The sequence below is a fragment of the Sphingomonas aerolata genome (genome assembly GCF_023935825.1).
Lineage (GTDB): Bacteria > Pseudomonadota > Alphaproteobacteria > Sphingomonadales > Sphingomonadaceae > Sphingomonas > Sphingomonas aerolata.
Genome location: NZ_CP098762.1, coordinates 1,650,172 through 1,707,842 on the forward strand (window position 1 = coordinate 1,650,172; position 57,671 = coordinate 1,707,842).

At 68.5% G+C, this 57,671-nt stretch carries 47 protein-coding genes, 1 tRNA gene and 2 pseudogenes (2 of these 50 only partly in view); 21 read left to right on the top strand and 29 right to left on the bottom strand.

Translation table 11 applies throughout. From position 1 onward, the window contains the following. A pseudogene (locus NEF64_RS07780) lies at nt 1-41 on the top strand (nitrogenase component 1) (its annotated part extends 418 nt beyond the left edge of the window); the annotation flags it as partial. A 586-nt stretch (nt 42-627) separates the two neighbouring features. Here the strand turns inward: NEF64_RS07780 and NEF64_RS07785 are convergent. Then, a pseudogene (locus NEF64_RS07785) lies at nt 628-864 on the bottom strand (hypothetical protein); the annotation flags it as partial. Then, nucleotides 861-1,400 (bottom strand): 2-vinyl bacteriochlorophyllide hydratase, encoded by a 540-nt coding sequence (bchF, locus tag NEF64_RS07790; protein WP_056409390.1) that lies wholly within the window; start codon nt 1,398-1,400, stop codon nt 861-863. The gene bchF and the pseudogene NEF64_RS07785, both read right to left, overlap by 4 nt. Nucleotides 1,401-1,755: 355 nt before the next feature. Between bchF and NEF64_RS07795 the strand changes: the two genes are divergently transcribed. From NEF64_RS07795 to NEF64_RS07825, 6 genes are all read left to right on the top strand, one after another. Further along, the gene (locus NEF64_RS07795) at nt 1,756-2,529 is read left to right on the top strand and encodes a cobalamin B12-binding domain-containing protein (protein ID WP_252574764.1); all 774 of its coding nucleotides are present in this window, start codon (nt 1,756-1,758) and stop codon (nt 2,527-2,529) included. A 30-nt stretch (nt 2,530-2,559) separates the two neighbouring features. After that, the gene (ppsR, locus tag NEF64_RS07800; RefSeq protein WP_056409395.1) at nt 2,560-3,990 is read left to right on the top strand and encodes a transcriptional regulator PpsR; all 1,431 of its coding nucleotides are present in this window, start codon (nt 2,560-2,562) and stop codon (nt 3,988-3,990) included. A gap of 71 nt (nt 3,991-4,061) precedes the next feature. Next, a complete protein-coding gene (gene chlG / locus NEF64_RS07805; protein WP_252574766.1) occupies nt 4,062-4,970 on the top strand; it encodes a chlorophyll synthase ChlG in 909 nt (302 codons plus the stop codon). Beyond that, entirely contained in the window at nt 4,967-7,513 is a 2,547-nt protein-coding gene (locus NEF64_RS19305; RefSeq protein ID WP_320466538.1) for a geranylgeranyl diphosphate reductase, read from the top strand. Before chlG ends, NEF64_RS19305 begins: the two co-directional genes overlap by 4 nt. Before the next feature lie 6 nt (nt 7,514-7,519). Beyond that, entirely contained in the window at nt 7,520-8,002 is a 483-nt protein-coding gene (locus tag NEF64_RS07820; protein ID WP_056409398.1) for a TspO/MBR family protein, read from the top strand. A gap of 89 nt (nt 8,003-8,091) precedes the next feature. Further along, nucleotides 8,092-8,247: a hypothetical protein gene (locus NEF64_RS07825; RefSeq protein ID WP_200912220.1), complete on the top strand. Its 156-nt coding sequence runs from the start codon at nt 8,092-8,094 to the stop codon at nt 8,245-8,247. A gap of 158 nt (nt 8,248-8,405) precedes the next feature. Here the strand turns inward: NEF64_RS07825 and NEF64_RS07830 are convergent, their stop codons facing one another. The 5 genes from NEF64_RS07830 to NEF64_RS07850 form a co-directional block, all read right to left on the bottom strand. Beyond that, nucleotides 8,406-8,966: a c-type cytochrome gene (locus NEF64_RS07830; protein ID WP_056409401.1), complete on the bottom strand. Its 561-nt coding sequence runs from the start codon at nt 8,964-8,966 to the stop codon at nt 8,406-8,408. Nucleotides 8,967-9,192: 226 nt separating this feature from the next. Next, a complete protein-coding gene (locus tag NEF64_RS07835) occupies nt 9,193-10,563 on the bottom strand; it encodes an MFS transporter (protein WP_252574767.1) in 1,371 nt (456 codons plus the stop codon). Continuing rightward, nucleotides 10,541-12,616: a glycoside hydrolase domain-containing protein gene (locus NEF64_RS07840; RefSeq protein ID WP_082447065.1), complete on the bottom strand. Its 2,076-nt coding sequence runs from the start codon at nt 12,614-12,616 to the stop codon at nt 10,541-10,543. Before NEF64_RS07840 ends, NEF64_RS07835 begins: the two co-directional genes overlap by 23 nt. A gap of 188 nt (nt 12,617-12,804) precedes the next feature. Further along, a complete protein-coding gene (locus NEF64_RS07845) occupies nt 12,805-14,034 on the bottom strand; it encodes a YdcF family protein (RefSeq protein WP_156360489.1) in 1,230 nt (409 codons plus the stop codon). Continuing rightward, the gene (locus NEF64_RS07850) at nt 14,031-16,574 is read right to left on the bottom strand and encodes a TonB-dependent receptor (protein ID WP_056409404.1); all 2,544 of its coding nucleotides are present in this window, start codon (nt 16,572-16,574) and stop codon (nt 14,031-14,033) included. Before NEF64_RS07850 ends, NEF64_RS07845 begins: the two co-directional genes overlap by 4 nt. A gap of 116 nt (nt 16,575-16,690) precedes the next feature. Here NEF64_RS07850 and NEF64_RS07855 point away from each other — a divergent pair, with 116 nt between their 5' ends. Then, nucleotides 16,691-17,809, top strand: coding sequence for an ROK family transcriptional regulator (locus tag NEF64_RS07855; protein WP_056409406.1), 1,119 nt, complete (start codon nt 16,691-16,693; stop codon nt 17,807-17,809). A 13-nt stretch (nt 17,810-17,822) separates the two neighbouring features. Here the strand turns inward: NEF64_RS07855 and NEF64_RS07860 are convergent, their stop codons facing one another. From NEF64_RS07860 to NEF64_RS07880, 5 genes are all read right to left on the bottom strand, one after another. Next, the gene (locus NEF64_RS07860) at nt 17,823-19,139 is read right to left on the bottom strand and encodes an MFS transporter (RefSeq protein WP_056409408.1); all 1,317 of its coding nucleotides are present in this window, start codon (nt 19,137-19,139) and stop codon (nt 17,823-17,825) included. Further along, on the bottom strand, nt 19,136-20,029 hold the full coding sequence (locus tag NEF64_RS07865) for an ROK family protein (RefSeq protein ID WP_056409409.1): 894 nt from the start codon (nt 20,027-20,029) through the stop codon (nt 19,136-19,138). Before NEF64_RS07865 ends, NEF64_RS07860 begins: the two co-directional genes overlap by 4 nt. Further along, nucleotides 20,026-21,828 (bottom strand): alpha-amylase family glycosyl hydrolase, encoded by a 1,803-nt coding sequence (locus NEF64_RS07870; protein WP_056409411.1) that lies wholly within the window; start codon nt 21,826-21,828, stop codon nt 20,026-20,028. The genes NEF64_RS07865 and NEF64_RS07870 overlap by 4 nt, the downstream gene beginning before the upstream one ends. Nucleotides 21,829-21,841: 13 nt before the next feature. Continuing rightward, nucleotides 21,842-24,376 carry a TonB-dependent receptor domain-containing protein gene (locus NEF64_RS07875; protein WP_056409413.1) on the bottom strand — a complete coding sequence of 845 codons (2,535 nt, stop codon included), beginning with the start codon at nt 24,374-24,376 and terminating at the stop codon, nt 21,842-21,844. 125 nt (nt 24,377-24,501) lie between these two features. After that, nucleotides 24,502-25,485, bottom strand: coding sequence for a LacI family DNA-binding transcriptional regulator (locus tag NEF64_RS07880; RefSeq protein WP_056409416.1), 984 nt, complete (start codon nt 25,483-25,485; stop codon nt 24,502-24,504). 284 nt (nt 25,486-25,769) lie between these two features. Here NEF64_RS07880 and NEF64_RS07885 point away from each other — a divergent pair, with 284 nt between their 5' ends. Together NEF64_RS07885 and NEF64_RS07890 are read left to right on the top strand one after the other, a co-directional pair. Next, complete coding sequence (locus tag NEF64_RS07885) at nt 25,770-26,705, top strand: DMT family transporter (RefSeq protein ID WP_252574777.1); 936 nt, start codon at nt 25,770-25,772, stop codon at nt 26,703-26,705. Nucleotides 26,706-26,739: 34 nt separating this feature from the next. Beyond that, the gene (locus NEF64_RS07890; RefSeq protein ID WP_200912223.1) at nt 26,740-28,209 is read left to right on the top strand and encodes a sugar porter family MFS transporter; all 1,470 of its coding nucleotides are present in this window, start codon (nt 26,740-26,742) and stop codon (nt 28,207-28,209) included. Nucleotides 28,210-28,212: 3 nt separating this feature from the next. On the opposite strand, the gene NEF64_RS07895 is transcribed toward NEF64_RS07890, so the two are convergent. Further along, nucleotides 28,213-29,166 (bottom strand): LacI family DNA-binding transcriptional regulator, encoded by a 954-nt coding sequence (locus tag NEF64_RS07895; protein ID WP_252574779.1) that lies wholly within the window; start codon nt 29,164-29,166, stop codon nt 28,213-28,215. Between the two features lie 110 nt (nt 29,167-29,276). Here NEF64_RS07895 and NEF64_RS07900 point away from each other — a divergent pair, with 110 nt between their 5' ends. Then, complete coding sequence (locus NEF64_RS07900) at nt 29,277-31,106, top strand: DUF885 domain-containing protein (protein WP_235516530.1); 1,830 nt, start codon at nt 29,277-29,279, stop codon at nt 31,104-31,106. Between the two features lie 13 nt (nt 31,107-31,119). On the opposite strand, the gene NEF64_RS07905 is transcribed toward NEF64_RS07900, so the two are convergent. The 6 genes from NEF64_RS07905 to moaA form a co-directional block, all read right to left on the bottom strand. Then, on the bottom strand, nt 31,120-32,769 hold the full coding sequence (locus NEF64_RS07905) for a L,D-transpeptidase family protein (protein ID WP_235516531.1): 1,650 nt from the start codon (nt 32,767-32,769) through the stop codon (nt 31,120-31,122). Nucleotides 32,770-32,806: 37 nt separating this feature from the next. Further along, nucleotides 32,807-33,151 (bottom strand): hypothetical protein, encoded by a 345-nt coding sequence (locus NEF64_RS07910; protein ID WP_056409420.1) that lies wholly within the window; start codon nt 33,149-33,151, stop codon nt 32,807-32,809. A gap of 7 nt (nt 33,152-33,158) precedes the next feature. Continuing rightward, nucleotides 33,159-33,989, bottom strand: a complete 831-nt coding sequence (locus NEF64_RS07915; RefSeq protein ID WP_056409421.1) for an aldo/keto reductase — start codon at nt 33,987-33,989, stop codon at nt 33,159-33,161. A 155-nt stretch (nt 33,990-34,144) separates the two neighbouring features. Next, nucleotides 34,145-34,219 (bottom strand) — tRNA-Asn (locus NEF64_RS07920). 90 nt (nt 34,220-34,309) lie between these two features. Further along, a complete protein-coding gene (locus NEF64_RS07925) occupies nt 34,310-35,089 on the bottom strand; it encodes an NAD kinase (RefSeq protein WP_056405940.1) in 780 nt (259 codons plus the stop codon). Next, nucleotides 35,086-36,114, bottom strand: a complete 1,029-nt coding sequence (gene moaA / locus NEF64_RS07930; RefSeq protein WP_056405939.1) for a GTP 3',8-cyclase MoaA — start codon at nt 36,112-36,114, stop codon at nt 35,086-35,088. The genes NEF64_RS07925 and moaA overlap by 4 nt, the downstream gene beginning before the upstream one ends. Nucleotides 36,115-36,229: 115 nt before the next feature. On the opposite strand from moaA, the gene NEF64_RS07935 reads away from it, so the two are divergent. Both NEF64_RS07935 and NEF64_RS07940 read left to right on the top strand, forming a co-directional pair. Continuing rightward, a complete protein-coding gene (locus tag NEF64_RS07935; RefSeq protein WP_056405938.1) occupies nt 36,230-37,915 on the top strand; it encodes a bifunctional diguanylate cyclase/phosphodiesterase in 1,686 nt (561 codons plus the stop codon). 17 nt (nt 37,916-37,932) lie between these two features. Continuing rightward, complete coding sequence (locus tag NEF64_RS07940; protein WP_042466595.1) at nt 37,933-38,358, top strand: YybH family protein; 426 nt, start codon at nt 37,933-37,935, stop codon at nt 38,356-38,358. Between the two features lie 12 nt (nt 38,359-38,370). Here the strand turns inward: NEF64_RS07940 and mfd are convergent, their stop codons facing one another. Both mfd and NEF64_RS07950 read right to left on the bottom strand, forming a co-directional pair. Beyond that, nucleotides 38,371-41,841, bottom strand: coding sequence for a transcription-repair coupling factor (gene mfd, locus NEF64_RS07945; protein WP_056405937.1), 3,471 nt, complete (start codon nt 41,839-41,841; stop codon nt 38,371-38,373). 128 nt (nt 41,842-41,969) lie between these two features. Further along, nucleotides 41,970-42,236 carry an FAD assembly factor SdhE gene (locus NEF64_RS07950; protein ID WP_252574780.1) on the bottom strand — a complete coding sequence of 89 codons (267 nt, stop codon included), beginning with the start codon at nt 42,234-42,236 and terminating at the stop codon, nt 41,970-41,972. Nucleotides 42,237-42,309: 73 nt separating this feature from the next. Between NEF64_RS07950 and recG the strand changes: the two genes are divergently transcribed. After that, the gene (recG, locus tag NEF64_RS07955) at nt 42,310-44,361 is read left to right on the top strand and encodes an ATP-dependent DNA helicase RecG (protein WP_056405936.1); all 2,052 of its coding nucleotides are present in this window, start codon (nt 42,310-42,312) and stop codon (nt 44,359-44,361) included. A gap of 12 nt (nt 44,362-44,373) precedes the next feature. Here the strand turns inward: recG and NEF64_RS07960 are convergent, their stop codons facing one another. The 5 genes from NEF64_RS07960 to serS all read right to left on the bottom strand — a co-directional run bounded on the left by NEF64_RS07960 (nt 44,374) and on the right by serS (nt 49,505). Then, nucleotides 44,374-44,691: a PilZ domain-containing protein gene (locus NEF64_RS07960; RefSeq protein WP_031395517.1), complete on the bottom strand. Its 318-nt coding sequence runs from the start codon at nt 44,689-44,691 to the stop codon at nt 44,374-44,376. A gap of 105 nt (nt 44,692-44,796) precedes the next feature. Beyond that, on the bottom strand, nt 44,797-46,020 hold the full coding sequence (gene tyrS, locus NEF64_RS07965; RefSeq protein WP_031395516.1) for a tyrosine--tRNA ligase: 1,224 nt from the start codon (nt 46,018-46,020) through the stop codon (nt 44,797-44,799). A gap of 223 nt (nt 46,021-46,243) precedes the next feature. Then, nucleotides 46,244-47,464, bottom strand: a complete 1,221-nt coding sequence (locus tag NEF64_RS07970) for a peptidoglycan DD-metalloendopeptidase family protein (protein ID WP_252574781.1) — start codon at nt 47,462-47,464, stop codon at nt 46,244-46,246. Then, the gene (gene surE, locus NEF64_RS07975; protein WP_031396217.1) at nt 47,461-48,225 is read right to left on the bottom strand and encodes a 5'/3'-nucleotidase SurE; all 765 of its coding nucleotides are present in this window, start codon (nt 48,223-48,225) and stop codon (nt 47,461-47,463) included. The genes NEF64_RS07970 and surE overlap by 4 nt, the downstream gene beginning before the upstream one ends. Continuing rightward, on the bottom strand, nt 48,225-49,505 hold the full coding sequence (gene serS, locus NEF64_RS07980; RefSeq protein ID WP_056405934.1) for a serine--tRNA ligase: 1,281 nt from the start codon (nt 49,503-49,505) through the stop codon (nt 48,225-48,227). The genes surE and serS overlap by 1 nt, the downstream gene beginning before the upstream one ends. Nucleotides 49,506-49,602: 97 nt before the next feature. Between serS and NEF64_RS07985 the strand changes: the two genes are divergently transcribed. Beyond that, nucleotides 49,603-50,043, top strand: a complete 441-nt coding sequence (locus tag NEF64_RS07985) for a host attachment family protein (protein ID WP_031441820.1) — start codon at nt 49,603-49,605, stop codon at nt 50,041-50,043. Nucleotides 50,044-50,120: 77 nt separating this feature from the next. On the opposite strand, the gene NEF64_RS07990 is transcribed toward NEF64_RS07985, so the two are convergent. After that, entirely contained in the window at nt 50,121-50,375 is a 255-nt protein-coding gene (locus NEF64_RS07990; RefSeq protein WP_082446684.1) for a PEP-CTERM sorting domain-containing protein, read from the bottom strand. 1 nt (nt 50,376) lies between these two features. Here NEF64_RS07990 and NEF64_RS07995 point away from each other — a divergent pair, with 1 nt between their 5' ends. The 3 genes from NEF64_RS07995 to NEF64_RS08005 all read left to right on the top strand — a co-directional run bounded on the left by NEF64_RS07995 (nt 50,377) and on the right by NEF64_RS08005 (nt 52,561). Next, complete coding sequence (locus NEF64_RS07995) at nt 50,377-51,066, top strand: hypothetical protein (protein WP_235516327.1); 690 nt, start codon at nt 50,377-50,379, stop codon at nt 51,064-51,066. Between the two features lie 523 nt (nt 51,067-51,589). Beyond that, nucleotides 51,590-52,051: an RNA polymerase-binding protein DksA gene (dksA, locus tag NEF64_RS08000; RefSeq protein WP_031393916.1), complete on the top strand. Its 462-nt coding sequence runs from the start codon at nt 51,590-51,592 to the stop codon at nt 52,049-52,051. Nucleotides 52,052-52,138: 87 nt separating this feature from the next. Further along, the gene (locus NEF64_RS08005; RefSeq protein ID WP_235188463.1) at nt 52,139-52,561 is read left to right on the top strand and encodes a PilZ domain-containing protein; all 423 of its coding nucleotides are present in this window, start codon (nt 52,139-52,141) and stop codon (nt 52,559-52,561) included. A gap of 183 nt (nt 52,562-52,744) precedes the next feature. Here NEF64_RS08005 and NEF64_RS08010 read toward each other — a convergent pair whose 3' ends face one another. After that, nucleotides 52,745-52,900: a YdcH family protein gene (locus NEF64_RS08010; protein WP_081874429.1), complete on the bottom strand. Its 156-nt coding sequence runs from the start codon at nt 52,898-52,900 to the stop codon at nt 52,745-52,747. A 219-nt stretch (nt 52,901-53,119) separates the two neighbouring features. Between NEF64_RS08010 and NEF64_RS08015 the strand changes: the two genes are divergently transcribed. Together NEF64_RS08015 and NEF64_RS08020 are read left to right on the top strand one after the other, a co-directional pair. Next, on the top strand, nt 53,120-53,317 hold the full coding sequence (locus NEF64_RS08015; RefSeq protein ID WP_031393918.1) for a YdcH family protein: 198 nt from the start codon (nt 53,120-53,122) through the stop codon (nt 53,315-53,317). Nucleotides 53,318-53,485: 168 nt separating this feature from the next. Continuing rightward, nucleotides 53,486-53,947 carry a DUF1465 family protein gene (locus NEF64_RS08020; protein WP_031441823.1) on the top strand — a complete coding sequence of 154 codons (462 nt, stop codon included), beginning with the start codon at nt 53,486-53,488 and terminating at the stop codon, nt 53,945-53,947. Between the two features lie 36 nt (nt 53,948-53,983). Here the strand turns inward: NEF64_RS08020 and NEF64_RS08025 are convergent, their stop codons facing one another. Further along, the gene (locus NEF64_RS08025) at nt 53,984-54,958 is read right to left on the bottom strand and encodes an NAD(P)H-dependent flavin oxidoreductase (RefSeq protein WP_056405932.1); all 975 of its coding nucleotides are present in this window, start codon (nt 54,956-54,958) and stop codon (nt 53,984-53,986) included. Nucleotides 54,959-55,086: 128 nt separating this feature from the next. Here NEF64_RS08025 and NEF64_RS08030 point away from each other — a divergent pair, with 128 nt between their 5' ends. Beyond that, nucleotides 55,087-57,671, top strand: the 5' portion of a protein-coding gene (locus tag NEF64_RS08030; RefSeq protein WP_056405931.1) for a M1 family metallopeptidase. It continues 1 nt past the right edge of the window; only the first 2,585 of its 2,586 coding nucleotides appear in the window; the start codon lies at nt 55,087-55,089; its stop codon straddles the right edge of the window (only 2 of its three bases are visible, at nt 57,670-57,671).

Below are 57,671 nucleotides of genomic sequence, written 5' to 3' on the forward strand. Positions count from 1 at the left end.
GGCCGAATTCGCCGCGCTGTCGGCGGGTCGCGCCGCCGCCCGGCCGAGCGTCTATGTCTGCGCGCAGGATCGCAGCGACAGCGGCGACGACGACCGCCGCGATGCGTCCGCCCCTGCCCGCCCCGAACGCGTGCAGATCATCGTCAACGCGCCGCCCACCGGCGACGGCCCGGACACCAGCCAGGAGGAGATCGCGACATGGACGAGGCGTATGCTGGAGGGCGTTTCGCAGGCGGGACTTTCGCTCGATCTGGCGCCCTCGACCGTCATGACGACGCCGCACGCGTTCGAGGCACTGTGTCCCTCGACGGGTGGAGCCCTTTATGGACGGGCCTCGCACGGGTGGGCGGCGTCCTTCCGCCGGCAGGGCAGCCGGACACGGATCCCTGGGCTCTATTGCGCGGGCGGGAGCACCCACCCCGGCGCGGGCGTCCCGATGGCGGCGCTTTCCGGCCGGCTAGCCGTCGACTGCCTGCTCAGGGACCACGCTTCGACGTTCGTGTCGATGCCCAGGGCTATGCCTGGTGGTATGTCGACGCGACCAGCGCGGACGGCGCCCATGGGCTGACGATCATCGCCTTCATCGGCAGCGTCTTCTCGCCCTATTACAAGCTCAGCGGCCGCGCGAAAGACCATCACGCCTGCCGCCGATTGCAGCAGATGCGCGCAGGTCCGCGAGCCGACGACGAGGAAGAACGCGTCCTGGATCTTGCGATGCAGCCAGATGATCCCGGTGAGCCCGCAGAACACCTCGCGCTGGCCGCGCTCGCGCAGCACGGGCGTGGCATCGCATCCGGTCCGGCCGAAATGCTGCGCGGTTGCCAGGGGGGCGGTTGGCAGGGGGGTAAAAAGCGGGGCGGTCATGACGCGACCAGGCTCGCCGGTGCGCGCTGCAACCGCGCGGCCCGCAGCTTGATCAGGAACTGCGCGGCATTGATCACGTAGCTCGCATAGGCCGCGAGCGCGAGCCACATGCGTCCCGCCTCGCTGCCGAAGTCGCGGGCGAGCGCGACGAGATAGGCGGTGTGCAGCGCGAGCACGAGCATGCTCACCACGTCCTCCCAGAAGAAGGCGGGGGCGAACAGCCATTGGCCGAACACCTGCTTCTCCCAGATCGCGCCGGTGATCATGATCGCGTAGAGCGCGCCCGTCTTGACCACGATCGATATCGTGGCGGCGACCACGCCGTCGCCCGTCGCGAGATAGCGCAGCACCAGCGTCAGGCTGACGAGGAAGACCAGGAACTGGATCGGGGCAAGCACCCCCTGGACCAGTGTCCAGGCCGACGAGTCGCGGCGCTCGCGCTGGTCCGGCGTGTAGAGCGGGGCGGCTGCTCGGCCGGAGCCCGGGACGGCCGTGCCGCCCTGCCGATCTGCCGGAGAAAGGTCGTTCGCTCGCATCGCGCCCCGCCTGCCCAAGTTCCGATCGGACTTTACGCCCGCCCCTCAAAAAGTGTCAAGTTATTTGGACGTCCACGATCTGGAACAGATTGTGCGATGCAGCAAAACCGTCCGGTTGTCAGTCAATTGCAAGTGGGATATGCTGCAAGTCGCCGCTAATCTGCCAAATGCAGGTCCCGGTCTGTAGTTGTTGGCGTGTCGACCAGGCTGGGGAGAGCCGGTAATGGCAGCGGTTACTCACTATTCGCGCGGTTTCCGGTGGAGCACCGGGTCGTTCGCACGTCGGGACTGGAGCGATGGCCGCCGAGATCTTGGTCCGGGGCCGCGTCGCGATGACGGGGACTATGATCGCCCTTTGTCTGCGCTGATCGAATGCGAGATCATTCCGCGGCTGATGGCGGCGCATGCCAGTGCGGCGATGCCCTCCGCCGAGATCGGGACGGATGGCCCGATCGACAGCGTCGAGGTGGGCATCTTCGCGCCGCTGGTGATGCAGGTCGATGCCGACCGCCTGCTTGCGCATATCGAGATGATCCTCGACCGCGGTGTCTCGGTCGAGACGGTCATGGTCGATCTGCTCGCACCCGCCGCGCGCCTGCTCGGTGAATATTGGGATGATGATCGCTGCGATTTCGTCGATGTGACGATGGGGTTGTGGCGGCTGCAGGAAGTCGTGCACGAGATTGCCGGTCGCATGCCGAACATCCGGACAGATCCGGGCGACCGGCATCGAGCATTATTCGCGTCGCTGCAGGGCGATCATCACAGCTTCGGGACGATCGTCCTCGACGAGGTCTTTCGGCATGGCGGCTGGCTGACGGACCGGATCAACGACGCGGAAACGCCCGTGTTGCTGGATGCCGCGACGGCGGATTGGTTCGATATCATCGGATTGACGATCAGTTGCGACTGCCATATCGCCGGACTTGCTTCGATCATTGCTGCGTTGCGAAGGGTTTCGCGAAATCCTCGTGTCTGCATCATGGTCGGCGGTGCGATTTTCAATGCAGACCCGGATCTCGCCACCAAAGTCGGCGCCGATGGTACCGCGTCCGATGCGAAACTCGCGCTGAAAATGGCCGGCGATCTTCTCCGCGAAAGCGCATGGGGGACCACGGCGTGTAATTGATTGCTGCAGATTGGAGCGCGACGCTCGTCGATGGACAAGACTATCGCCTCTTCCCCGCATCTGGCCTTCGCCCGCCCCGACGCCGCGCCCGGGGCCCTGAGCGCGCGCGTGGCCGCGTCGCTGCTCGCGGCCGTCGGCGACGTCGCCTTCATCCTTGCCGCCGATGGGCGGATCCTCGACGTTGCGGTGTCGCAGGGTGATCTTGCCAATCACGGCTTTGCCGGCTGGGTCGGCGAGCGCTGGATGGACACGATGACGGTCGAAAGCCGTCCCAAGGCGGCCGAGATGCTCGCGGCAGCGGGCCGCCCCGAACCCCCGCGCTGGCGACAGGTGACGCATCCCGCGGCGGGTGGCGACGTGCCGGTCCGCTATCTGGTGATGTCGCTCGGCACACCCGATCGACTCGTCGCGATCGGTCGCGACCTGCGCGGCGCGGCGGCGACGCAGCAGCGGCTGCTGCAGACTCAACAGGCGCTGGAGCGCGACTATATCCGCCTGCGCCAGGCCGAGACGCGGTACCGGATGCTGTTCGACATGGCGTCCGATGCGATCCTGGTCGTCGATGCCGGCTCGCGCCGTATCCGCGAGGCGAATCCGGCGGCGCTGCGGCTACTCGATGCCGCCGCCGATACGCTGGTCGGAGCGCCGGTCAGCACGATCGTCGACCCGCATGATCGCGACGACCTGGTCGCGCATCTCGGGGCGGCGGAGGCGGCGGACGATGTCGCACCGGTCGCGCTGCGCCTGAACGATCGCGCGGTCGACGTGCGGATCGATGCGAAGCTGTTCCGTCAGGCGCGCAGCCCGTCGCTGATCGTCCGGATCGAGGCGGTCGAGCCGGTCGTCGGTGCGCGTCGGCACGAGGCGACGCTCGGCGACGTGGTCGAGCGCATGCCCGATTCGTTCGTGCTGGTCGATCGCGACTTGGTGGTCCTGACCGCGAATGCCGCCTTTGTCGAACTGACCGAAATGCCGTCGATCGAGCGGCTGATCGGCGCGCGGCTGGGCGCGTGGCTGGGCCGGCCGGGCATCGATCTCGAGCTGATCGTCGCGCAGCTGCGTGAACATGGCTCGGTCCGCAACGTCGCGACGATCCTGCGCGGCGCGGCGGGTGCGCAGGCCGAGATCGAGGTGTCCGGCGTGGTCGCGCCGATGGGCGGCAGCGAGTGTTTCGGCTTCACGATCCGCCATGTCGGACGTCGCCTGCGCCAGGTGCCGCTGGTCGCGCACGACACGCCGCGATCGGTCGAGCAGCTGACCGAGCTGGTGGGGCGCATGTCGCTGAAAGAGATCGTGCGCGAGAGCACCGATCTGATCGAGCGGCTCTGCATCGAGGCGGCGCTGGCCTATACGTCGGATAATCGCGCGTCCGCGGCGGAGGTGCTCGGCGTGAGTCGGCAAAGCCTCTATTCCAAGCTGCACCGCCACGGCCTTGGCAATCTCGTGTCGGGCGACGGCTGAACGCGCGAGGTCATCGGCATTGGTGTCAACATATATTGACAGATAAGGGTGTCTGATCCTAGCTTTGCGACATGGATCGCCTGTCCGCTTCCCGTGTCGCGATGCCGCCGCCCGCGGCTCGCGACGTGCTGGAGCTGCTCAAGCCGGTCACCTGGTTTCCACCGATCTGGGCGTTCCTGTGCGGGGTCGTGTCGTCGGGCGTTCCGCTGGGCGATCGCTGGCCGTTTCTTGTCGGGGGTGTCCTGCTGACGGGGCCGCTGGTCTGTGGGACGAGCCAGGCGGCCAATGACTGGTTCGACCGCCATGTCGATGCGATCAACGAGCCGCTGCGGCCGATCCCGTCGGGGCGGATCGCCGGCAGTTGGGGCTTGTGGATCGCGATCGCGGGCAGCCTGATCTCGGCAGCGGTTGGGGCGGCGATGGGGCCGCTGGTGTTCGCGGCGACCGGCGTCGCGCTGGCCTGCGCCTGGGCCTACAGCGCGCCGCCGTTCCGGTTCAAGGCGAGCGGGATCTGGGGGCCCGCGGTGGTGGCGCTGACCTATGAGGGGCTGACCTGGTTCACGGGCGCGGCGTCGATGACGGGCGGCTGGCCCGACGTTGCGGTGCTGGTCATACTCGGCCTCTACACCGCCGGCGCGCACGGCATCATGACGCTCAACGATTTCAAGGCGGTCGAGGGCGACCGGATGATGGGGTTGCGCTCGCTGCCGGTCGTGCTGGGGGTGGATCGCGCCGCCCGGCTGGCCTGTATCGTCATGGCGGTCCCGCAGGTCGCGGTGATCGGCTTGCTGGCGTTGTGGGGGCACGGGCTGATCGCGCTGTTGGTCGCAGCGTTGCTGGTGGGGCAATTGGCGCTGATGGTGCGTCTGCTGCGCGATCCGCTCAAGAACACGCCGTGGTATAATGCGACCGGCACGACGCTCTATGTCCTCGGGATGCTGGCGTCGGCGTTCGGGCTCGGCGGGGTAGCGGGGTTGTGAGCGCGGTCCCGCTCGGCTGGCTCGGTATCGTGCGGATCGGGCTGGTGCAGAGCGCGATCGGCGCGATCGTGATGCTGGCGACGTCGCTGCTCAACCGCGTGATGGTGGTCGAATATGCGCTGCCCGCGGCGCTCCCCGCCGGTCTGGTCGCCTGGCATTATGCGGTCCAGCTGTCGCGACCGGTCTGGGGGCATGGTTCGGATCGCGGCGCGCGGCGGACACCTTGGATCATAGGGGGCATGGCGGTGCTCGCGCTTGGCGCCTTGCTCGCGGTCGGTGCGCTGCCGCTTCTTGCCGCACGCGCGCCCGGGGGGCTGGCGCTGGCGATTGCCGCGTTTGCGATGATCGGCATGGGCGTGGGCGCGGCGGGCACGTCGCTGCTGGCGTTGCTCGCGACCCGAGTCGCGCCCGAGCGGCGCGCGGCGGCGGCGGCGATCACCTGGATCATGATGGTCGCGGGGATCGCGGTGACGGCGGGGATAGCCGGTGCGCTGCTCGAACCCATTTCCGCTGCGCGGCTTAGCCGGGTCGCGGCCGGCGTCGCGGGGTGCGCGTTCGCGCTCGCGGTGGTGGCGCTTCTCGGCGTCGAGGGGGCTGCACCGTCCAGGGCGCTCGCCACGCCGGTTGAAGCGTCGCGGCGAGGGGAGCGATCGGCTAACCTGACGACGGCGTTGCGGACGATCTGGGCCGATAGCGAGGCGCGCCGCTTCACGCTCTTCGTCTTCGTCTCGATGCTGGCCTATGCGATGCAGGACCTGATCCTCGAGCCGTTCGCCGGGCTGGTGTTCGGGCTCGCGCCCGGTGCCTCGACGCAGCTGTCCGGGGTGCAGCACGGGGGTGTGCTTGTCGGGATGATCGTCGCGGGGGGCGGCGGCGGGGCGTTTGGCGGCGGGCGGGGTGAAGGCGGGGAGACGCGCGGGCTGCGCTGGTGGATCGGTGGCGGGTGTCTCGGGTCGGCGGCGGCGCTGGCCGGGCTCGCGCTGGCGGCGCGGGTCGGGCCGGGCTGGCCGCTGACCGCCAATGTCGCGCTGCTCGGCCTGGCCAATGGCGTCTTTGCGGTCGCGGCGATCGGCGCGATGATCGCGCTCGCGGGACGCGGGCAGGCAGAGGGGCGAGATCAGGCGGGACTCCGCATGGGCGTGTGGGGCGCGGCACAGGCGATCGCCTTCGGGCTTGGCGGGCTGCTCGGCGCGACGGGCGTCGATCTCGGGCGGAGCCGGATCGACTCGCCCGCCACCGTCTTCACCCTGGTCTTCCTGGCCGAGGCGCTGGTCTTCGTCGTTGCCGCAGCGCTGGCGATGCGCAGGCCTGGTCGCCGGCAGGACATGACGCCAGTCGCGCGCGCGCGCGGCGGCGGCATGACGACCTATGACTGCGTCGTCGTCGGCGGCGGTCCGGCCGGGGCGACCGCCGCTGCCGAACTGGCGCAGGCGGGGCGATCGGTGCTGCTGCTCGATCGCGCGGGCCGGATCAAGCCGTGCGGCGGCGCGATCCCGCCGCGGCTGATCCGTGATTTCGCGATTCCCGATCATCTGATCGTCGGGCGGGCGCGAACCGCGCGGATGATCGCGCCGTCGCGGCGTGCGGTCGACATGCCGGTCGATCCGAGCGGCGCGGGCGGCTATGTCGGCATGGTCGACCGCGACACGTTCGACGAGTGGCTGCGCGACCGCGCTGCCAAACAGGGCGCTGAGCGGCGCACCGGGCGGTTCGAGGCGATCGTCCGCGACGGCGATGGTGGCGCACAGGTCCGCTATACCGATGGCGAGGGCGATCATCGCGTCCGCGCGCGGTGCGTGATCGGTGCGGACGGCGCCCGGTCGCGCGTCGCCGAGGCGGTGTTCGACGATGCGGTGCGCAACCCGTGCGTCTTCGCCTATCACGAGGTGATCCGTACGCCGCAACCCGGCACCGCGGCGTTCGACCGCACCCGGTGCGACGTCTTCTATCAGGCCGAATTTTCGCCCGACTTCTACGGCTGGCTGTTCCCGCATGGCGATACCGCGAGCATCGGCGTCGGCAGCGCGCACAAAGGGCATGGTTTGCGTGACGCGACCAGCCGGTTGCGCGTGCGGCTCGGGCTCGAATCGTGCGTGACGCTGCGTCGCGAGGGTGCGCCGATCCCGCTCCGCCCGTTGCGGCGATGGGATAATGGCCGCGACGTGCTGGTGATCGGCGATGCCGCGGGGGCGGTCGCGCCGGCCTCGGGCGAGGGGCTCTATTACGCGATGCTGTCCGCGCGGTTCGCCGCCGAGGCGGTCGATACCTTCCTCGCCAGCGGCGACCCCAGGGCGCTCGGCGCGGCGCGGCGGCGGTTCATGCGCGCGCACGGGCTGGTGTTCCGCATCCTCGCGATCATGCAGCATTTCTGGTACCGCGACGATCGCCGCCGCGAACGCTTCGTGGCGATGTGCGCCGACCGCGACGTCCAGCATCTGACCTGGCATGCCTATATGAATAAGCGGCTGATCTATGCACGGCCGCTCGCCTATGCGCGGATCTTCGTCAAGGACATGCAGCATCTGCTGCAGACTGCGAGCTGATACACGATGGATAGGGTCTGGATCTTTCCGGTGTGCATCGCGGCGTTGCTCGCGACATTGGTGGCACTGGTGGGCGCGACAATCATCGACACCGGATCCTGGTATGGAGGTCTGCTCAAGCCGCATTGGGCACCGCCCGACGCCGCCTATGGGCTGGCCTGGACCGCGATCTACAGCTGCACCGCCCTGGCGGGCGTGACGGGGTGGCGGGCGATTGCGGGGTGGCGCGAGCGCGAATGGCTGCTCGGCCTGTTTGCGGGCAACGGGTTTCTCAACATCCTGTGGAGCCTCGTCTTCTTCCGCCTGCAGCGGCCCGACTGGGCGTTCGCGGAGATGGTCGTGCTCTGGCTGTCGATCCTGTTGCTCATCGTCATACTGGCCCGGCATTCGCGGTCCGCGGCAGCGCTGTTGCTGCCCTATCTGCTGTGGGTGGGGTTCGCGGGTTACCTCAATCTGGCGATCGTCCAGCTCAACGGCCCCTTTTCCTGACCTGGCTGTTCGCCAGCGGGCACGCGGTCGACATCGTGCTGGGGGTTCTCGCCCTCGAACTTCTCTGGCTGCGACGGCAGGGGTGGAGCATGGCGACCGCGGCGCTCCGGCTGGCGCCAGGCATGCTGATGCTGTTCGCGCTGCGCGCCGCGCTGATCGGGCTGGACTGGCGCTGGATCGCGGTGCCGCTCATCGTGTCGCTTCCGGTCCATCTCGCCGATCTGGCGCGGACGGCACGGGGCTGAGTGTCGGTTAGCCAGGGTGCAGGACCGGGCCTGGCGTTTCACACCCTGCTCTGCGGCGACCGGACCATGGTCACGGGGTCAAGCGAAGCTGCGACCGATCCCGCCCGTTCCCGCAACAGGCAGGAGCGGGACCGGTGGGGCAGGGGCGGCGGTTCTGCTCAGCCGCCGGCTTGCAGATAGGCGATCACGTCGGCGCGTTTCTGCGGATCGGGGATGCCCGGGAACGCCATCTTGGTACCCGGGACGACGCGTTGCGGTTTTTCGAGATACTGGAACAGCTTTTCGGGGGTCCAGGTGATCCCGCTATTCTTGTTGGCGGCGGAATAGGTGTAGCCGGCGACCGTTCCCGCGGCCCGGCCGACCACCTCATGCAGCGAGGGGCCAATCTTGTTCACGCCGGCGTCGATCGCGTGGCAGGTCTGGCAGGTGATGAACGCGGTCTTCCCCTTGGCGGCATCGCCCGTATAGCCGGCAAATTTGACGCCGCTGAGCGTATCGACATTATCGGGAGCCGGAGCGGCGGCGGTTGCGGTCGCCGCCGGCGCGGCAGCCTCAGTCGGAGCCGCGGCGTTTGCGGTAGCGGCTTCCGGCGCGGCGGCAGCGGTTTCGCCCGCGGCGGGCTCCTCGGCCGCCTTTTTCGAGCAGGCTGAGAGCGCCGTCGCCGAGAGCGCGACGCAAAGTGCGACATTTCCAAACCGAATCGTGGATGCTGATTTCATAATCCTGCTCCTCTCGACCAAGCGCCGGGTCCGCATACCAGGCTGTACACTGTCTATTATTCTTCACAGTATCTGCCGTCCAACACTTTGTTTCAGCAACTGTAAGGAGCGGCCCCCGGAAAGGCGTCGGAGAGCGCGGGGATGCGCCGGAGATAGCGACCGCGAAATGCGCGGCATGGTTCGATATCGCGACGTGCCGGGCGATGTATGACAATGCGGCCGCCCGCTATCCGACGCTCGATCTGCTCACGCTGTTGGGCAGGCTGCGTGTTGCGGGGACGGCGGAACGTCCCGCACCGGTGTGGGACTGCAAGACAACCACCGCGATGCCGATGACCGCCCCCGCCACCGGCATCGCCCACGCCATGGCCAGCAGTTGTCCGCCGCCGGTCTCGCCGAGCGGGGCGGTGCCGGTCCAGCCGGCTAGCGCCAGGCCCTGACCGAACAGCGCACCGCCGATCCCGCCACCCAGCTTCAGCGTCAGGAGCAGCAATGCGACCGGCACCGCCTCGAGCCGGACCCCGGTTCGGCGCTCGCCGTGATCGATCGCGTCGGCGAGCAGCGCCCAGATCATCATCTGCACGCCGGCATTGCCCGCACCGAACAGCGCGATCCCCGCCATCATGCCGCGCGGTCCCGTCGCGAACACCGCCGATCCGACCGCGACGAGGATCAGCGCGACCGCAAGTATGCCGTGCTGGCTGGCACGCCGGCTCGCTCCGACCCAGACCGGCAGCATGACGAGTTGCGACAGCGCAAGGGTCGTGAGCGCGCGCGCGGTCCAGTCGGGGTCGTGGATCACCCCCTTGCCGATATAGGCGAAGGATCGCGCAAAGACCGGCAGCGTCAGCGCCTGCGCGAAACCGAACACCAGCAGCGCACAGAACGGACGATTGCCGAGAATCCAGACCCGGAGCGGCGTTTGCGGGATGGGCGGGGTTCGCGGCGGCGCTGGGGCGGCGGCGGGCCCCGATGCGGCGGCCAGCCACAAAGTCGCGACATAGGCGAGGGCGGCACAGGCCGTGGTGACGATAAGGCGATGACCGCCTGCAAGCCCGGGGTCGACAAAGGCGGGGGCGGACCCGGCGACCGCCAGCGCGCCGAGGCAGCTGAACATGTACCGCAAGGCCGACAGCGTCGTCGCGGCACCACGCGGTCCGGTCATCCGCATCATCAGCGCATTATGCGCGACATCGCAGGTCGCATAGGCGGTGCGGAAAACCAGTACGAGGCTGATCGCCCAGGGAATTATGAAGGCGGGTTGGGGAGTCGGGAGGAGGAAGAGGATGGTGAAGGGGATGGTGACGACAGGGGCGGCGATGACGAGCAGGCGGCGGTAGAGCCCCGCGCGGTCGGTGGCGCGGTCGAGCAGGCGGCCGAGCAGCGGGTTGCACAGCCCATCCCAGACCAGCCCGAGCATCACGATCAGCCCGGCGGCGAGCGGCGATATCCCCCAATATTCGGTCAGCGTGAACATCAGGAAGACGTCCATCGTCGACGCGAGCAGGTTCTTGCCGAAATTGCCGCTCGCATAGCCGAGCATCCGCGCCGTGGCAGGCGGCGCGGCGGCGGCGTTATCGGGGGTGGAGCATGCCATCGACCGCGACCCTAGCGCGGCTGTCTTGCAGTTGCGGGACATTTTGCGAGCGCGGTGCCTGCGTCGTGACGATCAGCGTGCCGCCGCGCATCAGATCCGCATGATCGATCCGCGTTTGCGACAGCGCGCGTCCGTCCAGGGTCACCCGTTGCACGACGCCGTCGGCGGGCCCGTCGCGGCGGATGCTGAGCACGCGCCCCTTGCCGAGATCGAGACGGACCCGTTCGAACGCGGGCGTCGTCGGGACGTACCATGGCTCTCCCGGCACGAGCGGATAGAGCCCGAGCGTCGCGAAGACGTACCAGGCGGTCATGCCGCCCGCGTCATCGTCCATCCCGTCGGCAAATCCCTGCGGTGCCAGCGCGAAGCTGGGCCCGACGAACGGCACCGCGAGCTTGCCGCTGTTGGTATAGGGATGCGCGATCGGCCGGGTCAGGATCGTCCGGACGAGATCCGCGGTCGGCCGGGGCTCGCCCAGCGCGGCGAACATCCAGGGGACGTGGATGTCGGGCTCGTTCGTCATGTTGAACAGGCCCTGCCCGAAGAAGGTCTGGAGTTCGCCCAGCAGCTGCGCGCGCCCGACGGTCTGGGTGATCCAGTCGAGATCGAAGACCGGCGCCCAGCGATATTGCCACAGCGTGCCCTGGTAGAGCCCGCGCGCCTTTACGACGTCGCCGTCCGCGCCGGGCGACTGGAACACCGATCGCCACATCGGGCGGTAGGACAGCGCCTTGGCGGTGAAGCGCGCGGCGAGATCGGTGCGGCCGAGATCGCGTGCGAGTTCGGCGGTCGCCCAGTCGTCATAGGCGGCCTCGATCTGTTCGTCGGGGGTGCCGCGCTTGAGCGTGGCGCTGTCCACGACCATGCCGGCGAGCGCCGCGCCCGCGTCGAACGCGATCCCCTTGCGGTGCATATCGAGCAGCGCGATCCCGGCATGTTCGGTGCGCACCGTCAGGAAGGGTTCGTTGCGGGTCGACCATTGCGGCTTGCCGCCGGCATAGAGCGCGACCAGCGAGGCGGCGATGTCGGCGCTGCGTTCGGGCTGGAGCAACGCCAGCAGCGGCATCTGCGTGCGGTAATTGTCCCAGAGCGACCAGCTGGCATAGCGCGTCGTGCCCTTGGGGGAGACGGCGATGCGGCCGGTCTTGTCGCGGTGCCGGCCGTCCGGATCGTCGATCGCGACCGGGGTCTGCATGACGCGGTAGAGCGAGGTGTAGAACAGCGCGCGGCGGTCGCGCGGACCGTTCGGCACGACCCGCCCGAGCACGCGGTTCCAGTCGGACCGGGTCGCCGCGGCGATGGTCGCGAACGGCCGGTCGCCGAGTTCGGTGTCGCGGGTCAGCGCCGCGCCGCCGCCGTCGACGCTCGACAGGCCGGTGCGGATCTCGATCCGGTCCCCCGCCTGGGCGACGAGGCGGAGCGTCGCCAGATCGCCAGCGCCGACACTTAGCCGGCGATGCACGAGGTGGCCGTTGACCCGGATCCGGCTGGCGGTGTGGAGCCGATAGGCACCCTGGTCGCAGACGGTGCCCGCGACGAGATCGGCACGCAGGTCGTCGCTGTCGAGGCGTGCCCAGTTGGCCGAGAGCCGTTTGGCATAGCTGCGCCGCGGGTCGATCCGCAGGTCGAGCGTGCCCGCGCGCGGCACGGTGAAGCGCAGCACGCCGCCGCCGCGCGTCGCGGTCGTCTCGGCAAGGATGCCGCCGTCGTAGCGGACGCTGTAGGTGCCGGCGCGCGCGCGTTCGCTGGTCTTGTCGACTTTTGCGGGAGCAGCATCGCCGCCGGCATAGCGTAGCGCGATCATCAGGTCGCCGCCCGCACCGCCACAGCCGACGCCGACGCCGCGCGTGTGCGAGAAGCCGAGCAACGTGGTGGCCGCGTGATCATAGCCGGCGTGGTTGGCGGGGCTGGTGTCGGGGCCGAGCTGGACCATGCCGAACGGCGCGACCGCGGCGGGGGTGAGCTGGCCGAAATCGGCGAGTGTTCCGACGAAGGGGTCGACGAGATCGGCTGGGGTGTCCTGGGCGGAGACGGCTGCGGGAACTAGCAGCATGGTCAGGACGAGCGGATGGGTGAGGATGCGTCTCGACCGTGACGGCCGGAACGGGGTCGGGATGGCGGGGAGGCACGCGCGTTGTCCCCGATCATTGGTGTTCCCCAACTGGGCCCCGGCCTTCGCCGGGGTGGGGGTTGGGGTTGGGGAGTTTGTGTTTGCGGGGTCTGACCGCTGAAAGACACTGGTCATGGGTCGAGCGGATCGCGGGGATCCTGGCGGAGCGACTGGCGCGACGGGCGGAATTCGAGGTCGTAGACGGACAGCCGCCGGCCGATCGTGCCGGGCATGTAGCCGAGCTCGGCGGTGTTGCGCGTGGTGAAGGTCGGGCTTTCGATATAGGCGCTCTGCTGCGCGTCGGTGACGATCAGCGTCGGCCGGTCGAGCGGGATGCCGAGCGCGACCATCCGCCGCGTGGCGTTGCGCAGATTGGTCGTCGTGTGCCGCGCATAGGGTTCGAGGATGATGCGATCGGCGGGGATCGCGTAGCGCTCGATCAGCGCGCGGCGGATCTCGACGGCTTCGACGAAGCGGGTGCCGCGCGGGTGGACCGCGCTGCCCGAGACGAGGATGAACGGGGCGAGCCCCTGGCGATAGCGTTGCGCGGCGAGCAGCGCGTGGAGCTTGCTGCGCGGGCTGAGCCGTGTGGCGCTGTCCTCCGGCCCGACGCCGGGGACGATCAGCGCGGTATAGCGGAACGCGGCCCAGTCGGTGCGGGCGGCCGCGGCGCGCGCGCCGGCATTCTCGCGGTCGTCGAGCGGTTCGAACAGCGTCGCCGCGGTCGCGTCGTTGCCATCGAGCAGCGCGAGCGCCAGCGCGACGCTGCCGTCGAGCGTGTCGGGTGCGGCGCCCGAGGCGGCGCGGGCGAACTCGATGCCGACCGCGATGCCGTCGGCGAAATACGGGACCGCGGGGGTAAAGACGGGGCCGTCAATCGCCGGATAGCGTGACGGATGGCCGAGCCCATAGATCCGCAGCACCGCGTTCAGCCCGTCGAGCTCGGCATCGATCGCCGCGACCGGTGCGAGGTCCGCGTTCGCCGCGAGCGGCGGCAGCCCGCGCTTGCCCGCGAGCCGGTCGAGGATCGCGACGAGCGCGGCGCGGTCCTCGGCCGTCCAGATCGCCGCCTCGATCGTGCAGGCGGCGGTGGTGCCGCACGCCGCGCGCCGCGCCGTGCGCGCACCCTGCAGCGTGCGCATCGCCGGGTCGCGGTCGAGTGCCTGTGCCCAGCCCGGCGTCGTGCGCAACGCGACGAGCCGGGGAAACAGGCGCTGCGAGAGTCCGTCGATCGGGGCGTCGGGGGATTGCCCGACCGCCCCGACCTGCCCGGTCGTTGCCGGCGCCGGTCCCTGCGCGCCGAGCGGTACCGATGCGCTGCCCGCCAGCGCCACCGCGAGGATCATCCGCAGGCCGGTCACCAGGACTTGCTGACCACGAGGCGGACGTTGCGGCCGAAGATCGGGCGGCCGTAGATCGCGTCGGCGGTGCCCTGGCCGCTGAGCTGGTCGGTGCGCGTATTGCCCTCGGTCAGGCCCTTGGCGTTGAAGATGTTGTCGCCGACGACCTGCATCTGCCACGTGTCGCGCGTCAGCGTGATGCCCGCGCCGACCGTCCCATAGGCGGGCAGCGCGGTGTTGTTGAAGAAATCGACATAGCGTTTCCCGACATATTCGTAGCGACCATAGAGCTGGACCGCATTGCCCGCGATGTCGAAATCGACCGAGGGGCGGATATTGCCATAGACCTTGGGTTCGCGGACGAGCTGGTTGCCCTCGACATCGCCCGCGCTGGCGCCGTTCGCGTTGACGAGGCTCTTGTACTTGGGATCGCTGACCGTGACCGCACCGGTGATCGCAAAGCCGTAGGGCAGCGCGAGATTGCCGTCGATCTCGATCCCCTTGATGTCCGCCTTGCCGACGAACGGGACCGACTGGTCGTTGCGGCCGGTGACGGGGTCGAGCGCGACGAACGAGGCGTTGAGCGGGTCGTAGCGCGTGTAGAAGCCGATGACATAGAGATAGGACCGGCCGAACGCCGCCTTCAGCCCGACCTCATACTGGTTGGCCTTGGGCGTCAGGATCGTCGGGTTGATCTGATAGGTGACCTGCGTCGAAGGCGGGGTTTCGAGATGCGAGGCGCGCGCATAGGCGCCGAGATGCCGGGTGACGTCGTAGTTGATGCCCGCGGTCCAGTTGGTGATGTCGGGCGCGAGCGAGGAGCGGATGATCTGGCCGGTAAAGGCGCGCACGGCATTGTCGGCGAGCGTCGTCGGGTCGCCGAGATTGGCCGAGGTCGTCGCAAAGGCATAGCCGTCGAAGCTGTAGCGTTCGTGACGGATGCCGCCGTCGATCTTCAGCCCCGGGGTCAGTTCCCAGGTGTCGTTGGCGTAGAAGGCGTACATCGACGCGTCGGTGTTGCCGCGGTTGAGCGTGGTCGTGTAGCGCAGCACGCCATTGTCGGTCACCGAACCGAGCGCCTGGCCGGCGGCGTTATAGGCGATCAGGTCGAGCGTGCGCGGCTTGCCGCGGACCTCGAGCAGATAATCCTGATAGGCGACCTCGTTGGTTTCGCCATACAGGCTGCCATAGACGCCGACGCGCAGGTCGTGCGTGCCGAAGCCGGTCGCGATCGATCGGGTGACGCTGAGATCGCCCTGGGTCGAGTAGAATTTCGACGTGACGTCGCGGAACTGCGCGGGGACGACCAGGCCGGAGGCCGTATTGGGGTCATAGACCTCGGCGCCGTCGGTGCCGGCGATCGCATAGCCGAGGCGGGTGACGCCCGCGCCGAAGGCGGTGCGTGCGGCGGTCAGATAGCTGCCCGCAAAGGCGGTCGAGTCGGACGGATTGCTGGTCGAATAGAGCGCGTTGAAGTGGAGCTTGCCGATGCTGACCCCGCCCTTGGCGGCAACCTTCCAGCCGTCGTAATCGGCGTCGTACTGAACGCCGACATTGCCGAACTGCGTATGGCGGCCATTGCCGAGATCGGCGCCGACGTTGCGCGTCGTGCCATCGGCCTCGCGGTAGCGGATCGTCGCGTTGCGCAATGCGGGCGAGTTCATCGTGCCGCTGAAGAAGTCGATATACTGGTTGAGCGACTTGGACGGATCGCGCGGGTCGGCGGTCGGGATCGGCAGGTAGAAGACGTTGTGGTCGTTCAGGTAATTGCCCGACACGCGCAGCGACCCGTTCGAGAAGTCATGCTTGATGTTGGCGCGGACCTGGCCACCGCGGTCGTTGGGGAAGCCGTTGTCGCGATAGCCGTCGTGGCGGCGGAGGAAGCCGCCGATCGCGTAATAGGTCGAATCGTCGATCGGCCCGGCCTGATAGCCGTCGATCCGGTAGAGGCCGGTGTCGCCGAGCGTGAGCTGCGCCTTGCCGCGCACCGTGTCGGTGCCCGAGACGGTGATGTTGTTGACGATCGCGGCGGCATAGCTCGCATAGACCGGGGCGGGGCCGCCGCGCACGACCTCGACGCGCTGCGTCATCAGGTCGAAGCGGTTGAGGCTGTCGCCGCGGAAGAAGTTGCCGTCATTCTCGTGGAACAGCGGCAGCCCGTCCTGCTGGAAGGTGACGAGGCCGCCGTCGCTGGGCAGACCGCGCAGCCGGATGATGTTCTGGACCTCGCCACCGGTATTCTCGACCGCGAACCCCGGCAGCTTGCCGAGCAGATCGGCGAAGTTGAGCGGCGCGAGCTTCTGGATATCGGCATTGCTGAGCGAGTTGACCGCATAGGAGACATCGAAGCGACGCTGCTCGCGTGCCGAGCCGGTAACGATGATGTCGGTGCCGGCGACGGGTTCAGCCTGAGCGGGGTCTGCCTGCGCGGGGTCGCTGGCCTGGTCGGCAGCGGTCGCGGTCGTAGGAGCTGAAGATGCCGTCTGCGCCCAGGCCGGCGTCTGTGCCGCAATCCCCAGCGCGATCAGCGCACATCCCGAACGCAAGCCGTGTTTTGTCATGATTGTTTCTCCCACCCGATTGATATGTCAGCCGTTGGTCGGGGAATATGACAAAATTAATTAATTTCACGAAATAAACTAATCGGCTATCCGGTGCCGCGAAGGGACGTGGGCGGATGGCGATGGCGCGGTTGAGGCTGGATGACGACGAGCGGCGCGTGATGCAGATCCTGCGGTCCTTCGGGGCACGATCGCGCAAGGACCTCGCCGCCGACCTGGGAATGAGCGCGACCAAGATCACGCGGCTGTCGGCGACGCTGCTCGCGCACGGGCTGATCGAGGAATGCCCGGGGGCGGCCCCGGTCGCGCCCGGCCGCCCGGCGGTCCCGCTGCAAATCTCGCCCGAGGCGGGATATGGGGTCGGGGCGATGCTCCACCGCGGGCTGCTCGAGGTGGCGCTGGTCGATTATGCGGGCGGCGTGATCGCGCACCGGTCCGCGCCGTTCGACGATCCCGATCCGCGCGTGTTCGCGCAGCGGGTGACTACCGCGATGCACGAGATGGCGATCGCGAACCGGCTGCTCGGCCGGCGGCTGCTCGGCGTCGGGATCGGCGTACCGGGTGCGGCGCTGTCGATCGAGGGGACGCGGCGCTGGACGGTCGACAGCCTGGCGGCGTGGCGCGGGATCGACCTGAAGGCGTTGTTCGAGGAGCATATCGGCCACCCGGTGTGGATCGAGAACGACGCGAACGCGGCGGCGCTCGCCGAATATTATGTCGGGGGACTGATGCGGCGCTGTTCGACCGCGGTCGTCATCCTGCTCGGGCACGGGATCGGCGCGGGGATCATTGTCGAGGGGCGCATCCTGCGCGGGGCGATGGCCAGCGCGGGCGAGATCGGCTGCCTCTACCCGACCAGCGCGCCGCGCCCCTCGACGCTCGACCTGTTGTCGACGTTGCGCGAGGCGGGCTGCGCGATCGACTCGCTGGTGGATTTCGACCGGGTGATCCAGGGCTATGAGCCGGTCGTCGATGCGTGGGTGCGCCGGGCCGCGGGGCAGATCGGGCCGATCATCAACTGGGGGATCGCCTGGATCGATCCGGGGGAGTTCGTGATCTCGAGCCCGTTGCCGACGCCGATCCTCGACGCGCTGGTCCGCCACATCGATTTCGGCGCGATGCACATCGGCGACCATTGCAGTGTCCCGCCGCGCATCTCGGTATCGACGCTGCAGGGTGCGGCCGCGACGATCGGCGCGGCGCTGATGCCGATCCACGCGACCGCGGTCGGCTGACGCCCGGCCCCGGCTACGACACCGATCGCTTCGCCGTCGCGGGCATCCGGACCCGCAGCGTCGCGGCCGCGCCAAGCACCATCAGCGCACCCGACACATACAGGATGTTGCGCGGGTCGCCGCCAAGCAGCGACTGGTAGAAAAGCGGGACGGTCAGGCTCTCGATGATCATCGGGATAACGATGAACATGTTGAAGATGCCCATATAGACGCCGTTGCGTTCGGGCGGGATCATGTCGATCAGCATGACGTACGGATTGCCCATCATGCTCGCCCAGCCGATACCGATCCCGAGCATCGCGACGAACAGCCCCGCCTCGTCGCTTATGCCGGGGATCGCCAGCATCGCGACGCCCGATGCGAGCAGGCAACCGGCATGCGCCGTCTTCGCACCGAAGCGGCGGGCGACCGGCACCAGCGCGATCGCCGCGACGAACGCGACCGCATTGTAGAAGGCGCCGAGCTGGCCGACGGTCAGCACGGTGTCGCGGAACGCCACGCTCTTCGCATCCGACGTGCCGTGCAGCGAGCGCGCGACCGCGAAGGTGATGAACTGCCAATAGGCGAACATCGCATACCATTGGCACAGCATGGCGAGCGCGAGCTGGCGCATCGGCCGGGGCATCTCGATAAGCGCAGTCTTCAGATCGCGCAGCGTGCCGCCGAGCGTCAGCGGTTCCTTCGCCAGCCGCGCGCGTTCGTCCGCGGGCAGCGGGAGCTCGGGCACGCGCAGCACCGACCAGAGGATCGTCGCGAGCGACAGCACCGCGCCGATCAGGAAGGCGATCCGCGTGATGTCGGGAATGCCGTTGCCGTCGACCGCATCCTTGTCGAAGCCGATCCAGACGAGCAGCGACGGCGCGAGATAGGACAAGGTCTGGGCGAGGCCGGTGAATGCCGACTGGGTCAGGAACCCGGCGGCACGCTGATCATCGGGGAGCCGATCGCCGACATAGGCGCGGTAGGGCTCCATCGTCACGTTGTTGGCGGCGTCGAGCACCCACAACAGGCTGGCCGCGACCCACAAAGTCGGGCTGTACGGCATGGCGAGCAGGCACAGGCTGCACAGCACTGCGCCAACGAGGAAATAGGGGGTCCGCCGCCCGATCCGGGTCGAGGTCCGGTCGCTCATCGCGCCGATCAGCGGCTGGATCAGCAGCCCGGTCACCGGCCCCGCGAGCCAGAGCAACGGCAGGCTCGCCTCGTCCGCGCCGAGATAACCGTAGATCGGCGCCATGTTGGCCTGTTGCAGGCCGAACGAGAATTGCAGCCCGAGAAAGCCGAGATTCATCTCGATGAGGCGGATCAGCGACAGACGGGGTTTGGTCATCGACGCGCCCTTTGTGCGAGTGCCAGCGCGCCGAGCAAGCCGGCGCGGTCGCCCAGTCCCGGCGCGACGATCAGGGTGGCATAATCGGGGGTGCCGAAATAGCCGTTCGCCATCCCGGCGGCGTGATCGCGAACCCGGTCGAGCAGCCCGGGGGTTCCCAGCACGCCGCCGCCGAGCACGATCCGCCGCGGCGACAGCAGTGCCTGCTGCGCGACGACCAGCTGGGCGAGATAATAGGCGACGATGTCATGCGCGGGATGATCGGGGCCGAGCTCCGACAGCGACGCGCCCCAGCGCGCGGCGATCGCGGGTCCGCTCGCCAGTCCTTCGAGGCAGTCGCCGTGGAACGGGCAGGTGCCGGCGAAGTCGCGGTCCTCGGGATGCCGGCGGGGGAGGATATGACCCATTTCCGGGTGGCGGCTGCCATGCACCGGGCGTTCCTCGACCAGCGCACCGCCGCCGATGCCGGTGCCGACGGTGACGTACACCGCGATGTCGGCGCCGGTGGCGGCGCCCCAAAGGCTTTCGGCGAGGATCGCGCCGTTGACGTCGGTGTCGAACCCGACCGGGCAGTCGAGCGCGCGCGCGAACGGGCCGACCAGGTCGGTGCCGCTCCAGCCGGGCTTGGGCGTGTCGACGATCCGGCCCCAGCCGGGCGACGAGCGGTCGAGATCGACGGGGCCGAACGAGGCGATGCCGAGCGCCTCGACCGCGCCCCATTCAGCTTGCGCCGCGGTGAAGAATTCGAGCGCGGCGGCGAGCGTCTCGTCCGGCGTCGTGGTGGGGATGCGTGCGGTCCGGAGGACGGTGTCGGGATCGCGTGCGACGCCGAGCACGAACTTGGTGCCCCCCGCCTCGATGCAGCCGAACAGCGGCGGGGCGGCGGTCATGCCGAGGGCCCTGCCCAAAGCACGTTCCAGGGACCGATCATGGCGTCGTCTCCGATGGGGGTATCCGCCACCCGATCGTGCCAGCCGGCGAGATCGCCGGCCTGGACCGCGTGGGGCGAGAAGTTGAGGAAGACGCGGTCGCTGCCACAGGCGATGCCGAGCAGCGCGGGCGTCGACGTGGCGATCGTCGCGGGCGCGCCCGCCCCGCCGCTGGCGATGCGTGCGGCGCGCAGCGCCCTGATGTCGCCGGAGATGCGCCGGGCGGCGTCGCGGTCGAGCGCGTCCCAGTCCATCACCGGGCGGTGCAGCCAGCGCCCCTCATGCGCGCGATCGGGATCGTCGCGATAGCTGGTGTCGTTGAGCAGCCCGGCCTCGTCGCCCATGTACAGCGTGGCGAGTCCGCCGCTGGCGATCGACAGCGCGTTGAGCAGCGCGATGCGGCGGAACGCATGCTCGCGCTCCTCATCGGTTCGCGCGGCCTCGAGCCCGGCGAGCGACGCCATCGTCCCGTTCGAGCCGTGCAGCACCGAGCCGTCCGACTGGAACGGTTCGCCCCGCGCCCAGCTGCCCTGTGCGCCGTCGAGAAACTTCGCCGCTATGGTCAGCCGCGCGACGGGGTCCGGGTCGATCCCGGCGAGGTCGCCGATCACCGCGCCCCAGCCGATATCGTCATGGCAGCGCGCATAGCTGAGCCAGTTCGCGCCGCGCGGCAGACCACCGCTCGCCGCGACGATCGCGTGGGGCAGTGCGGCCGACTGCTCGGCGAGCCCGACCCAGCCGGCGACCATCAGCGAATTGTTGTAGACGAGATGGCATTCGGGCTCGAACCCGCCATCCCAGTCCGACCCCTCGTCCGCGCCGAAATAAGGCGGGACCAGCGCGGTCGGGACGATCGCCTCAGCCTTGAGCAGGGTCGCGGGGGCGGCGATGTCGAGCGCGGCGCGCAGTGCGCGGACGATGTAATGCGCCTGCGGTCGGTTGCGGCAATCGGTACCGAGCTGCTTCCAGAGGAACGCGATCGAATCGAGCCGGAACGCCTCGAACCCGTGATTGGCGAGCCGCAGCATCGTGTCGACGATCGCGAGCATGACCTCCGGATTCGCCCAGTTCAGGTCCCACTGGAACGGGTAGAAGGTCGTCCAGACCTGTCCGCCCATCGCCGGGACGGGCGTGAAATTGCCCGGTGCGGTGGTCGGGAAGACCTGCAGCAGGTTGGCTTCATAGGCCTGCGCCTCGTCGTCGCCGAGGACGTGGTAGAAGGCGCGGTAATGCGGATCGCCGTCGCGTGCCGCCTGCGCCCAGGCATGATCGTCGGCGGTATGGTTGAGCGCGAGATCGACGCACAGGCTGATCCGCCCCTCGCGCAGCCGTGCGGCGAGCCGCTCGACATCGGCCATCGTCCCCAGTCGTGGCTCGACCGACAGATAGTCGGCGACCGCGAAGCCGCCATCGCTGTCGCCCTCGCGCGCCTTCAACAGCGCGAGCAGGTGGAGATAGCGGACACCGAGCGATTCGAGATGGTCGACATGCCCGATCAGGCCCTCGACGGTCCCGGCGAAGCGGTCGACATAGGTCGAATAGCCGAGCATGTCGGGCGCGACGAACCAGTCGGGGTCGGCGAGCCGCGCCTCGTCGAGTGCGGCCATTGCGGCGGGGCGTTCGGCGGCCCGCTCGCGCAGGATCGCCTCGAGCCGCGGCCAGATCGCCAGCCCGGTACTGCCATAGAGGCGTTCGAGCTGGCGGCGCAGGCGGGGCCCGAGCGCCGCGAGGCGACGCTCGGTGGGGGAGGATACGCGCACCTGGGTCAGCCGATCAGAAGCCGAAGCGGACGGCGGCGGAGATCGTGCGACCGGTGATCGACCGCGCGCGGACGATGCCGTTGGTCGGGATCGCACCCTCCTCGGCCTCGGTGATGCCCTTCACGTCGAACAGGTTGTTGCCGTTCACCGACACGGTCACATTGTCCGCCGGGCGGATCGAGACGAACGCGTTGACCTGCGTATAGCCCGGCATCTTGAGGACGTTGTTGTCCTGCGCATAGCTGTCGGTGGTGCCGATCACGTTTGCGCCGATCGTCACGCGGTCGAAATCGACCTGTGGCGTCGCCTGATAGATGAACTTGGCCTGGCGACGCGGACGGTTGCCCTCGACCCCGGGGTTGAGCACGTCGCGGGTGATCTCGGCATCGGTATAGGTGCCGCCGGCCGAGAGCGAGAACGGTCCGCGTGCGATCCGACCCTCGATCTCGACGCCCTTGGCGTCATATTCGCGGTTGAAGAAGCGCTGCGTCGTCGCCTCGAAATTCTGTTCCTCGGTGCGCGCCCAGAAGCCGGTGGCGTAGAGCGAGACGCCGCCCTGGCGGAACTTGAACCCGCCTTCGAGCTGGCGGACGAAATCGACCGCTGCGCCCTGGTCGGTCAGCCCGCCAGTCGCGGTGTTGATCGAGGGGCCGAACAACAGGCGATCGGCATTGGCACGACCGCCGCGGCTGTAGCGACCGAACACCGCGGTGCTGTCGGTCAGGCGGAAGTTCACGCCACCCGAATAGGACAGGTAGTCATAGTTGTAGTCGAGCGGCGAGCGAGCGTTGGGGATCACCGCGACCTGACGCTCGGCGGCCGAGATCACGCCGTCGCCGTTGATGTCGAACGTCGTGATGCCGCTGCCGAACGCGGCGCCGAGATCGGAGCCGGCGACGCTGCCGCGCGCGCGGCCGAAATCATAGCGCAGCGAACCGTCGATGTTGAACCGGCCGAGCTCGAGCCCGAGCTGTGCGAACGGTGCGTAGGTCGTGTAGTCGAGATCATAGGAGCGGCGGCAGCAATTGCCGAAGAAGCTCGCCGAATAGCCGGGGACGCCGTTCTGCGTGACGGGCACGCCCGCCGCGGTGCGGACGTCGACGAGTTCCGAGCGGCCATTGTCCGCGACGGTCTGGACGGACGAGGTCCACAGCCAGTCGCTCTTGATATCCTGACGCGAGGCATAGAAGCCGCCGGTGACCGCGAGCGACCCGCCGGCGAACGGCAGCGAGCCGTTCAGGCGGATGTCGTTGGTGATGTTGTTGAGGCTCTTCAGATCGACGTCGAACAGGACGATGTTCGCCAGCAGGCCGTTGCCGTTGAGCGAGGCGGGGTTGGCGATGCGCTGACCCGCCTGCGCACCGCTGGCGTAGAAGAGCTGTGCGCCCGCGCCGCCGATGCCGTTGGCGATCGACTGCGCCGAATCGACGCTGGCGGGGAAGGGCGAGGTGAAGCCGCCCGAAATGTCGGCGTAGCGGAACCGCTCGACGATGTTCCAGTCGTCCGCGAGCGGAATCTGCGTCTCGAGGCCCGCCGAATAGACGACCGGGTGCTGGCCGTCACGGATCGAGCGCGTGGTCAGCCGGTTGTTGCCGTCGAGCGTCTGCGCGGTACGGATGTTGGCGCTATGCAGCGTGCCGTTGTTGATCGAGAAATTGGCGATGCTGCTGTAATCGGGGTCGCTGTTGCTGCCCGTGACGCGCACCGGGTTGGGGAGGTAGCCGATCGCACGGTCGTCGAGATACTTGCCGTACAGCCGGACATAGCCGCCATTGTCGAACGACTTGGTGATGTTCGCCTTGAGCTGACCACCCTTGACGCCGTCGAAGCCGACCTCGCGCTGGCCGTCGCCGATCCGGTAGAAGCCGCCGACATGATAGGTGACGCTGTCCGAGAGCTTGCCGCCCTGGTCGAAATCGACGCGGAATTCGCGGTAGTCGAGCCCGCTCGACAGCTGGAACGCGCCGCCTTCCTGTTCGCCGGTCTTCGAGATGAAGTTGATCACGCCGCCCGGCGAGTTGGACGCGAAGGTCGAGGCGGAGCCGCCGCGGACCGACTCGACCGTGCGGACGTTGAAATCGGCGCGCAGGAAAATGTCGGCATTGCCGAAGGTGATGTCGCCGAATTCGAGGATCGGCAGGCCGTCTTCCTGGAGCTGGAGGAACTTCGAGCCACCCGAAGCGACCGGTAGGCCGCGGACCGAGATGTTGGCGTTGCCGTCACCGCCCGAGGCTTCGACGCGGATGCCGGGCAGGTTGCGCAGCAGCTCGCCCGAGGTGCGCGGCGCGAGCTGGATCAGCGCGTCGGAGCCGATCGAACTGGTCGTGATCGAGGTGTTGAGGCGGTTGGTGCCGCGCGCGACCGCGGTGACAACGATGTCGTCCTGGCCGTCGATCGGCGCTGGCGTCGCGGCGGTGTCGGCGGGCTGCTCGCCTGACGCTGGTGCGGCCTGAACGGGGGCGTCCTGGATGGGCGTGGTCTGCGCTGCGGCCACCGTCGCGAAGGACGTGGCGGCGATTCCGGCGAGCAAAATGTAACGTGCTTTCATGATATCCTCCCTGCGCGGTGGCTTTCTATGAAGCCCAGAATCGCCTCATACGCTTTTCACAATCGATTGCAAGACGTGCTATGCAATCGATTGCGAAACGTTGAATGTAGCTCAGGTGGAGCGGTTCAGGCGGACTCGCGCTCGATCAGGACGGGCGTGACGATCGCGGATCCGGTCGCATGGCCCGCGATCCGCTGCATCAGGCGATCGACCATCAGCGCGGCGCCCTCGGCAAGATCCTGGCGGATGGTCGTGAGCGCGGGTGACGTGTGCGCGGCCAAGGTGACGTCGTCATAGCCGATCACTGCGGTGGTGGTGGGGACGTCGATCCCGGCTTCGGCGAGCGCACGCAGCACGCTCATCGCGGCGACATCGGACGCGGCGAAGATGCCGTCGGGGGGCGGCGCGGCGGCGAGCCGCTGCGCCATCGCCGCGTGCACGGCCTCCGGGGTCATCGGCGTTTCGAGCAGCTCGCAGGCGAGACCGGCCTCCGCAGCGGCGGCGGCGAATCCGGCGTGGCGATCGGCGAATTCGGGCGGGGCGGGGTCACCGACGAACATCAGCCGCGACCGGCCCTGGTCGATCATGCGGCGGCCCGCGAGTCGGCCCCCCGCGATATTGTCGGAGCCGATCGTCAGATGGTTCTGGTCCGCCCGGTACGCGCCCCACACGACCAGCGGCGCATAGCGGTGCGACACGCGTTCGATCACCGCCCCCTGGTCGGACTGGCCGACCAGGAGCAGGCCGTCGATGCGGCCGCTGTCGACCAGCCGGTCGAGCCAGTCGTCGCCATCGGGGATGACCCGCGACAACAGGATGTCATAGCCGCGTTCGACCAGCAGATCGGCGAGCAGCCCGAGCAGGGTCAGGAAGAACGGATCGGTGAGATGCTGCGTGCGGGCATGGCCGAGCGGCAGGACGAGTCCGATCGCGCCGGTGCTCTTCAGCCGCAGGTTGCGCGCGAGCTGGTTGGGACGGACGTCATGTTCCTGCGCCAGCGCCTGGATGCGTGCACGGGTCTGCGCATTGACGGACGAATGCCCGGCCAGGGCGCGTGACACGGTTGCAGTCGAAACGCCGGCGAGCACGGCCAGATCGGCGAGCTTCATTGCGATAGGATATCCTCATCGTCACGGGTGATCGCCCGGTCGTACCGTCAGCCGCGCCAACCCGCAATTGCGCGCGGCCGAAGCGCAGTAGTACCGACGTGCCAGGTCAAAACAGAAAACGTTTTCTGTTGCGTCCTGCACCTGCTGTCGGTAGGAGCGAGATACGCAAAGAGACAGAGCTGTTTGCCGCCCCGCCATAAGGTGACGTCGGGGCGGTGGCGGCGTTCGCTCGTGCCCGCGGCTCCGGGGAGTCGTCACCGTCCACGCCAGCCCGAGAGACGCAATTGAGCATCGAACTTACCATTCAGAGCCATGGTGCGCGTCTGGCGGCCATCGGCGGCGTGCCGCTGGCCTTCCTGGCTTATGCGGCCTTCGCGTTCAGCGACGCGTCGGTACGGCTGCTCGAAGGCGCGTTCAGTCCGTTCCAGGTGACGTTCACCGGTGCGCTGCTCGGGCTGGTCGCCTTGCCCTTCGTGCGGACGCCCGGCGACCGCCTGCTCGACGTGTTCAGCGCGACGCGACGCTCGCTATGGCTGGCGCGCGCGATCGGATCGTCGATCAGCGGCCTGTCGAGCGTCGTCGCCTTCACGCGGCTGCCGATGCCCGAGGCGTTCGCGCTGATCTTCCTGATGCCGATGCTGGTGACGTTGCTGTCGATGCTGTTCCTGAAGGAACAGGTCGGCGCCTGGCGCTGGGCGGCGGTGGCGATCGGGTTCGTCGGCGTGCTGATGGTGCTGCGTCCCGGACTGCGCGCGTTCGATCTGGGCCATGGCGCGGCGATGCTGTGCGCATTGTCGAGCGCGATCGTCATCGTGCTGTTTCGGGCCGGCGGCGCGGGCGAGAAGCGCGTGTCGATGCTCGGGGCGGGGCTGATCGGGCCGCTGGTGATCAACGGCGCGGCACTGCTGTGGCTGCAGGCGTTCCGCTGGCCGGACGGGGCCGAGATGGTCCTGCTCGCCGGCTATGGCCTGCTCGCGATCCTCGGCCAGGCGCTGCTGATGCTGGCGGCGCAACGCGTCGCGGTCAGCCGGATCGCGCCGCCGCAATATAGCCAGATGATCTGGGCCGTCGCGCTCAGCTACACCGTATTTCACCAGAGCGTCGACCTGCCGACCTTTGCCGGCATCGCCGTCATCATTGGCGCCGGTCTGCTGACCTGGGCGCGCGAGCAGATCCGCATGCCGTCCTGGCGTCGCCGCTTCGCGCTGCGCCCGCGCTGAACAGCCTTTCAACGACCACGGAGTCCTCCACGTTTTGACAGATCACAGCATCGCCCCATCCCTGACGCGGCGCAGCCTGACGGCGCGCAACGAGCCGAGAATTCCCGAACCCTATGCCAATGGCGACCGGGTGCTGCGGACCGCAGCGTTTGTCGCCGCGGTATGCGGGGCGCTCTATGGCTATGACACGGGGATCATATCGGGGGCGTTGCTGTCGATCACCGACGAGTTCGGGCTGGATCACCGCATGCAGGAGATCGTCACAGCGGCGATCCTGGCGGGCGCGGTGATCGGTGCGCTGGCGACGAGCTGGCTGTCCGAACGGATCGGCCGCAAGCTGTCGGTGATGGGGGTGAGCGCGCTGTTCACGCTGGGCGCGATCGCCTGCGCCATGGCACCGAGCGTCGGCGCGCTGATCACCGCGCGGGTGTTCCTGGGCATGGCGGTCGGCGGATCGACCCAGGTCGTGCCGATGTATATTTCCGAACTCGCGCCGCAGCATCGTCGCGGCAATCTCGTGACGATGTTCAACGTCGCGATCGGCGTCGGCATCCTGCTCGCCAGCATCGTCGGGTTCGGCCTGCACGACGTCTGGAGCTGGCGGACGATGGTCGCGGTCGCCGCGATCCCCGCCGCGATCGTCTTCGTCGCGATGGCGTTCATGCCGCGCAGCCCGCGCTGGGCCGCGGAGAATATCGGCATCCACGCCGCGATCGACGTGCTGCGCCGCGTTCGGACCACACGCCGCGAGATCCGCCACGAAGTCACCCAGATCCGCGATGCGACGACCGACGCGGATCCGGCCGATAGCGGCTGGCGCGGCATTCGCCAGAGTTGGGCGCGACCGGCGCTGATCGCGGCGCTGGGCGTCGCGTTCTTCACCCAGTGCGGCGGGCTGGAGATGATGATCTACTACGCGCCGACCTTCCTGTCGGGGGTCGGCTTCGGCAAGGAGTCGGCGCTGCTCGCCAGCCTCGGCGTCGCGATCGTCTATGCGGTGATGACGCTGCTCGGCTGTCTGTTCGTCGACCGGATCGGGCGGCGGCGGCTGATGCTGGTGATGATTCCGGGATCGGTCGTCAGCCTGATCGGGCTCGGCATCATGTTCGCCAGCGGTGCGCATGGCGGGTGGCAGGGCTGGCTGACGATCGGCTTCCTGCTGGCGTTCATGCTCTTCAATTCGGGTGGCATCCAGGTGTGCGGCTGGCTGCTGGGCGCGGAGATGTTCCCGCTGGCGATGCGCGGCCCCGCGACCGCGCTGCACGCGGCGATGCTGTGGGGCAGCAACCTGATCGTCACGGGGACCGCGCTGTCGCTGGTCCATGCGATCGGGCTGGGCTCGACGATGTGGGTCTATGCCGGGGTCAATCTGGCGTCGTTCGTGTTCGTGCTGCTGTTCGTGCCGGAAACCGCGGGCGCGAGCCTGGAGGATATCGAGACCGCGCTGCGCAGCGGCCGGTTCCGCCCGACGCGTGGCCACACTGCGATCGCCGCCGCCGCCTGAAGCTCAGGCGGGGCTGACGATCGTCCCGTTGAAGACTAGCCGGACAGCGTCGCGCTGCGCACCGCTCATCCGTTCGACGAGCAGCGCCAGCGCGGCATGCGCCATCTCGTCGACCGGCTGCTCGACGACGATCGGCGCGGCGTCGAGCAGGCGCAACCAGGCGGCGTCGTCGAACCCTGCGAGCCGGACGGGAGATGCCTGCGGTTCGGTTCGGCCGCGTAACACGACCGCCGCCTCGAGCATCAGGAACGTGTCGCCGACGAGCACCGCGTCGCAGGCGGTGTCGGCGAGCGCGGTCCGCACGCAGGCCGCGCGCGCTGCGGGGTCGTGCGGGACGTCGATGATCCGGGCTGGAAGCGCGTGGCGGTCGAGCGCGGCCGAAAAGCCACGACGGCGGTCGACCGCGGTGCTGCCGCGTTCGCCGAACAGACCGGTGATCCGCCGACAGCCCGATACGTGTAGCGCGTCAACCAGCGCGCCCGCCGCGCCGGCATTGTCGAGCCGGACGCTGTCGACCTGCGGCGTCCCCTCCACCCGATCGACCAGCACGAGCGGCGTCGCGGTCTCGGGCACGCCGCCGGCGCGCGTGGGGGCGAGGATGATGCCCGATACGCGCTCGTCCTCGAGCAATTGCAGGTAATGGCGTTCGCGCGCGGGATCTTCGCCGCTGTTGCACAGGATGACGCGCAGCCCCTCGCGCCAGGCATAGCCCTCGACCGCCTGGACGAAGGCGACGAAGAAGGGGTTGCCGATATCGGGCACGATCAGACCGATCACGCTCGCGCGCGTCGAACGCAGCCGCCGCGCCGCCAGATTGGGGCGATAGTCGAGCGCGGCGAGCGCGTCGTCGACGCGGCTGCGATAGGCGGGGCGGACGGGCTTGCCCGACAGGACGCGCGACACCGTCGCGATCGAGACGCCGGCGCGTGCAGCGATGTCCTTCAGTCCGATCGTCACGTGCCTCAGCCCTTTTCCCCGCCGACCTCTAGGCGGCGGCGGGTGTTTGTCCACCGTGATGGGACAGCGGTGCGTTTGACCGCGGCGGATGGCGAGTACATGTTTCGCGGATGAACCAACCCCTGTTCCGCCGCCGCGACGCGCTTGCCGGTATCGCGGCCGCGCTCGCCGCTGCGCCCGTCTCCGCACAGACTGCCAGCCGCTCGCCGGCATCCGCCGACGCGGCGACTCTTCTCGACCGGCTCGCGTGGCAGTTGCTGACGCTCGATCCCGGCAAGGCGACCGGGCTCGGCCTCGATACCGGCGCGCATGCGGCGTTGCGGGGGCTGCTCGATGACCGGTCGCCGGCGGGCATCGCCGCGCGGCGACGCGTCCTGACCGACGGGCTGGCGGCGCTCGGCCGGCTGCCGCGCGACGGGATCGACCAGGCGACGCTGACCAGCATCTCGGTGACGCAGAGTGCATTCCAGACCGCGCTGGACGGGATGGCGCTGCCTTACGGCGTCGCGACGATCGGCGACTGGCGCAACACGCCCTATGCCGTCATCCAGAATGTCGGCGCGTGGCTCGACGTGCCGCAGCTGCTCGACGGCGATCAGCCGCTGCGCACTGCGGCGGATGCGGAGGGCTATCTCGCGCGGGTCACGGCGATGGCGAAACAGCTCGATGACGAGACGGGCAGGGTGCGCACCGCGCGCGAGCAGGGGCTGGTCCCGCCCAGTTTCCTGCTCGACAAGACGCTGGCCGGGATGCGACGTACGCTGGCCGAGGCGGCGGCGGTCGACGGTCCGCTGATCGGGCCCCTTGCACGCAAAACGCAGGCAATCCCCGGCGACTGGACCCGGCGTGCGACGCAGATCGTCCGCGATGCGGTCATCCCCGCGCTCGAGCGGCAGATCGCGGAACTCATCGCGCAGCGCGCGGTCGCAACCGACGTCGCCGGACTGGGATCGCGCCCGCATGGCGCGGCCTGGTATGGCTGGGGGCTGCGCGCGGGGACGACGACGCGACGGAGCCCGGCGGAGATCCACGCGCTGGGGCGTGCGCAGCTCGTCGAGCTTCAGGCGCAGATGGACAGGATCCTCAAGGGCTTCGGGCTGACCAAGGGGACGGTGGCGGAGCGCGCGGCTGAATTGCAGCGTCGGCCCGACATCGCCTTCCCCAACAACGATGCCGGTCGCCAGCAGATCGTCGCCTATATGCAGGGGCGGATCGACGCGATCCGCCCGCGCCTGCCAAAGGCGTTCCGCACGCTGGTGACGGCCAGGCTCGAGATCCGGCGGATGCCGCTCGCACAGGAGGCGGGGGCACCCGCCGCCTATGGCGGGCCGGGCGCGCTCGACGGATCGATCCCGGGCAAGATCTGGGTCAATCTGGGCGATCCCACGATCCACAACCGCGTGACGATCCCCGATCTGGTATTCCACGAGGGGATTCCCGGGCATGTCTGGCAGGGGGAATATGCGCAGCAGCTGCCGCTGATCCGCTCGGTGCTGGCGTTCAATGCCTATACCGAGGGCTGGGCGCTCTATGCCGAACAGCTTGCCGACGAGCTCGGCCTGTATGACGGCGATGCGGCGGGGCGGCTCGGCTATTTCATGGGGCTGTCGTGGCGTGCGGTACGGCTGGTGGTCGATACCGGGATCCATGCGATGGGCTGGACGCGCGAACAGGCGTTGCGCGAGTTCGTCGCCGCGACCGGACTGCCGATGAGCAACGCGGTGAGCGAGGTCGAGCGCTATTGCGCCTGGCCGGGTCAGGCCTGTGGCTACAAGATCGGCCAGACCGAGATCGTCGCGCAGCGGACCCGCGCCAAGGCCGAATTGGGTACCCGGTTCGACGTGCGGGACTTCAACCAGGCGGTGCTGGCTGGCGGCAACGTCCCGCTCGACGTGCTGACCGGCAATGTCACGCGGTACATCGCCGCGCGCAGGGGCTAGTCGCGCCTCACGCTCACGGGCCGATATCGATGTCGCGGGCCTCGGCACGCCGCGCCGCTGATCGCTCGAACCCGAGCTGTTCGGCGACGGGATCGTTCCAGCCATAGGGATCGGTACGGAAGGCGGCGTTGCCGGCGTCGCCGACATAGACATTCTCGTACAGCAGCCGCACCGGGATGCGGCGCGGCAGCGGGACGAACTGCATCTCGCCCGACGCCTGCGCGGTCTGCCATGCCTCGGTAACGCCCTGGTCGTCGGCGAGCATCTGCGCGAAGCCGATCGCATCCTCGACGCGGACGCAGCCATGGCTCAGATGCCGCTGGCTGCGGTCGAACAGCCCGGGGGCGGACGTGTCGTGCAGATAGATCGCCTGGTCGTTCGCCATGTCGAACTTGACGAGGCCGAGCGCATTGCTCGGGCCGGGCTGCTGGACGATCCAGCCGTCGCGCAGGACCATGTTGTGCTCCTGCAGATAGGCGTCGTCGACATTGGCCATCTCGCCGTTCTGGATCGACTTCGGCACGGTCCAGGTCGGGTTGGCGACGAGGCGGTAGATCGGCGAGGACAAGGCCGGCGTCTCGCGACCGGGTTCGCCGACGATCACCTTGCGCTGATCGACGAGCACGCCGTCGCGGTAATAGCGCAGTTGCGAGGCGGCGGTGTTGACGTCGATCCGCGTCGCCGGGGGCGTCCGCTCGAGCCAGCGCCGCCGCTCCAGCGCCACCGCGAGCGCGCGCGCGCGATCACCGGGTCCGAGATTGAGGACCTTGAGCGTCTCGGGCCCGACGATCCCGTCCGCGGCGATGCCGTAATCGGTCTGCAGCCCCTTCATCGCGTCGGCGATTGCCTGCGTATAGACCGGGGCGCTAGACGGGGTGGCCGGCTGGAGGCCGGCGATGGTCGAGGCGGATTGCGCCAGCGTCGGCGCGGTGACGGGGCCGGGCGTCAGGAGATAACCGCTCTCGACCAGCTGTTCGACGATCGTCGCAACGCGCGGATCGCGGGTGCCGACGCGGATCAGCGCGGCAGCGCCCGTCTGGGCGGGCGCCTCGAGCGGTGCGGGGCCGGCTGGTGCGGTGAGCGCCTTCTCGCTGAAGACGCGATAGGCATCGGACAGCAGGCGATAGTCGGCATCCTGCGGCGCCAAGCTTTCAAGCCAGTCGTCGACCTTGTGCCGCGCGATCGCGGCGACCAGCCCGGTGGCGAGATCGACGCTGGGTCGCGGCAGGGTATAGACCTGATGCAGCGTCGCCGGATCGACGCGGCCCCTTGCCAGTGCACCGCCATAGGCGAGCGCGACGCGCGTGCGGGCGACGTCGATATCCGCCGGGGCCGCGTCGGCAGGCAGGTCAGGCAGGAAGGCAACGTGATCGAGGCCATGGCGGCTGCGGTCGCCGAGCGCAGTGTTGAGCGCCGCGACGTCTGCATCCGACCAGACCGCACGCCACTTCGCCTTGGTGTAGACCGCGCGGACGGTCGCGTCCGTCACCGCCTGCCGGCTGATGACGACGCCGCCGATCGCAGCGGGGGCAGCACTCGGCTTGGCAGGAGGCGCGGCGCGTCTCGGCGCAGTCTGGGCGGGCTGGGCACCGGCGGCGCCGTTCGTCAGGAGGAGTGCAAGCGGCATTGCGCCGGACGCGAGCCGGGCTCGCAGGGTCGTCACTATCATCCCTGTACAACGTACCAGTCGCCGCATCGGCTCAGATCGACGGCGAAATTCCCGCGAACCACGTCGCATAGGGGGTGTTGGCGGCCATGTGGCGGTTATAGTCGGGCGACCCGTCATGCCACCAGACCGGGCCGCGTTCGCCGAGCCCATGCTTGGCCGCGTCGACGTCGGCACGTGCAGCGGCGACCGCGTCGGCATCGTCCCGACGTCGGGCCAAGCCGACCGCGCGTCGCGCCGCCATCAGTGCCCGCACCAACTCGGCACGATCGGCTTCGGGCAGCGACGGATCCGCGCACCGCCACAATCGGCCGCGGACGACGAAATAGCGGCCGTCGGGGGTCGTCGGATAGGCCTTGGGGGGCGTGCTGCCGGCCATGCCGCGCTCAGAGCATTGCGAGCGGTTGTGGCGACCGCGGGCGGGGAAACGCCGTGTCGAGCGCGGCAAGATCCTCGGCCGACAGCACGAGATCGGCGGCTGCCCGGTTTTCGCGGACATGCGCGACGCTCGCGGCCTTCGGGATCGCGATCGTCGCGGGGCGTTGCAGGACCCAGGCGAGCGCGACCTGCGCGGGCGTCGCGCCGATGTCCCCGGCGATCCGCGCCAGTGCCGGATCGGCGAGGAGCCGGCCCTGTTCGACCGGACTATAGGCCATGACGGGAATGTCGTGACGGTCGAGCCAGGGGAGGAGGTCATGCTCGGGACCACGCCGGGTCAGATTGTAGAGGATCTGATCGGTCGCGCAGCCCTGTCCGCCCGCCGCCGCGAGCTCGGCCATGTCCTGCGTATCGAGATTGCTGACACCCCAGTGGCGGATCTTGCCCGCTGTCTTGAGCCGTTCCATCGCCTCGACCGTCTCGGCCAGTGGTACCGACCCGCGCCAGTGCAGCAGATACAGGTCAAGCCGGTCGGTCCTCAGCCGCGCAAGGCTCGCCTCGCAGGCGGCGGTGAGGCGATCGCGCGAGGCGTTCTGGGGATAGGCCTTGCTGACGAGGAACAGCGTGTCGCGGACATCTTGGAGCGCATCACCGATCAGCGTCTCGGCGGCGCCGTCGCCGTACATCTCCGCCGTGTCGATCAGCGTCATCCCGCACTCGACGCCTGCGCGCAACGCTGCGGTTTCGGCCTCGCGACGATCGGCGCGCTCGCCCATCATCCAGCTTCCCTGGCCCAGGGCTGGCACCGTCTCGCCGCCCGGGAGAATCACCGATTTCATCGTCTGCCCCAATCGCTCTGGTCGTCAGGGGTCAACGCCGGTCGGACGCGCGGGATGCGTGCCGTGAGGGTTGTATTGCAAATAGTGTATCGGGGGATCTTGCCGCGGTCTGGCGCGGGGCGTCTCGCCAGAAGCGAGCTCTCGCGGCTTGAAAATGGCTCCCTGAGTAGGATTCGAACCTACGGCCACTCGATTAACAGTCGAGAGCTCTACCGCTGAGCTATCAGGGAACGTTGCCGGAGGCGGCTCTATAAACGGCCAGTTGGACGATGCAACCCGGTTTTTGTCGATTTCTGCAACAAATTGCGCCGGGGCCGGGGCTATGCTGCGAACTGTTCCATCGTGATGCGGTCGTCGAGCGCATGCTCGGGATCGAAGAGCAGGGTGAGTTCACGCGCACGGTCCATGCAGATGTCGACCTGTGCCACGTCGCGGATCTCGCGCTGGTCGGCGACCGCGGAGACGGGGCGTTTGCCGGGGTCGAGGACGCGGATGCCGATCCGCGCCTTGTCGGGCAGGATCGCACCGCGCCAGCGCCGCGGGCGGAACGGGCTGATCGGCGTCAGCGCGACCATGCCCGAACCGAGCGGCAGGATCGGGCCCTGCGCGGAGAGGTTGTAGGCGGTCGAGCCCGCGGGCGTCGCGACCAGGATGCCGTCACAGGCCAGTTCGGCGAGCACGACGCGGTCGTTGACCGTCACCTCGAGCTTGGCAGTCTGGCGCGTCTCGCGCAGCAGCGAGACCTCGTTGATCGCGGGGAGGGTGAGGGTGCGTCCGTCGATTCCGGTCGCGGTCATGCTCAGCGGCGTGACCTTGAACGGCTTGGCGCGCGAAAGGCGGTCTTCGAGGCCGTGATGCCGCCACTCGTTCATCAGGAAGCCGACGGTACCCAGATTCATTCCGAAGACCGGGACCGCGGGCTTGCGCCTTTCGAGCATCGCATGGAGCGTCTGCAGCATGAACCCGTCTCCGCCCAGCGCGATGACGACATCCGCCTCCTCGGGCTCGACCCAGTCGCCCAGATCGGCGAGCTGGGCGGCGGCGGCCTGTGCCGGCGGGGTGGCGGAGGCTACCAGCGCCCGGCGGACATAGTCGGTCACCCGCCGGTGACGCTCATGTGACGCGCGACCGCGGGACCTTCGCCCTCGCCGATGCGGAAGTCGTGCCGCTTGGGCTTGGCGTAGAGGCCAGCGTCGATCGCCGCGTCGAGCCCGGCGATGCCGCCGTCACGCAGCGCACCCTTCAGGTCGACCTGATCGTCATGCCCGAGGCACAGGTACAGCTTGCCCTCGGTGGTGAGACGAACGCGGTTGCAGCCTTCGCAGAAATTGGCGGTCAGCGGCGAGATGAGCCCGAGCCGCGTACCGGTGCCGTCGACGTTCCAGTAGCGTGCCGGTCCGCCCGTCTTGTACGAGTCGCGTTCGAGCCGGAACCGGGTCTCGAGATCGCGGAACACGCCGGTCAGCGGGAGGAACCGGTCGGTGCGGTCCTCGTCGATCGCGCCGAGCGGCATCGTCTCGATCAGGGACAGATCGAAGCCCTCGTCGCGGCACCAGGCGAGCATCGGTGCGATCTCGTCCTCGTTGAAGCCCTTGAGCGCGACCATGTTGATCTTGATCGCGAGGCCCGCATCGCGCGCCGCCATGATGCCGCCGATCACCTGCGCGACGTCGCCGTGCCGGGTGATGTAGCGGAACCGTTCGGGATCGCGGCTGTCCATGCTGACATTGACGCGGCGGATGCCCGCATCGACCATCGCCGGCGCATGCTCGGCCAGCCGCGTGCCGTTGGTGGTCATCGTCAGCTCCTCGAGCCCGCGGCCGAGATTGCCACCCAGTCGCTTGACGAGATCGCCGACGTCGCGACGGACGAGCGGCTCGCCGCCCGACAGGCGGATCTTGGTCACGCCGCGCGCGATGAACCGCTCGGCGATGATCGCGATCTCGTCGAGGCTCAACAGCTTGGCGCGCGGGAGGAAGGTCATCGCCTCGGACATGCAGTAACGGCACCGCAGATCGCAGCGGTCGGTGACCGAAATCCGCAGATATTTGATCGTCCGCTGATGCCGGTCGACCAGCGGACGATCGACGGTTGCGGAGTGGCTCGAAGGGGAGTGAGACGCCATAGCAACAGAGCTAGGTGGTGCAGTGTCGAGCGGCAAGTGCGTTCCAGGATTGGCGACGGGCGATGGGGTGGCTAGGTTGTCGGCGATGACACCGGCCACACTGGATACAAAGGACATGCTGAACAGAACGATGCTGTTCGCATGCTCGTTCCGTCACTTCGCGGAGATCGCTGATATTGCGGTGGCTTGCGGCTGGGATGCGGTGGTCACTGCGACCGCTAGCGGTATCGACCCGGCCTATGTCGAAAGCGGCGCGCCGGTCGCGCTGATCGATGCGCGCGGGGCGATCGCGCAGGGGCTGGCGGCGGCGCAGACGATCGCCCCCCGGGTCGCCGAGGATGGCGGGGCGCTGCTGTTCGTCCTTTCGCGCCGCGACTGTACGGCGCTCGACCGCGTGTTCGAGCTGGGGGCGACGCATTTCCTGATCGATCCGGCGAGCGACGGCGAACTGATCCAGTCGCTGCGCTTCGCGGCGCGTCATGTGACGCGCGCGCCGGGCCGGCCGGGCATCGTCGACCGCCGCGACGCGATGGCCGGCGCACGCTTCGGTCGCGATCCGAACCTCGCGCAGCAGTGGATCGCGGCGCGGATCGGCGACGGACAGCCGGTCTCCGTCGTGCTCGTCTCGCTGTCGCGGCTCGACATCGTCAATGCTGCGCATGGTCGGCCCGCGGTCGATTCGCTGATCGAGGTCGCGGTCGAGCGGGCGGAGGCGGTCGCGGCCGAGGCGATGGCGGGCGCCGCGCGCGTCGCGCGTCTCGGCGGCGCGGATCTCGCGCTCGTGGTCGGGGCCGGGGCCACGGACATCGCCGCGCTGATCGCGGCACTCGACGAGGCGCTGGCGCGGCCGTTCGCGGTCGCCAATGCGCTGGCGGTGCTCGGCTGCCGGTTCGGTGTCGCGAGCCACCAGCCGGGGGATCCGAGCGATCCGGCGGACGGTGCCGCGACGTTGATGCGGCGCGCGTTCGGTGCGCTCGCCAAGGCCAAGACCAGCGACGGCGCGATGCTGCAGATCGCATCGGCGGCGCACGACATGTCGCTCGATGCGCTGGCGATCGACCTGCACCACGCGATCGAGCTCGACGAGATCGACATCCGCTTCCAGCCGCAGGTCGAGATTGCGAGCGGACGGATCACGGGCGTCGAGGCGCTCGCGCGCTGGGATCACCGCAAGCTGGGGCCGCTGGGCGCGGATGCGCTGTTCGCGGCCGCGGACCGCGCCGATCTGGGGATCGCGCTGTCCGACCATATCCAGCGGCTGGTCCTGGCACGCGCGCTGGCATGGCCCGAGGCGCTGGCGACGCTGCGCGTGTCGCTCAACCTCACCGCGGCGGATATCGCGCGGCCCGGCTTCGCCACGCTGTTCCTCGCGCGGGTCGACGATAGCGGCTTTCCGCGCGGGCGCCTGACCGTGGAGATTACCGAGACCGGGCTGATTGCGGATCTCGCCAGCGCGTCGACGCTGCTCACCGAATTGCGCGGGGCGGGGTGCCGCGTCGCGATCGATGATTTCGGCACGGGCTATTCGAGCCTCGCCTATCTGAAGGATCTGCCGCTCGATTATGTGAAGATCGACAAGGCGCTGGTCCACGACATTGGCGGCAGCCCGCGCGACCGGGTCGTCGTCGCCGGCGCGATCACGATGGCGCGGTCGCTCGGCCTGTCGGTGATCGCCGAGGGGGTCGAGACGCGCGAGCAGCTGGAGCTGCTCGCAGCGTGCGGGGCCAGCCTGTATCAGGGCTTCCTGCTGTCCGAGCCGGTCGGCGACGCGGCCTTGCTCGAACTGGTGACCCGGACATGAGCCGGGCAGGATCTGCCATGATCGTCGCGGTTGCTGCGGCGACGATCGCCGTCACGCCCGCGCTGGCCGCGCCCGACCGGGCACCCGCATCGGTGGCGATCCGGGAAGCGATGGCGGCGAGCGCGGCGGGGTGGAATGCGGGCGATCTCGCCCGGTTCGTCGCGGTCTATGCCGAGGATGCGGTGTTCGTGACGCCCAAGGGTCTGGTGCGCGGAAAGGCCGCAATAACAGCGCGCTATGCGCCGAGCTTCACGGGTGGTGGCAATAGCCGGGGGCAGCTGAGCTTCGTTCCCGCCGAGCTGCGCGGGATCGATCCGACGCATGCCCTGCTGGTCGCGCGCTGGACACTGACCGGCGCGACCTCGACCGAGACGGGGATGACGACCTTGCTGTTCGAGCGGCGCGGCGATGCATGGAAGATCGTCGCCGATCACAGCAGCTGAGCGCGGCGGCGCTCAGCCCGCCGCCTTTGCCAGCCCCTTCGACAATTGCAGCGCACCGTGCAGCCGTGCCTTGGGATCGCCCCAGGCGCGCTGGAGCACCAGCTTGCTGTCGGGCCGCAGCCGCGCGACGCCGTTGAGCCGTTCGACATAGGCGAGCAGCTTGTCGATGTTGGGCGGGGTGTCGTTGTGGAACGAGACCAGCACGCCGCGCGGGCCGACGTCGATCTTCGACACGCAGGCGCGCTTCGCGTTCAGCTTGATCTCGATGACCCTGATCAGATTCTCGGTCGCGTCGGGCAGCGGGCCGAAGCGGTCGATCATCTCGGCGGCGAACGCCTCGATCTCCTGACCTTCCTCGAGCTCGTTCAGGCGGCGATACAGCCCCATCCGGAGGTCGAGATCAGGGACATACTCCTCGGGGATGAGGATCGGCGCGTCGACCGTGATCTGCGGCGAGAAGTCCTTCGGGCGCGCAGAGGCGAGACCGCCCGACTTGGCGTCCATGATCGCCTCCTCGAGCATCGCCTGGTAGAGTTCGAAGCCGACCTCCTTAATATGCCCGGTCTGCTCGTCGCCGAGCATGTTGCCGGCCCCGCGGATATCGAGATCGTGGCTCGCCAGCTGGAACCCGGCCCCGAGCGAATCCAGATCGGACAGCACTTTCAGCCGCTTCTCGGCGGTCACCGTCATCTGCCGCTCGGGCGGGGTGACCAGATAGGCATAGGCGCGCGTCTTCGAACGGCCGACGCGCCCGCGTAGCTGATAGAGCTGGGCGAGGCCGAAGCGGTCGGCGCGGTGGACGATCATCGTGTTGGCGGACGCAATGTCGATCCCGCTCTCGATGATCGTGGTCGAGACGAGCACCTCGAACTTCTTGTCGTAGAAGGCGGACATGCGCTCTTCGACCTCGGTCGGCGACATCTGTCCGTGTGCGACGACGAAGCGGATCTCGGGCACCTGTTCGCGCAGGAACTCCTCGATCTCGGGCAGGTCGGCGACGCGCGGGGTGACGACGAAGCTCTGCCCGCCACGATAATGCTCGCGCAGCAGCGCCTCGCGCAGCACGACGGGGTCGAAGGGCATGATGTAGGTGCGCACCGCGAGGCGATCGACCGGCGGGGTCTGGATCACCGACAGCTCGCGGATACCCGACATCGCCATCTGCAACGTGCGCGGGATCGGCGTCGCGGTCAGCGTCAGCATGTGGACGTCGGCCCGGAGCGCCTTCAGCCGCTCCTTGTGCGTGACGCCGAACCGCTGCTCCTCGTCGACGACGACGAGGCCGAGCCGCTTGAAGTCGATATTCTTCGCCAGCAGCGCGTGCGTGCCGATGACGACGTCGATCGTGCCGTTCGCCAGCCCCTCCTTGGTCGCTTTCGCCTCGCTCGCGGTGACGAGCCGCGAGAGGCGGCCCATGTTCATCGGGAAGCCTTCGAACCGGCTGACGAAGTTGTTGTAGTGCTGGCGCGCGAGCAATGTCGTCGGGCACACGATCGCGACCTGCTTGCCGCCCATCGCCGCGACGAACGCGGCGCGCAGCGCGACCTCGGTCTTGCCGAAGCCGACATCGCCGACGACGAGCCGGTCCATCGGCTTGCCCGCGGACAGATCGGCGAGAACCTCCTCGATCGCGCGGTCCTGATCCTCGGTCTCCTCATAGGGGAAGCGATCGACGAAGCTGGGATAGCCGCTGGCGTCGGGTTCGAGCACGTCGCCGGGATGGAGCGCGCGCTCGGCGGCGGTCGCGATGAGCTCGCCCGCAATCTCGCGGATCCGCTCCTTCATCTTCGACTTGCGACGCTGCCAGCCTTCGCCGCCCAGCTTGTCGAGCGATGCGCCTTCCTCCGACGAGCCGTAGCGCGAGAGGACGTCGATATTCTCGACGGGTACGTAGAGCTTGTCGCCGCCGGCATAGCTCAGCGCGACGCAGTCGTGCGGGCTCTGGCCGACCGGGATCGAGGTCAGGCCTTCGTAGCGGCCGATGCCGTGCTCGGTGTGGACGACCAGATCGCCGGGCGTCAGCGTCGCCAGTTCGGCGAGGAACGCGTCGGCGGATTTCTTGCGCTTCTTGCGGTGGACGAGGCGGTCGCCGAGCATGTCCTGCTCGGTGAGGACCGCGACGCCGGGCGCGGTAAAGCCGTGGTCGAGCGGGAGGACGACCAGCGCGACACCGAAGCTTTTTGCCGTATCTGCGACGCCGAGCGCTTCCTGCCAGGTTTCGGCCTGCTTGCCGCCCTTCATCCCGTGATCGGCGAGCAGGCTCCCCAGACGTTCGCGCGCGCCGATCGAATAGCTGGCGAGGATCGGCTTGCGACCCTGCTTGCGCAGTTTCTCGACGTGATCGGCGACGGCTTCGTAGATGTTCGCCTGTGCGGCGCGTTCGGGGCCGAAATCGCGCGGGCCGTCGACGTCGAAGTCGAGCACGGTGGCGCTGGTCGGTTCGTGGAAGGGCGTGACGACATGCGCGGTGGCGGCGTCGAGCGCGACGGACCAGTGCGGCGCGTCGAGATAGAGCGCGGTTGCCCCCAGCGGGCGATAGCTGCCGGGCTGCGCGGCTTCGGCGCGCCGGCGGTTCGCGTAATAATCGGTGATCGATTCGAACCGGCTCTCCGCCGCGGCGCCGACCCCGCTGTCGCGGACCACGACGTCGTCACCGCCGAGATGGTCGAACAGCGTCGCCATCTTGTCCTCGAACAGCGGCAGCCAATGCTCCATCCCGGCGATGCGGCGGCCGTCCGAGATCGCCTGATACATCGGGTCGCCCGTCGCGGTCGCGCCGAACGCGTCGCGGTAGCGCGTGCGGAAGCGCTTGATCGATTCCTCGTCGAGCAGGGCTTCGGAGGCGGGGAGCAAGACGAAGCCGTCGATCCGGCCGGTGGTGCGCTGGTCGGCGGCGTCGAAGGTGCGGACGCTCTCGATCTCGTCGCCGAAGAAGTCGAGGCGCAGCGCATGGTCCTCGCCCGACGGGTAGAGATCGACGATGCCGCCGCGGACCGCATATTCGCCCTGGTCGTGGACGGTGTCGGTGCGGACATAGCCGTTCGCCTGGAGCAACGTGGCGAGCTTGTCGCGGCCGATCCGTTCGCCGGGCGCGAGGCGGGCGACGAGCTGGCGGACGCGGAAGGGGGTCAGGACGCGCTGGGTCGCCGCGTTGACCGTGGTGAGCAGGAGTTGTGGGCCCTTGGGCTTGGCCTGCAGGCGGTGCAGCGCGGCGACGCGCTCGGCCATGATCCGCAGGGTCGGCGAGGCGCGGTCATAGGGAAGGCAATCCCAGGCGGGGAAGCTCAGCACCTCGAGATCGGGCGCGAAATAGGCCGCGGTCGAGGCGATCGCGCGCATCGCCGCATCATCGGGCGCGATGAACACCGCGCGCGTCTTTGCGGCGCGGGCGAGGTCGGCGAGCAGCGACGGCTGGAACCCCGACGGCACGCCTGACAAGGTCAGCGGGGTCGTCGCGGAGAGGATCGTGTTCAGATCTGGCATATTCGCTTCTCGTTCCCCGGCGAAGGCCGGGGCCCAGTTGGGAAGGCAATCTTAAATCAGGTTTTGACGTCAATCATCGACGTCCCCCAACTGGGCCCCGGCCTTCGCCGGGGAACAGTATCTCGGCGTTACTTCACGACCGTGACGTAGTTGATGTCGCGCATCGCCTGCATCATCAGGCCGTCCCATTCGGGCGGGCAGGGAATCGAGCCGATCGCCCAGCCCATGATGTCGACGTCCTGCTGTTCGAGCAGCGCCTCGAACCAGTCGAGCTGCTCGGGCGTCCAGCTGCGGCCATAGGTTTCGAAGAAGCCGCCGATCATCATGTCGGCTTCGCGCGTGCCGCGGTGCGAGCTGCGGAAGCCGAGGCGCTTGATGCGGGTTTCGTGGTCCATCATATCTCCAACGCCGATTGACCGGCGACCCGCTGGCGGCGGGCGTCGGCTGGGCTATAGGGGGCAGATAGTCATGCGACCCGAAATCCTCAATCCGCTGTTCGCCGAAACCCTCGTCCTGAAAGGGGTGGGGCCTGCGCTCGCCAAGCCGCTCGACCGGCTCGGGCTCGCGCGCGTCGTCGACGTCGCCTTCCATCTGCCGACCGGCTATGTCGATCGGGTGCCCCGCACCGAGCTGATGTCGAGCGATGCCGGGCGGATCATCGTCATCACGCTGACCGCGCGCGAGTATCGCGTCAGCGCGGGGCGTGGCCCGACGCGGGTGCAGGCGACCGACGAGCATGGCAATTATGTCAGCCTCGTCTTCTTCGGCGGCAGTTCGGGCTGGGCGAAGAAGCTGCTGCCGATCGGCGAGGCCAGGCGCGTGTCGGGACGGCTCGACGAATATGGCCAGGAACTGCAGATCGTTCACCCGGACATCGTCGAGCAGGACGAGGAGTTGCGCGAGCGCGAGCCGATCTATCCGCTGTCGGAGGGGCTGACCTCGCGGCGGCTGGCGGCGCTGACGACGCAGGCGGTCGCGCGGGCGCCCGATCTGGCCGAGTGGATCGAGCCCGGGCTGAAGGCGAAACGCGAATGGCCGGGCTGGCACGAATCGCTGGCGCGGATCCACGCCGACCCGTCGGATGCCAAGGCGCGCGAGCGGCTGGCCTATGACGAGGTGTTCGCCAACCAGCTCGCGATGACGCTCGTGCGTGCCGATACGCGGAAACGACGCGGGCGTGCGCTCCACGGCGACGGGCGGCTGCGGGGCATGCTAAAGCTGCCCTATACGCTGACCGGCGCGCAATCGCGGACAGTGGGGGAGATCGAGGGCGACCTCGCGCAGACCGCGCCGATGCTGCGGCTGCTGCAGGGCGATGTCGGCTCGGGCAAGACGCTGGTTGCGGCGATGGCGATGCTGATCGCGGTCGAGGCGGGGGCGCAGGCGGCGATGCTCGCGCCGACCGAGATCCTCGCGCGCCAGCATTACGAGACGCTGCGCAAGACGCTCGCGGGCCTTCCGATCGAGGTCGGCGTGCTGACTGGGCGCGACAAGGGGCGCGTGCGCGAGGCGACGCTGATGGCGCTGGCGAGCGGCGAGATCGATATCCTCGTCGGCACGCACGCGATCTTCCAGGATGCGGTCGCCTATAAGGACCTTGCGCTGGTGGTGGTCGACGAGCAGCATCGGTTCGGCGTCGCGCAACGGATGACGCTCCAGGCCAAGGGGATCGCGCCGCCGCATCTGCTGGCGATGACCGCGACGCCGATCCCGCGCACGCTGACGCTGGCGCAATATGGCGAAATGGACGTCAGCCGGCTCGACGAGATGCCGCCGGGCCGCCAGCCGATCGAGACACGGGTGATTTCGGAGGATCGGCTTGACGACGTGGTCAATGCGCTCGGCCGGCATCTCGCCGACGGCGGGCAGGCCTATTGGGTGTGCCCGCTGGTCGAGGAGAGCGAGAAGAGCGACCTCGCGGCCGCGGAGATGCGCGCGGAGACGCTGCGTGCGCGGTTCGGCGACAAGGTGGCGCTCGTCCATGGCCGGATGAAGCCCGCCGAGAAGGACGCGGTGATGGCCGAGTTCTCCGCCGCGCGCACCGCGGTGCTGGTTGCGACGACGGTGATCGAGGTCGGCGTCGACGTGCCCAATGCTACGTTGATCGTGATCGAGCATGCCGACCGGTTTGGTCTCGCGCAGCTGCATCAGTTGCGTGGGCGGGTCGGGCGCGGGAGCGGGCGGTCGATCTGCCTGCTGATGCGTGGGAACTCGCTCAGCGAGACGTCGCGCGCGCGGCTGGCTTTGATGCGCGAGACCAATGACGGCTTCCGGATCGCCGAGGAGGATCTGCGGTTGCGCGGCGCGGGCGAACTGCTGGGCACGAAGCAGTCGGGCGAGATGGCGTTCCGGCTCGCGACGCCCGACATGATGGCCGACCTGCTGCAATGCGCGCATGACGATGCGCGGTTGCTGATCGATCGCGACGGCGGGCTGGAGGGACCGCGGGGGCAGGCGGCACGCACCGCGCTGTACCTGTTCGACCGCGATGCCGGGGTGGCGTTGCTGCGATCGGGCTGACGGGCGGCCCGGTCAGCTGGTGCGGAGCATCGCCGCGAGCATGCCGTAATAGGCCTTGGGCGGGATCGTCCGGTCGAACGCGCAGCCGATCCGTCCGCCGAGCGACCAGCGGACGTGGGCGAGGATGTCACCGACGATCGGCATGCGGACGTGGAGCCGCTCGCCGGCGTCCAAAACGCCGTCGCAGCGCGCCATGAGGCCGCTTGGCGAGACGTTGACCAACGTAAGCCTCAATTCGGTGCCTGCGCTGTCCGCCGCACGCGTGCGGTGCATCACTTCGTCGCGCGGCTCAGACCGCGTCTCGTGCCTCGACATCGCTTGGTTCGGCATTGGTCAGTCCCCGCTGTGCCCCGGTCGAGGGCTAGGCCGACATCATGAAGCCCGTGCCACCAACCATCCCTAACGCAGTGTTCATGACCGTGCCGGTCCGGCGGGTCAGCCGGGCAGCAGCATTCCGTGACGCTTCTTGCCGAGGCTGAGGCGGACCGGCGCGGCGACGGGGATCGTGGCGGCGGGGTCGCGCAGTGGTTCGCCGTCGACACGGACTGCGCCTTCGCCGATCTTGCGTCGTGCTTCGCCGTTCGATGCGACGAAGCCGAGCCCGACCAGCGCCTCGACGACGCCGATGCCGGTCCCGGTGCAGACGAGACTCGGCAGCGCGTCGCCCGACGCGCCTTCCTCGAAGGTCTTGCGCGCGGTCTCCGCGGCCTGCTCGGCGGCATCGCGGCCGCGGCACATCGCGGTCGCCTCGTTCGCGAGGACGACCTTCGCGGCATTGATCTCCGCGCCTTCGAGCGCCTCGAGACGCGCGATCTCGTCGAGCGGCATGTCGGTGAACAGCCGCAGGAACCGGCCGACGTCGCGGTCGTCGGTGTTGCGCCAGAACTGCCAGTAATCGAAGTGCGGCAGCTGGTCCTCGTGCAGCCAGACCGCGCCCGACATCGTCTTGCCCATCTTGCCGCCGTCCGCGGTCGTGATCAGCGGGGTGGTGACGCCGTAGACCTCGGTGCTGTCCATCCGGCGCGAAAGCTCGATGCCGTTGACGATGTTGCCCCATTGATCGGAGCCGCCCATCTGCAGCCGGCAGCCGGCGCGGCGCGACAGTTCGAGAAAGTCGTACGCCTGAAGGATCATGTAGTTGAATTCGAGGAAGCTCAGCGACTGTTCGCGGTCGAGGCGGAGCTTCACCGAATCGAAGGCGAGCATCCGGTTGACCGAGAAATGCTGGCCGACGTCGCGCAGGAACGGGATATATTCGAGCGCGTCGAGCCACTCGGCATTGTCGAGCATCACCGCGTCCGTGGGGCCGTCGCCGAACGTCAGGAAGCGTTCGAAGATGCGGCGGATCGAGGCGACGTTGGCCTTGATGCCGTCCTCGCCGAGCAGCTTGCGCGCCTCGTCCTTGAAGCTCGGATCGCCGATCTTGCCGGTGCCGCCGCCCATCAGGACGATCGGCTTGTGGCCGGTCTGCTGGAGCCGACGGAGTAGCATGATCTGGACGAGGCTGCCGACGTGGAGCGACGGCGCGGTCGGGTCGAAGCCGATATAGCCGGGTACGACCTGCTTGCCCGCGAGCGCGTCGAGCGCGGCGGCGTCGGTCATCTGGTGGACATAACCGCGCGCGGTCAGCGTGGTGAGCAGGTCGGACTGGTAGGTCATGGAGGAGCCACTAGCAGCGGTTGTGCGCTCCGTCATCCCGGCGGCGTGGTCATCGTCACGTCCCGCCGTCATCGCATTCTGGACGGTCATCACATCCTCAACCTTCATCCTGACGAAAGTCAGGATCCAGGGTTACACGCCCTGGCGCTCATCGCTCTGGATCCTGACTTTCGTCAGGATGACGGATTTTGGGACGGTGAGTCCGAGGCAACGTACACGCCGGTTACATCCGCGGCAGCTGCGACGACGGGTCGACCGGGGTGCGGCCCTTGCGGAGTTCGAAATGGAGTTCGGGGCGATCGGCGAATCCGGTGTCGCCTGAGAGCGCGATCGTCTGGCCGCGCTTCACGCTCTGGCCACGCTGGACCAGCAGTTTCGAGGCATGGCCATAGACGCTGGTCCAGCCGCCGCCATGCTTGACGATCACCAGCCCGCCGAGCGCGGCAATGCCGTCGCCGACATAGGCGACGACGCCGTCGGCGGTGGCGCGGATCGGGGTCGATACCGGAACCGCGATCTTTATGCCGTCATTGCGTTCGCCGCTGGCGCCGTGGCCGAACCGCTTCACGACGCGGCCGTCGACCGGCCAGAGGAAGCCGCCGCCCGCGAGCCGTACGGGCGCCGTGACGACGGCGCTCGGCGGCAGGATGCGCCGCGGGGTCGGGGTCGGGCGGACCGGCGCCTGGTTGGTCGCAAGCGCAGGCTCGCCGCCGGTCAGGATGTCGTCGACGTCGAGCGTGAACGCAGCCGCTCGATCGGCAAGGCTGGTGCCGCCTTCGGTATCGGGGATGACGATGCGCTGGCCCGCACGCAGCACATAGGGTTCGAGCAGCGCGTTGACGGTGACGATGCGCGACCAGGCGACCCCGTAGGCGCGAGCGATCGCGATCCCGGTCTCGCCGCGCCGGACGAGGTGGTAGCGGCCTGCCGGGATGGTCAGTCGCTGTCCCGTCTGGATCGTGAAGGGCGGTTCGATCGCGTTGGCGCGCGCGATCGCCTCGCTGCTCGCCCCCGAACGTTCGGCGATGGCGAGCAGCGTATCGCCCGGGCGGACGGTATAGAGTGATTGCTCGACCCGCTGCGCATCCGCCGCGACCGGGCGCTCCTCCCAGGCGGGGCGCGGCGCGGGCAGCGTCGAGACGGGCACGGGGATGCGATCGGCGCGCCGGACGGGTGAAGGGGCAGGGCTGGCGTCCTGCCGCTCCGCGCGGCGCGGATAGGTGCGCCGACGCGGCGGAGCGTCATAGGGGTCGGATCGGGCGGCGTCGCTGCGGTCGCGCGCGTCGTTCGCGGAGCGGTCCTGCGGGTCGGCGGGTGGGAGGCGCTGGATCCGTTCGAGCGACTGCGGCGGCGGCCCGCGGTCGGACCGGACCGGCGTGTCGACGCTCGGGATGCACCCGGCGAGAGCCAGCGCCGCGCCCAGGATCGCGGCGGCGCGCGTCACGCGTAGGCGCGTCCCAGCATGTCCAGCGACTCGGCATGCGTCAGATCGAGATGCAGCGGCGTGACCGAAATATAGCCGTCCGCAATCGCCTCGAGATCGGTCGCGTGAAGCGGCGTCTCGACCGCGCCGCTCAGCGCGAACCAGTGATACTCATAGCCGCGCGGGTCGGTGTTGGTGACGATCTGCAACCGGCCATAGTCGCGCAGGCCCTGGCCGACGACGCGAATGCCGCGCACCGCATCCGCCGTGCCGACGGGGAAGTTGACGTTGACGAGCGTCCGGGGGGCGAGCGGCGCATCGAGCAGCGGGCGCAGGACGCGTTCGCCCCAGGCAGCCGCGACCTCGAACGGGACCGAATCGCCCATGCCTTCCCGGCTATAGACCTGGCTCAGCGCGATCGACCGGACCCCGGCCAGCGCACCCTCCATCGCGGCGGAGACTGTGCCCGAATAGGTCACGTCCTCGGCGAGGTTGGCGCCGCGATTGACCCCCGACAGGATCAGGTCGGGGGGGCTGTCCTTCATGATGCGGGCCAGCGCCATCATCACCGCATCGGTCGGCGTGCCGGCGACGGCATAGCGTTTCTCGGCGAACTTGCGCACGCGCAGCGGTCGCGACAGCGTCAGCGAATGGCCCGCGCCCGACTGTTCCTCCGCCGGCGCCACCACCCAGACATCGTCGGACAGCGTCGCGGCGATCGCCTCGAGCACCTTCAGCCCGCGCGCATGATAACCGTCGTCATTGGTCAGCAGGATCCGCATCAGGCAGCGGGCTTGAGCAGGGTGAGGCCGCCCAGATAGGGCTGGAGCGCAGTCGGCACCGCGACCGCGCCATCCGCCTGCTGATAATTCTCGATCACCGCGACGAGCGTGCGGCCGACCGCGAGGCTGGAGCCGTTGAGCGTGTGGACGAACCGCGTCGCCTTCTCACCCTCGGGGCGATAGCGCGCGTTCATGCGCCGCGCCTGAAAATCGGTGCAGGTCGAGATGCTGGATATCTCGCGATACTGCGCCTGGCCGGGGAGCCAGACTTCGAGATCATAGGTGCGTGCTGCGGTGAAGCCCATATCGCCACCGCATAGAAGCATCCGCCTGAACGGAAGCTGCAACGCGTCGAGCACGCCCTCGGCGCACTGCGTCATCCGCTCGTGCTCGGCCTCGGACTGGTCCGGGGTGACGATCGCGACCATCTCGACCTTGTCGAACTGGTGCTGGCGAATATAGCCGCGGGTGTCGCGACCGGCCGACCCTGCCTCCGAGCGGAAACACGGCGTCAGCGCGGCGAAGCGGAGCGGCAGTTCGCCTTCGGTCAGGATCCGTTCGCGCACGATGTTGGTCAGGCTGACCTCTGCGGTCGGGATCAGCCAGCGGCCGTCGGTGGTGCGGAACAGGTCCTCGGCAAACTTGGGCAGCTGGCCCGTGCCGAACACCGCCTCGTCGCGCACCAGCAACGGCGGCGCGACTTCCTCGAAGCCGTGATCGCGCGTCAGCCGGTCGAGCATGAACTGGCCGAGGGCGCGCTGCAGCCGTGCGGCGGGGCCGCGTACCAGCGTGAAACGGGCACCGGACATCGCAACGCCGGTCTCGAAATCGAGCCCGATCGCCGGGCCGACGACGTCATGCTCGCGCGGGGCGAAGGCGAAGTCGGGCTTCGTCCCGCGTGCATGGACGAGCACATTCCCGCTCTCGTCGACCCCCGCAGGGACGTCCGATGCGGGCAGATTGGGGATAGCCGCGAGCGCCGCATCGAGCTCGGCGGTCAGCGCCGCCTCGTCGGCCTCGAGCGTCGGCAGCGCGGCCTTCAGCGCGGCAACTTCCGCCATCAACGCCTGCGCGCGCGGCTCGTCCTTCTGCGCCTTGGCCTGGCCGATCGCCTTGGACAGCTCGTTGCGGCGGGTCTGCGCGGCCTGCGCTTCGGCGATCGTCGCGCGGCGGCGCTCGTCAAGGGCGACGAGCCGGTCGCTGGCGGGGGCAGCGCCGCGACGGGCGAGGGCTGCGTCGAACGCGGCGGGGTTTTCACGGATCAGACGGATATCATGCATGGCGCTAGGCTATGCCGAGGCCGGCAAGCGCGCGCAACCCGGTGCGCCCGCGGGACGTTGGGGAGGGCAGAGGCACAGATCAAAGAGGAGAAAGCCCGTGGATCTTCCGCACAAGTCCGTCGTCATGGTCGCCGATGGCCGCAAGATGTTGTTCCTGCGCAACGAGGGCGATGCCGCCTTTCCTAACCTGGTCGTCGAAGAGGCGGTCGAGCAGGAGAACCCCGCGACGCGCGACCAGGCGACCGACTCGGCCGGCCGCGCCTCGTCCCCGCAGGGTGCCGCGCAGAGCTCGGTCGAACCCACCGATTTCCATCAGATCGAGGAAGACCGGTTCGCCGCCGACGCAGCCGAACTGCTCAAGACGCGCGCGTTGAAGAACGACTTCGATTCGCTCGTCATCGTCGCACCGCCCAAGACACTGGGGGAGATGCGCAAACATTATCACAAGGCGGTCAGCAGCAGGCTGGCGGGCGAGCTTGCGAAGGATCTCACCGGGCATCCGATTGCCGACATCGAGACGGCGCTCAAGAACGCCTGACCGTTGCCACCCAATAGTTGAAAAGGCCCGCAACACGTTGTTGCGGGCCTTTTTTCATGTCCGAGATTTATGCGCGATCAGTCGGCGGCGCGCTTGGTGAACCGCCGACGCGCGACGAGGGCCGCGGCCGCGGCGCCGAACAGCAGCACCATCGGGGGTGCCGGAACGGGGGCGGGTGGCCCGCCGCTCGAGCCGGTGCTGCCATTGCCGCCGCCGTTCGAGCCATGCCAGCCGCCGTTCGAGCTCCAGCCGCCATTGCTGCTCCAGCCTGCGCTGCTCGATCCATAGCTCGACGACGAGGTCGAGCTCGATCCGCTGCTGGTCGACGACACGGTGCCGCCCGAGCTGCTGCTGGTCGACGACGCGACGTTGCCGCTGGACGAGGAAGACACGTTCCCGCTGGACGAGGACGAGACATTGCCGCTGGACGAGGAGGACACGTTACCGCTGGACGACGACGATACGTTCCCGCTCGACGAGGAGGATACGTTACCGCTGCTCCCGCCGCTGGCGGACGACGAGGTGCTCGACACCGACGCGCCGCCGGTGCTGGACGACGATCCGCCCGTCGATGATCCGCCCGTGGATGACCCGCCGGTGGATGACCCGCCGGTCGACGAGGTGCTGCTGACGCCACCGCTCGAGGTCGAGCCGCCGCTCGTGCTCGATGAACCGCCGCTCGTGCTCGACGAGCCCCCGCTCGAAGTCGACGAGATGACGATGCTGCCGCCCGAGCCGCCACCGCCGAAGAAACCGCCGCCAAAGCCGCCGCCGCCAAAGCCTCCACCCGGGCCGCCGCCGCCGAAAAAGCCGCCGCCGCTGTTTACCGGCACGGCGGTCGGGCTGCCGGCGCCGCCCACGAACGGGTCGGCGAACCCCACGGGCACCGGGGGCGCGTTGGCGACCGTCACCATGGCCGGCGCGCAGGCGGTGGTGCGTGTGGTGACGACGCGACGGATGCGCGGACGGGCGACGGCGCCAATTTGGCGGGGGACAACGCGCTTTGTCATCGTCTTGGCCTGAATCGCGCGCTTCGGACGCTCGGCGACATGGACGGCGCCGCCGCCGATGATCGCGCCTCCGCAGGCACACGCGCATAATTTGGCCAAGGCCATCCGCACCGACATACTCAAAGTCTCTCTCGTTGCCGACGCGCAGACGACGTCGGATCGCGTTCACGGCACTCGGACACCGTGTTCGCACAAAGCGCAAAACAAAGCGTTAAGCGCAAGCGCCCATGACGTGATCTGGTGGTCATTCTTACAATATCGCGACGGGCGGGGCGCTCAATACGCAGACCGTGCCGTGGCGGGACAGTTGTCGCATCTAGGATCATGGCGACGGGCTCGTTCGCGGGACTCGCTGAGGCCGTAGGCGGGCGGTGTAACCCGGATGCATCGGTACGCAAGAATGTGTCTTCATTATCGATCCAAGCGCAAGTCTGCTCGCTTGTGGTCCGGAACACGTAAGACTATAGGCCCTTTCACCATTTGGGGGTGGCTTCGAGACGCGGCTTTTCGCGCCGACCGGCCAGAGGGAGAGTGGTATGGCAACGGTAATGAATCGCGTAGACGAGCACGGTACCAATCTTGCAGCAGCCAATGATGCCGACGGCTATCGACCGACGGCCGACGAGCCGTTCATGAGCCTGCGTCAGCAGGCCTATTTCCGGCAGAAGCTGCAGCAGTGGAAGGACGCTATCCTGCGGGAATCGCAGGAAACCCTGTCGCAGCTCCAGGTCGATTCGCTGCGCGAGGCGGATCTGACCGACCGTGCGTCGAGCGAAACCGACTGGTCGATCGAACTGCGGACCCGGGATCGCCAGCGCAAGCTCGTCTCGAAGATCGAGGCGGCGATCCGCCGGATCGACGATGGCGAATATGGCTATTGCGAAGTCACGGGCGAACCGATCAGCCTGGCCCGCCTCGAGGCGCGGCCGATCGCGACGATGACCGTGGAGGCGCAGGAACGCCACGAGCGCAACGAAAAAATCTCCCGCGAGGACTGATATCGGATCGGCGAACAGCGCATAGGCACGTGGTCCGCCTTCTGATATATGCGACGCATATCTCGACGTCGGGACACAGGAACACGGATGGACATGAGAAACCAAGGGTCGTTGGGCGCCGAGGGTGCGGCAGGGGCCGGCGCCGGGGAGTCCGTCGAGGATAGCGCAGACCCGGGCCAGAACCGGCCGGTTCGTGACAGCCTGCTGATGATTGCGCGGTTCAGCTATGCCGACGGTGCGGGTGTGTACGAGGTGCGGGTCCGCAACCTGTCCGAAGGCGGGCTGATGATCGAGTTCGATCGGCCGCTCGCCGTCGATACGCCGGTCACGATCGACCTGCGCGGGATTGGTGAGGTTACCGGACGGGTGGCGTGGTGCACGCAGGGCCGTCTGGGAATCGCGCTCGACGAGACGATCGACCCGATGAAGGCGCGCAAGTCGGTCGGGCAGGGGCAGACGACGCCGACCTTTGCCAAGCCGATCGTGTTCCGGGAGCCGCGGTCGCGGTGACCTCGTTCGGCAGAGCGGGGCATCGTTAGGTTGCCGGTAACGGTTGAATAGGGGCTGACTAAAGAGGCGGTGGTGGCGTATCCGGCACCCCGCCAGTCCGGCTTTCCCGAGGGGGAAGGAATCGGAAAAGCCGGAACCGCGTGACGACAGGCCGATCGCCCGCCGCCACGAACGGCGTGGGGTCTAGAGGTTGGCGAGTTCTTCCTTCAGGCGAAGCTTCTGCTTCTTCAATCCTGCGAGCGCCAGCGCGTCGGGCATGGGCCGGTGTACCTCTTCGGAAATCCGGCGGTCGAGCATTTGATGCTTGGTTTCCAGCGCAGCCTGGTGCGTCGTTTGCATGGTGGAAAAACTCCTTCTGCATTCGTGTTGGGGTGCTGAGTAAACCATCGCCCCAGCTAAAAGTCTTTAACGAAGATTGGTGAATCGACCGGGCGAGCCGTCGCGTGCGACGGGCCGAGTCCTGTGACCACGGACGGCGCGCGTCGGGCAGTTTGGTGCTCGCGCAATGCCACGCATTTGCTAAGGACTGCGTAGCAGGGGTGGGCGAAGGACATGATGGTGGACGAGGCACAGATCAGGGTCCGGCTGGACGAAATCCGGACCGAGCATCGCGACCTCGATTCGGCGATCGCCGCGCTCTGGTCGCTCACCGTTCCCGACCAGCTGCAGATCGCCCGGCTCAAGAAGCGCAAGCTGCGGCTGCGCGACGAAATTGCCGCGTTCGAGGACCAGTTGATCCCCGACATCATCGCCTGATCCGTCCGAGCACGCGCGGATGCGGGGCGTGATTTCGGCCAGCGCCTTCAAATTGCGTCATAATATAGATGGAGCGGTCGATCGAAGCGGCGCGTTTCGGGACACATCCTGGCGCATCGATGCGTTTTCCCGATGGGCGCGGCGATGCGGCTATGGCAGTCGGGCAGAATGATTGGTCGACCGCCCGAACTGCCCCTGCAAGACCGCATGATCGGTGCGCTGTACCGTGAGGCGATGCGGCTGGCCGAAGAGGCCCGGGCCTATTTCGACGATACGGGACGGACCGACCGGGACGGGCTCGAACCGCTCGTCCGCGTCAGCCTGAGCTGTGAATCGCTCAAGGTCACGACCCGGTTGCTCCATGTCCTCGCGTGGTTGCTGACGCAGCGCGCGGTCCAGGCGGGTGAACTCACGCGGGGCGAGGCGCTGGATCCGGCGCGGCGGCTCGGCGAGGCGCCGGTGACCGATGACGCGATGCTGGCGGCGTTTCCGCCCAGCGCGAGGGCGTTGATCACCGCGAGCATGCAGCTTCACCGGCGCGTCGCGCTGCTTGACGCCGCGCTCGATGCGCCACGGCCCGCCGCCAGCCCCGCCTTGTCGATGCAGGATCGCCTCGCCCGCGTCCTCTAATGCCGCTGGCGGGGCGTACCGCCAGACGAGCCTGGCCTAGGCGAGGCCAAGCCGGGTGCGTGCCGCGCGATATTCGCGCTCGAGCCGGTCGACGCGGTCGGCGACGCTCTCGACTGCGGTGACCGCGCCGATCCCCTGGCCCGATCCCCAGATATCCTTCCACGCCTTGGGCTTCGATCCACCCTCGGCATTGGCGCCGGCCCCGAAGTTCATCGTCTTCAGATCGCCCTCGGGCAGCGCATCGGGATCCATCCCCGCCGCGACGATTGACGCGCGCAGGTAATTGCCGTGCACGCCGGTGAACAGGTTCGAATAGACGATGTCCGCCGCGCGCCCCGCGACGATGCCGTCCTTATAGGCCTGGTCGGCATTCGCCTCGACGGTCGCGATGAAGGGCGAGCCGATATAGCCGAAATCGGCGCCCATCGCCTGCGCCGCGAGCACCGCGTCGCCGGTCGCGATCGCGCCCGACAGCGCGAGCGGACCGTCGAACCACTGGCGAATCTCCTGGATGATCGCAAACGGCGACAGTCGCCCGGCATGGCCGCCGGCGCCCGCGGCGACCGCGATCAGGCCGTCGGCACCCTTTTCGATCGCCTTGCGCGCGAACCGGTCGTCGATGACGTCGTGCAGCGTGATCCCGCCCCAGCCATGCACTGCAGTGTTCAGATCCTCGCGTGCGCCGAGCGAGGTAATGACGATCGGCACCTGCCATTTGGCACAGGTTTCGAGATCGCGTTCGAGCCGGTCGTTCGACTTGTGGACGATCTGATTGACGGCGAACGGTGCCGCCGGACGGTTGGGATTGGCGCGGTTGTGCGCGCTCAGTTCCTCGGTGATCCGGTGCAGCCATTCGTCGAGCATCGCCTGCGGTCGCGCATTGAGCGCCGGGAAGGACCCGACGATCCCCGCCTTGCACTGGGCGATCACCAGGTCGGGTCCGGAAATGATGAACAGCGGCGACCCGATCACGGGCAGGCGCAGGCTCTTTAGAATAGCGGGTACGGTCATGGCGCGTTTCATAGCGCAGCCGAAACGGCTGCGCTAGCACTCTGGTTAGAGCGGCAGTCACGTGTGATTGCCATGTGACCGCAAATGCTTAGAGCGGTCGGCATAGAATGTTCCGGAGATGTGCCGCCATGAAGTTTGCCGTTGCCGCCCTGCTGGCGCTGTCCGTGTCTGCGCCCGCGCTTGCCGCACGTCAGTTGCCGCGCAGCGTCGTGCCGATTCTGTACGATATCCAGGTACGCCCGGATGCGAAGGCGATGACGTTCAGCGGCACCGAGACGGTGACCATCGACGTCAAGCAGGCGACCCGGACGATCCAGCTGAACGCGGCGGATCTCAACGTCACTTCAGCGACGTTCGACGGCCGCCCCGCCACCATGAAGGCGGACGCTGCCGCGCAGCTGCTCACGGTGACGCTGCCCGCGGCGGCGAGCGTCGGGCGGCACAGCCTGGCCTTTGCCTGGACGGGCAAGATCAACCAGTCCGCGTCCGGGCTGTTCGCGATCGACTATGCCAATGCCGACGGGTCGTCGTCGCGGATGCTCGCGACGCAGTTCGAGGCCCCCGACGCGCGCCGGTTCGCACCGATGTGGGACGAGCCCGCGTTCAAGGCGAAGTTCCGCCTGTCCGCGGTCGCGCCGGGCGCGCAGCTTGCATTCTCGAACATGCCTGCCACGGCGATCACGAAGCAGGCGGACGGCACGCAGCTCTACAAGTTCGGCGAGACGCCGCTGATGTCGAGCTATCTGCTGTTCCTCGGCATGGGGGACATGGAGCGCAAGACTCTGATGGCCGGCAAGACCGAGATCGGCATCATCAGCCGCAAGGGCGTCGTCGACCAGGGCGACTATGCGCTCGCCGCCGCGAAGGACCTGCTCGCCTATTACAACGACTATTTCGGCCAGCCCTATCCGCTGCCCAAGATGGACATGATCGCGGGGCCGGGATCGAGCCAGTTCTTCGGCGCGATGGAGAATTGGGGCGCGATCTTCTATTTCGAGAACGAATTGCTGTTCGATCCCAAGCGCGCGACCGAAAGCGCGAAGCAGCGCATCTACACCGTCGTCGCGCATGAAATGGCGCACCAGTGGTTCGGCGATCTGGTGACGATGGCCTGGTGGGACGATCTGTGGCTGAACGAGGGGTTCGCCTCGTGGATGGAGGGCAAGTCGAGCGGCGTGCTCGTGCCAGCGTGGAAATCTGAGGCGGCCGCGGTGTCGGGCGAGCGCGAGGGGGCGATGGGGATCGACGCAACGTCCGCGACGCACCCGATCATCCGCAAGGTCGAGACCGTCGACCAGATCGGCGAAGCGTTCGACGGCATCACCTATTCGAAGGGGCAGGCCGTGATCGGCATGCTCGAATCAACGCTCGGCCCCGACGTGTTCCGCAAGGGCATCCGCAGCTACATGGCCAAGTATAAATACGGCAACACGGTCACCGAACAGCTCTGGGCCGAACTGTCCGCGGCAGCCGGCAAGCCGGTCGCCGAGATCGCGCACGACTTCACCTTGCAGGGCGGCGTGCCGCTGGTGACGATGACGGGCGCGACCTGCAACGGCGGCGTCACCACCGCGACGCTGACGCAGGGGCGGTTCGGGCTGGATGCGGCATCGAAGACGCCGCAGACCTGGCACGTGCCGCTGGTCGTGGGCAATCTCGGCGGTGCGCAGACGGCGACGATCGTCACCGGCGCAGCGTCGTCGCGAGTCACGATCCGGGGATGCGGTACGGTCGTCCTCAACCGCGGCAAGGGTAGCTATACCCGCGTGATGTACGACGATGCGGGGCATGCCGCGATCGTCCGCGACTATGCCAGACTAGACCTCGCCGACCGGCTGGGTACGCTCGGCGATGATTTCGCACTCGCGGCGGGCGGCTATCAGGACCTGTCGCGCTATTTCGCGGTGATGGACAAGGTCGGGCCGGACGCGGATCCGCTCGAATGGTCGTCGATCGCAGGTGCGCTCGGCCGGATCACCGGGCTGTACGACGACACCCCGCTCGAGGCGCCGCTGCGCGCGCGGTCGGTCGCGATCCTCGGCCCCGTGCTCGCGCGGATCGGCTTCGAGGCTAAAGCGGGCGAATCGCCACTGACGAGCAATTTGCGCGAGACGCTGGTCGGGCGGCTCGGCACCAATGGCGATACGGGCGTCGCGGACCGCGCGCGGCGCTATGTCGCGGCGCTGGCGACCGATCCGACCGCGATCCCGCCGGCGATCCGCCAGCCGATCCTGTCGACCTATGCGGTCAATGCGACCCCGGCGGAATGGGATGCGCTGCTTGCGCTCGCCAAGGCGGAGACTAGCCCGGTTGCCAAGAACCGGTTCGTGACGCTGCTCGGGGCCGCGCGTGATCCCGCAACTGCGGGGCGGGCGCTCGCGCTGCTTAAGACCGACACGATCTCCGCGCCGCAAAAGGCCGGGCTGCTCCGCGCGGTCGCAGGGGCGCATCCCGACCTGGCGTTCGACTGGGCGGTCGCGAACCGTGAGCTGGTCGAGAGCTTCCTCGAGGCGAGCACGCGATCGGGCTATATCGTCGGGCTCGGCGCGGGCTCGAACGATCCGGCGATGCCGGGGAAGATCAGCGCCTTTGCGGACAAGTATCTGCCCGCCTCGTCGCGGGGCGGCGTGACGCGGTCACTGTCGACGATCGCGGTCCGCAAGGCCGCCGCCGACCAGCTGCGTTCCGCCGTCACCAAATGGGTCGCCGGCTG

Bases quoted from the DNA above. Each gene is read 5' to 3' on its own strand.
- NEF64_RS07825 (WP_200912220.1), top strand. From the start codon at position 8,092: ATGGCGACCGCGGCGCTCCGGCTGGCGCCAGGCATGCTGATGCTGTTC.
- NEF64_RS07910 (WP_056409420.1), bottom strand. From the start codon at position 33,151: ATGGCCGGCAGCACGCCCCCCAAGGCCTATCCGACGACCCCCGACGGC.
- NEF64_RS07855 (WP_056409406.1), top strand. From the start codon at position 16,691: ATGGCGATGGCGCGGTTGAGGCTGGATGACGACGAGCGGCGCGTGATG.
- dksA (WP_031393916.1), top strand. From the start codon at position 51,590: ATGGCAACGGTAATGAATCGCGTAGACGAGCACGGTACCAATCTTGCA.
- NEF64_RS07875 (WP_056409413.1), bottom strand. From the start codon at position 24,376: ATGAAAGCACGTTACATTTTGCTCGCCGGAATCGCCGCCACGTCCTTC.
- NEF64_RS07840 (WP_082447065.1), bottom strand. From the start codon at position 12,616: ATGCTGCTAGTTCCCGCAGCCGTCTCCGCCCAGGACACCCCAGCCGAT.
- NEF64_RS07865 (WP_056409409.1), bottom strand. From the start codon at position 20,029: ATGACCGCCGCCCCGCCGCTGTTCGGCTGCATCGAGGCGGGGGGCACC.
- recG (WP_056405936.1), top strand. From the start codon at position 42,310: ATGCGACCCGAAATCCTCAATCCGCTGTTCGCCGAAACCCTCGTCCTG.
- NEF64_RS07940 (WP_042466595.1), top strand. From the start codon at position 37,933: ATGATCGTCGCGGTTGCTGCGGCGACGATCGCCGTCACGCCCGCGCTG.
- NEF64_RS07860 (WP_056409408.1), bottom strand. From the start codon at position 19,139: ATGACCAAACCCCGTCTGTCGCTGATCCGCCTCATCGAGATGAATCTC.
- surE (WP_031396217.1), bottom strand. From the start codon at position 48,225: ATGCGGATCCTGCTGACCAATGACGACGGTTATCATGCGCGCGGGCTG.
- NEF64_RS07935 (WP_056405938.1), top strand. From the start codon at position 36,230: ATGCTGAACAGAACGATGCTGTTCGCATGCTCGTTCCGTCACTTCGCG.
- NEF64_RS07820 (WP_056409398.1), top strand. From the start codon at position 7,520: ATGGATAGGGTCTGGATCTTTCCGGTGTGCATCGCGGCGTTGCTCGCG.
- NEF64_RS07830 (WP_056409401.1), bottom strand. From the start codon at position 8,966: ATGAAATCAGCATCCACGATTCGGTTTGGAAATGTCGCACTTTGCGTC.
- tyrS (WP_031395516.1), bottom strand. From the start codon at position 46,020: ATGACCTACCAGTCCGACCTGCTCACCACGCTGACCGCGCGCGGTTAT.
- NEF64_RS07835 (WP_252574767.1), bottom strand. From the start codon at position 10,563: ATGGCATGCTCCACCCCCGATAACGCCGCCGCCGCGCCGCCTGCCACG.
- ppsR (WP_056409395.1), top strand. From the start codon at position 2,560: ATGGACAAGACTATCGCCTCTTCCCCGCATCTGGCCTTCGCCCGCCCC.
- NEF64_RS07915 (WP_056409421.1), bottom strand. From the start codon at position 33,989: ATGAAATCGGTGATTCTCCCGGGCGGCGAGACGGTGCCAGCCCTGGGC.
- moaA (WP_056405939.1), bottom strand. From the start codon at position 36,114: ATGGCGTCTCACTCCCCTTCGAGCCACTCCGCAACCGTCGATCGTCCG.
- NEF64_RS08025 (WP_056405932.1), bottom strand. From the start codon at position 54,958: ATGACCGTACCCGCTATTCTAAAGAGCCTGCGCCTGCCCGTGATCGGG.
- NEF64_RS07960 (WP_031395517.1), bottom strand. From the start codon at position 44,691: ATGCCGAACCAAGCGATGTCGAGGCACGAGACGCGGTCTGAGCCGCGC.
- NEF64_RS07900 (WP_235516530.1), top strand. From the start codon at position 29,277: ATGAACCAACCCCTGTTCCGCCGCCGCGACGCGCTTGCCGGTATCGCG.
- chlG (WP_252574766.1), top strand. From the start codon at position 4,062: ATGGATCGCCTGTCCGCTTCCCGTGTCGCGATGCCGCCGCCCGCGGCT.
- NEF64_RS07880 (WP_056409416.1), bottom strand. From the start codon at position 25,485: ATGAAGCTCGCCGATCTGGCCGTGCTCGCCGGCGTTTCGACTGCAACC.
- mfd (WP_056405937.1), bottom strand. From the start codon at position 41,841: ATGCCAGATCTGAACACGATCCTCTCCGCGACGACCCCGCTGACCTTG.
- NEF64_RS07850 (WP_056409404.1), bottom strand. From the start codon at position 16,574: ATGACAAAACACGGCTTGCGTTCGGGATGTGCGCTGATCGCGCTGGGG.
- NEF64_RS08005 (WP_235188463.1), top strand. From the start codon at position 52,139: ATGGACATGAGAAACCAAGGGTCGTTGGGCGCCGAGGGTGCGGCAGGG.
- NEF64_RS08010 (WP_081874429.1), bottom strand. From the start codon at position 52,900: ATGCAAACGACGCACCAGGCTGCGCTGGAAACCAAGCATCAAATGCTC.
- serS (WP_056405934.1), bottom strand. From the start codon at position 49,505: ATGCATGATATCCGTCTGATCCGTGAAAACCCCGCCGCGTTCGACGCA.
- bchF (WP_056409390.1), bottom strand. From the start codon at position 1,400: ATGCGAGCGAACGACCTTTCTCCGGCAGATCGGCAGGGCGGCACGGCC.
- NEF64_RS08020 (WP_031441823.1), top strand. From the start codon at position 53,486: ATGATTGGTCGACCGCCCGAACTGCCCCTGCAAGACCGCATGATCGGT.
- NEF64_RS07950 (WP_252574780.1), bottom strand. From the start codon at position 42,236: ATGGACCACGAAACCCGCATCAAGCGCCTCGGCTTCCGCAGCTCGCAC.